The sequence below is a fragment of the Peribacillus sp. NPDC097264 genome (assembly GCF_050277925.1).
Lineage (GTDB): Bacteria > Bacillota > Bacilli > Bacillales > DSM-1321 > Peribacillus.
Map to the genome: position 1 here is coordinate 288,357 of NZ_JBNNSR010000003.1, position 57,671 is coordinate 346,027.

Here is a 57,671-nt window from a genome sequence, read left to right on the forward strand (position 1 = left end):
TTTTCGGCGATCCATCCTGCCGAGCTCATGATCATAGAATTGAAACCCGTCATGATTGACAAGGTGAAGCCTTGGTACCTTCGATTCCTGTTCATGCAGGCAATCCCTGAGCATCGCAATGAAATTTTGGTAATCCTGCTCGAGCTTATATTCATCGATGGCCCGAACTGCATACTTTTCCAACGCATGCTGAAAAGACCTTAACCGAAAGGTAGTGAACGAATCGAATGAAAAAGACACCTTTCCCGCCAATATACTCTGAAGGCCTTCTTCGATCAATTGCTTTTCCCTACTGAATAAACTGCCTCCACATTCGGTGTTTTCCGCTTCAATGATGGAAGAAGCTATCTCGATGATGGCATCAATTTCTTCTTGTTCTCGATAGAAAAATTTTCCGATGATGATTTGTTTAAGAACAGGAAGCGTTTTTTCTTCAAGTAAAAAGGAATGAAATGTTTCACTGAGCAGTGTCAGCCATTTATCGGTTTTTAGTTTGGACATATCGATAACGAGACCTTGTTGTGGGGAAAATTCAATATATGGTTGAACTTCTGTCCCCAAAGGATGGACAGAAACGAAATTCAGCAGTTTTAAAGCTTCCGAATCATTTTGGAACGTAATTTGCACTACGACATCCCCCCTTCCCCCTTGCTTTACTTTTTTCATGTATATGGGAATAGGGGCTTATTTAGAAGTAAGATGGTGTGAAAGGGCAAAAAAAAGCAGCCTCTTTGTAGAGACCACCTTCCTTTACCTTCTGCGATTGATACCATCAAGCTTTACAGGTTCCGCTAAATATTGAATCCTCTCCAATACCCTTGCCGCTTTCACTTCTTCTTTCTCACCACGTTGGGAATAAGTCAAGTGATTCTCCAGACCCTTCATATCAAAATTGGAAGTGAAAAACGTCGGTAAATTTTCAAGCATTCTAAATTGTAGGATGGGCCCTATGACTTCATCCCGTCCCCAGCTTGTCATCGATTCTGCCCCAATATCATCAAGCATCAGGACAGGCGCCGTTTTGACCATCTCTATTTTCTCGTTGACGGTATTATCACCGATTGAACCTTTCAGTTCCCGTAAATAATCAGGAACATAGACGATCATCGAAGAGATTTGCCTTTGCGCAAGTTCATTGGCGATCGCACCCAATAAATACGTCTTACCAACGCCAAACTTTCCGTATATATACAATCCCTTTTGACGTTTGCCAGGCTCATATTCCATGATGAACGATATCGCTTTTCCTAGGACGCCTAACCGTTTATTTTCATCGTCCGTTTGTGAAAAGTCTTCAATCGTTGCCTTCAATATATCCTTGGGAACGTATAGACTGCGAATGAGCCTCTCCCGTTTCCGCTTCTCATCCTCTGCCAATTTCCTCGGACAGATTTCATAATTCAAATTAAGGGCCTTCCCTTGAACAACGAGCTTTGGATAATACCCATGCATCATATTGATGCACCCATCCAGGCTTGGACATCTATCACACTTGTTGCTCTGAGAAATGAATTCGTAAAGCTTACCTAAATTCTTATCGATCATTTCCTCTGTGACCGTTGAGCTATTGGCATTCAGAAAAAGACGCACCTGTTCATTTTCAAAGATTTCCTGCTTCAACTGTTCATACCGTTTCTGGAAATCACCCGTATTGGCCAGTTTATTAAGCGATCTATTAATCTTTTCCATCGTTTATTTCACCTCCAGCTTTCCACTGCTTCCACTTCTCTTGAAGCTCACGTTTTTGTTCACTCAGTTCAGGCTGTTCCGCTTTCTGTTCAGGCTGTTTCTCCTCGTCCTGTTCAAGCCAGTCCGGAACCACTTCTTCTCTGATCGATTTTTTCCGGCCGCCTTTGGCAACGTTCTTGCTTCCTTGTGCCCACTCTTGGTATTTCCGGTGTTCATTTTTAGCCAGTTCCATCGCTTCTATGACTGTGGAAACCTTCAATCGTGCCCAATGACCTGCCAGTTTTTCCACATATCCCTTTGTGAATTTCATGTCTGTCTTAAGCATAACGTATTCGATTAAAACATTCACGACTCCAGGATTCAGCTTCTGATTGATCATTACACCTTCCACCACTTTTAAATCACCACTGGTCGGTTCCGCTCCTCCGGATAATTGCATGAGCCGATCACGCGGGGAAGTAGTCTCCAAATGGCGAATAAGCTCTTGCTCCTGTGTTTTCGGTTCATCCTTTTGCGTCCGTTCCCGTATAGGCTGTACACGATTGATCAAGGAAGGCATGTCGGCCTGGCGTTCAATTTGGTACCAGTCCCTTGCCGCTTTCCGAAGCAGCTCTTCATCGATTTCATCGTCCAGCGTTACGGCATCCATTACTAGTTTTTGCATTTCAAGCGGATTGATGCCATATAAAAAAGCTAGTTTGGCGATGGTATTTCTAATTTTAGGCGTAAAGGCCTTCTTGGGTACAATCGAGCTCTTCATCCCAGCGAACAAAAGATCAAAATCAAACAAGCCATCGAACCCCGAAGGCTCGACACCGTCAGATTGATCGATAAATTGCTGTTTAGGCAATGGGTTCCATTCGTTTTTGGCTTCATCCGTAACATAGAGGGAATCTAGATGATCTGATGAAAAAACCTCTGCAAAGGATTTCGTCACATATTCAAACTGGTCCGTTGCAATCGTGTCCACACAAAAGAATCTCTTCAGCCGGTTGAATTGGACTTTTCCTATTTTTTTATATAAATAGATATTCAGCATGCCATCCGTGAAAAACTGCTGCGGGGATAGGGGCGGATTCAATTCATAGATGAATTCCTTCGTATCCCCTTTCGATTTCTTGTACACATTCAGCAATCCGATTCCTTCAAGTAAAAGACGTGCTTCATATATATCGCCTAATTTCAGGCCCATGGTATTCATCAATTGATAATGGGAGGAAGCCTCCGACCAAAGCCGGTTCTCCTCCAATTCGCTCCATAACGTCATGTATAGGCTAATACAGATCGGTCCAATAAGAGGTTGGTACAGCCGTGTCAGTATTTTCCGATCATAATCATGAAGCAGCCCCGCAGAGGACACCATGTACGAATCCGCGGGGAGCAGTTCCTGCCAATGCATTGACATCTTCATTCAAACCTTTCAAAAGATATAGTGAAAAAAGAGCCAAAGTAAATCTTCAGCTCTACTTTCTTTCTTTATTTATTAAATCTTTCAGTTCATCGATAAATACATTAATATCTTTAAATTGTCGGTATACGGAGGCAAATCTCACATAAGCCACTTCATCAACTTCAGCCAGTTGGTCCATCACCATTTCACCGACACTGTCACTTTTCACTTCCGAAATACCCTGATTGCGCAATTCCTTTTCTACATAACTCGTGATTTGTTCTAGTTCCTTCAATGGAACCGGACGCTTTTCACAAGCCCTGATTAGTCCACGCAGGATTTTATCACGGCTAAACTCTTCCCGAGTCCCGCCCTTTTTCACGACGATCAACGGCGTCTCCTCGACCTTTTCAAAAGTAGTGAATCGAAACCCGCATGCCTCGCATTCCCGGCGTCGTCGAATCGATTTACTTTCATCGACAGGCCTGGAATCGAGCACTCTCGTTCCGTTATATTGACATGATGGACATTTCATCATTACCAGCTCCGTATTTTAAGTGATACTCCTAATCAAACTTCCCTAAGGAATACTATTTTATCTTAATCTTATATAAAAGGGACAACCAGTACAAGTAAAAAGTGAAACTTCAAGTAAAGGATGTGTGTACTTACTATGTAAATGCCTGTTAATGGAGCTTTTCCATGAGTGAAGAATGGCCATTTCATGGCATCAAAAAAGAGATGCATATATAGCATCTCTTGTTAACCCGTTTATTATAAAACACCCATTTTAGTTTTTTTCATTTGCACGGGACCAAGTCCACGTGGAAGTTCAATATTCTCGCGCGTTTGTGCATTCAAAGCCTCCGCGATATAATCGGCTGCAATATTAGGATCTAAGTTGCCGCATGTATAAACATCAATGCTGGCATATCCATGTTCCGGAAAGCTATGAATGGTAAGATGTGATTCAGAGATAATGACGACCCCGCTCACCCCTTGTGGAGCAAATTTATGGAATGCCACCTCGCGAACCTCAGCACCCGATTTCAGTGCAGCATCGACGAAGATTCTCTCAATTAAATCAATATTGTTCAGTTTTTCAAAGTCACAACCCCAAAGTTCAGAAATGACATGTCTTCCCATCGTTTCCATCGTGTAAGCTGTTTCCATATTCTGTTCCCCCTTACATAATTAAAAATTCTGAATCCTTAATAACTACCACGGGGGAAAGTTAGTCCAAAGAGGTCCTAACCCTTTAAGTAGCCATTACGCAAACTCCCTTTTTAGGAAGTTCACGATTCATAGTATATAATGTATGGATTTCTTTTGCAACTGCATTTTGCATTTTTGGAAATTTAATCATTAATTGTTAATCTGACAGGACCAAGGAATTAATACCCAAGGTTCCGTACCTGTCCTAAACGTATCCATAAGAATAGCCCGTTAAACATATAACGGGCCTTTACTCTTATTTAACTGACATTTGAACTTCAGAAGCCTTTGTCAACTCCGAAGCTACCAATTTTACAAGATCGACTACTCGATTGGAGTAACCCCACTCGTTATCGTACCAAGCCAGAATTTTCACTTTTCTATCACCAATCATCATCGTCGACAGACCATCGATGATGGCAGAATGCGGATTGGTCTTGAAATCACTTGAAACAAGCGGTTCTGTTGTATATTCCATAATTCCTTTAAGCTCATTTTCTGAGGCATCTATGAAAGCCTGATTCACTTCATCGATTGTAACATCACGGTTTAAATCCACAACAAGGTCGACTAAAGAGACGTTCGGAGTCGGTACACGTATGGCCATACCATGAAGTTTGCCCTTCAATTGAGGCAACACCAATGAAAGAGCTTTAGCCGCCCCTGTAGTCGTAGGGATGATGCTTTCTGCAGCCGCACGGGCACGCCTTAAATCCTTGTGCGGGTTATCGATGTTATTTTGGTCATTCGTATAAGAATGGATGGTTGTCATCAAACCATTGTCTATGCCGAACTTTTGATCAAGTACTTTGGCAACCGGTCCAAGGCAATTAGTCGTACACGACGCATTCGAAATGACGAAATGCTTGTCAATTTCTAACGCTTCCTGATTTACGCCCATCACAATGGTAACGTCTTCATTTTTACCCGGCGCGGAAAGGATGACCCTTTTTGCCCCTGCTTCTAAGTGCATGGCGGCTTTAGAACGCTCATTGAATTTACCCGTAGCTTCGATTACAATATCTATATCCATCTCTTTCCAAGGCAATAGCTTTGGATCGCGATTATTTATCAGTTGTACACGTCGTCCATTCACTACAAGAGAATCATCTTCGGCAACGATTATGCCGTCAAACTTCCCATGAATTGTATCATACTTCAATAAATGGGCTAACGTTTCAGCGGGATAGCTTGCATTAATGGCAACGATGTCCAGACTCTCATCTACTATTGCCTTACGGAAAACCATTCTTCCAATTCTTCCAAATCCGTTAATCGCTATTCTTGAATTCATTTATCGGACCCTCCTGAATATATTAATGTTATACTTAATACCCTTCATATGTAATTAGTATAACACATTACTCTTGAAATGTGTTAATAAAAAAGCGGATTTCTTCCTTTTTCAAAACAAAAAGGAAGAAACCGTTAAAGTCCCTTCCTTTTCCACTCTATAGGATCTCCCATTTCTTAAGTATTTCAACAACCTGCTTTTTGGTTTCTTCTATATCGCCATTATTATCGACGATGGCATCCGCTAGTTCCTTTTTATCTTTCAAGGGCATTTGCGAATGGATTCTCGCTAAAGCGTCGGTTTCCGTCAACGCATTCCGGTTCATTAATCGCTCTAGTTGAACCGATTCATCCACGTATACCAAAAGTGTCCTTTCCACCATGAACGTCAGCTTGCTTTCGAACAGGAGTGGAATGTCCATGAATACCGTTTCCGCTCCAGCAGCAAGGGCCTTTTCCGTTTCTTGGCGCATCCAATTTCTCACGGCAGGATGTACGATACGATTTAAAAGCAACCTTTTTTCTTGGTCGTGAAATATGATCGAGCCTAACTTTGCCCGGTCGATCCTTCCATCAGACAATAAAAGATCTTCCCCGAAAGCCTTCACCACTTGTAGGTAGGCCTCTTCCCCAGGTTCCACGACTGCACGGGAAGCCACATCCGCATCCACTATCACGAAACCCAATTCTCTTAAATACTGACTGACACTACTTTTCCCACTGGCAATTCCACCAGTGATCCCGATGATTTGTCCCATAAGCTCCCCCTTTTCCCCGTTCTTTATAACTTGAATAATCCGATTAAAATCAGTAATACCCCCGGAAGAAAGGTCAGATGCTGCACGATTTTATTATTGGAAAGCAATTTGCCGGATTGAAGTCCGCTCCCGATAAAGATGAAGCTCATCACGGCAATGCAAAGTGCAAGAATGATTGGGGAAATCCCCATCATGGCAGCTCCCACTCCGGCACCGAACGCATCTAGCGATAACGCGAAGCCCAGTACAAGCGCCTCGATACCGGTAATCGTCCCTGATCTATCAAAATCGGCATTCATTGGTTTTTGTAAGATATTGATAGCCACTCCAAGTGATTTAATTTCAAAATTGAAGATGATTTTTTCGTGATATCGCTCATCATTCGTTTCCTTCTCGGGCCTAAAATATTGGTATACCATCCACGACCCCAAAAGTACGAGGATAATGCCCCCTGTTTTTTCTGCGGCCCCGACAGAGATAAGCTGACTGATGAATTCACCGATGACCATCGCAATACCCAAGCTCATTGCCGAACAGACCGATACGACAGCAATGGATTTCAAGGGTATTTTCACCTTGCGCATACCGAACGTCATGCCCACACCGAAACCGTCAATACTTACTGCAAAAGCAAGAAAAATAATTTGTAGCCACATCGGAATGAATGCTCCTTCCCATCTAGTTGCTACCCCAGTATATGGAAAGAGCCCATCCGATGTGTTTTATCAAATGATTACTTATTTGGCTGGCAAGTCGGGCATATATGTGTGCCCCGTCCTGCGACGACTAGCTTTTCTAACGGGGTACCGCAAATTTTGCAGTTTTCCCCTTTGCGTCCGTATACATTCAGTTCCAACTGAAACATGCCGATTTGACCTTGTGAGTTGACGTATGAACGTATCGTGCTCCCGCCTTTTTCCACCGCTTCGCTCAAAGTGGCGATGATTTCGGCATGCAGTTTTTGAATTTCTTCCAGTGTGAGGGTGGAAGCCACTCGTTCCGGATGAATGCCTGAACGGAATAAGGATTCGTCCACATATATATTACCGATCCCGACCACGACGGTTTGGTCGAGTAGAACAGGTTTGATCTTCCTGCTCGTTTTCGCAAGTTTTGCACGAAGTCCCTCGACGGTAAACTCTCCCGATAGTGGTTCAGGACCTAAATGCAACAGAGGCATTTGCTCCATTTCTTCTCCTTTACGAAATAGATGCATCGTTCCGAATTTGCGGACATCCCGATACCTAAGCTCACTGCCATCCGTGAAGGTGAAGATGACATGGGTATGCTTATCGTAAGGTTCCTCTTTCGAATGGACCCCGTATTTCCCTTCCATCCTTAAATGGGAGACCATCGCATAGTCGTCCATGTTGAAAATGAGGAACTTGCCCCGACGGCCAATGCTGTGGATCGTCTGACCCCTTAATGCATCTTGAAACTGTTCAACTGGCTCAGGTGCCTTTATAATTTTGGGCCAGAAGACGGAAACCTCCAGGATTTCCTTTCCTAAAACAAGCTGTTCCAATGTTCTTCTGACGGTTTCCACTTCAGGAAGTTCTGGCATTATAATCACCTATCTTCATTTATTTAGCATCAAACCATGTTGGTCCATATGCATAATCCACTTTGAGTGGAACGTTCAATTCAATCGCATTTTCCATTTCTTCCGGTACGATTTTCATCAGGATCTCGAGCTCCTCCGGTGGTGTTTCGAAAATCAATTCATCATGAACCTGCAGAAGCATCCTCGTTTTAAGCCCTTCTTTTTTCAGGCGTTCGTTCATATTGATCATCGCTAGTTTAATGACATCTGCGGCACTTCCCTGAATTGGGGTATTCATCGCTGTCCTTTCAGCAAAACTTCTGATATTGAAATTACGGCTCGTGATTTCGGGAATGTAGCGCCTTCTTTGCAGTAATGTTGTACTGTATCCGTTCTTACGTGCTTCATGAATACTTTCTTCCATATAATCCTGCACACCTGGGAAGCTTTTGAAGTACCTCTCGATGAACTCCCCAGCTTCCTTACGTGTTATCCCAAGACTTTGAGAAAGTCCATAGTCACTTATTCCATAAACGATTCCGAAGTTTACGGCTTTAGCGTGTCTACGCATATTTGATGTGACTTCCTCGGAAGGCACATGGAATACATCCATTGCCGTCCTTGTATGAATATCCATCCCGGCCCTGAACGCTTCAACCAATCCACTGTCATTGGCGATATGCGCCAATACGCGGAGCTCGATTTGCGAATAGTCGGCTGCGAAGATAATCCAATCCTTTTCGGAAGGAATGAACGCCTGTCTGATTTTCCGACCTTCCTCTAGACGAATCGGGATATTTTGCAAGTTAGGGTCCGTTGAACTAAGGCGGCCCGTTTGGGTCAACGCCTGATTGAATCGGGTATGCACCTTATCCGTTTCCTGGTTCACCACTTTGAGCAAGCCCTCGATATAAGTCGATTGCAACTTGCCCAATTGCCGGTACAACAGGATTTCCTTTACGATATCATGCTGGCTTTCCAGTTTTTCCAGTACATCCGCTGACGTGGAGTAGCCCGTTTTCGTCTTTTTGTACACGGGGAGCTCCAATTTTTCAAATAAGATTACCCCGAGCTGTTTCGGGGAATTGATATTGAAGGCTTCCCCGGCCAAATCGAAAATTCGTTCCTCAATGCTTCTTAAGCGGACAGCCAATTCCTGTCCCATCTTTTTCAGCCTTCCGATGTCCACCTTTACGCCCTGCCACTCCATATTTGCTAGGATGATGGACAATGGCAGCTCAAGGTCCGTTAACAAATCGTATTGTTCGAACTCACGCAACTTTTCGATCATCGGTTCTTTCAATGCAAAAATGCCCTTCGCTTTTCTGGCAATATGCTCACTAAGTTCTGCATCTCCAGGTATCTTCCGCTTTGCCCCTTTTCCATAAAAGACATCATCGCTCTCTAGCCGCACAAGCCCTTGCGTTTTCGTGATTTCCGCCACTTCATCTACAGACTCTCCGGGATCCAAAATATAGGAAGCTAGAAATACATCAAAATCAATGCCTTTTATATCGATTCCACGGTGGCGCAGAAGTACAACCGTACGCTTCGCATCAAAGACCGTTTTCTTTTTGGTATCATCCTCCGCCCATGTTTTGAATACTTCAGATGTCAGTACGGTTTCACCCGGGAAATAAAAATGTCCATGTTCATTACTGATGGAGATACCCAGGATTTCTGCACGATGGTAGTTATCCTCAAGAATTTCAATGTATAGGGCATTCTCATCGGCAAGCATATCCATTGTCAATTCTGAACCCGTCTGAACATGGATGTCTTCCTGTTCTAGCGGTTCCCCTCCTGATACGTCAAGTTTTTCCAGAAGAGTCGAGAAACCTAACTCTTTATAAAAGTCAATGACCTTTTCCTGATCCATTCCGTTATATTCCGTTTCGTCCACACCCACTTCAATGGGAGCTTCTCGTTTGATTGTCGCAAGCTCCTTACTTAGTAGCGCAAGGTCTTTATGCTCCTCGATCTTTTCTTTTAACTTCTGGCCGCTAACCTCATCAATCGATTGCAGCAGGTTTTCGACCGTTTCGAATTGATGTAGCAATTTAAGTGCCGTTTTCTCGCCCACACCGGGGATGCCTGGGATATTATCGGATGCATCGCCCATCAATCCTTTAAGATCAATGATTTGCACGGGGGAAAGGCCATACTTTTCATGGATATACTTCGGTGTATACTCCTCGATTTCAGTGATGCCCTTCTTCGTAATTGAGACGGTCGTGTTTGGCGAAGCTAATTGTGTTAAATCCTTATCCCCGGAAATGACCTTCACCTCGAACCCATCTTTCTCGGCCTGAAGGGAAAGCGTTCCGATAATATCGTCCGCTTCATAATTTTCCAGTTCGTACCGTTTTATTTGAAAGCAATCAAGCAGCTCCCTTATGAAGGGGAACTGTTCAGATAGTTCCGGTGGCGTTTTCTGACGGCCACCCTTGTATTCCTTAAAGGACGCATGTCTAAACGTCGTTTTGCCGGCATCAAAGGCCACGAGTATATGGGTCGGCTTTTCTTCCTCCAGAATGCGATTGAGCATCATGGTGAAGCCATATACAGAATTCGTATGGACCCCTTTGTCGTTATTCAAAAGCGGAAGCGCAAAAAATGCGCGGTAAGCTATGCTATTTCCATCTATAAGTACTAACTTTTTATTCAAAATTGTCTTCCTCCAGTCACACCCGTTTTATGTAGGTCGGCTTCTATTAATCACACAAAAAAACCGTTCATCGTCTCTTTCCATTCTACCATGAGTGGAAGTGGAAAGAAAAATGAACGGCTATGCTGTTATTTAGTATTTCCCATTAACAAGCTTGCGTACGGCGAGTCGGATGGTAAAATGATAACCGTTTGATTACCGACCGTTTTTTTGTAAGACTCCAGCGTCCGGTATAGTTTATAGAACTCAGGATCCTTGGAGAATGATTTATTATATATCTTGGCTGACTCTCCTTCTCCTTCAGCACGGATGACTTCTGCATCAGCTTCCGCCGATGAAAGCATTTCCTTCACTTTTCGGTCAGTGTTTGCGATGGTCCGGTTTTTCTTCGCATCCCCTTTTGAAAGATATTCCTGCGCTTTACTTTCCCGCTCGGATATCATCCGCTTATAGACCGACTCCTCATTTTCAGCAGGTAAATCCGTCCGTTTGATACGAACATCAGTAAGACTGATTCCATAGTTGTCCTTCACTAACAGTTCATTGACCTTATCTGTGATGCGGTCGTTCAAGCTTCCCCTCGATGATTTCTCGTTGATGATTTCATCATAGTTCAGCTGCCCCAACTCTGAACGGACCGCAGAATAGATGAACTCTTCCATCCTTGTTTCGGCGTTTTCCAGTGTTCTCGCATTGGTGATCAATTTTTTCGGGTCTTCAATCCGCCAGACCGCATAATTATCGATCAACATCCTTTTTTTATCTCTTGTATTGATTTCTGCCTCGGATACATCGGAGCTCATTTGATACTTGGGCAAGGTCACAACGCTTTGAATGAATGGCACCTTGGCTTTCAGTCCTGGTGTTTTATCAATCCTAACCACTTCTCCAAATTGGCGGACGACTTTGTATTCCCCTTCTTTGACAATATACACATTAGTGAAGATGATCAGCATGAGGATGATAAAGATGATGAAGAATATCCCTATTTTCACATAACCTCTCCAATGAAAATCGCCCTTTTTTAGCTCATTGAAATCAATCACTTTTCCACTCATGGCTGGGTGCCCCCTTTCACTGCCGACTCTTCGTTATCCGGTGCTTTCGCTTCTTCTTCCTCAGGGACAGGCACCGTTTTCGTTTCTTCTTTTTCTAATGGGCGCAGCGGTAGATACTTCATTGTATTTCCGTCATCGTTCATGATATAAATATCGGCATTCGGCAATACCTGTTCAAGAGTCTCAATAATCAGACGGTCCCGGGTGATATCCTTATTGCCTTTATATTCACTATATAGCTTTTCAAATACTGCCACATCACCGCGGGCCGCTTCCGTACGGGCCGCTTTATCGCCGTTCGCTTTTGAAATAAGGGCATCTTTCTCCCCTTCCGCTTCATTAATCCTTTTGTTCTCGTATTTATTGGCTTCATTGATTTTCGTATTCGCCGTCTCCCTGGCATCCGTTACGTTCGTGAAAGCTTTACGCACTTCTTCGTTGGGCAGCTCGACATCCTGCAGTTTAACCGCGGAGATGGAAATGCCCACGTCATATTTCTTCATCAATTCCGACAGCAATTCACGAACATCCGCTTCAATTTTCGCCTTACCGGAAGTGAGGGCATCGTCGATTTTCGTACTTCCGATGATGCTCCTTAAAGACGCGGAAGTCGTATCATATAAAATCTTCTGTGGATCATCCGAATTGAAGAGATATTTAGGAGGGTCGGTAATTTTCCATTGTACCACCAAGTCAGCCAGTACAATATTCTCATCACCTGTTATCATCTTGGTCTCTCTCGGATACTCCGTTACTTTTCCTCCTTCTTCCTTATACCCGAATTGGAGGCTGAATGTTTCCTTGGATAGTTTATGGACCGATTGAATCGGCCAAGGTAATTTAAAATGAAGACCTGGCTCTGTTATCGTCTCCTCCACCTTACCAAACGTCATAATGACGGATTGATCTGATTCATCCACCGTATACCAGGTGGAAATGGCGACCACTCCAAGTATTATAATAAGTAAAACAAGTCCCGTTACCGTATAAATCCTTTTTAAGCTTACGATATGTATCACCCCTTCTATTTGGTGTTATATCTTATTTACGCAAAGAAGGGACCAAAGTTTCGTAAAATTGAAAATTTTTAACAAGTCAGCAATGACTCCCCATTTTCAGACAGAAAAAGGCAGGGACTAAAATGTCCCTGCCTTACTTAACTCCTTGGATGAGGGGTTGTACAATCATTGTACCCCTCCATTATGAAGCTTGTTTAAAGGAAGTGTAAAGCCTGTGTAAACTCTACCTATTCCCTTTCAATTTTTTATTCAATGTGACGGTGAATGTCGTGCCGGTACCCGGTTTACTCTCTACGTTAATTTTGCCTTTGTGAACTTCCACAATATGTTTGACGATGGCAAGTCCAATCCCGGTTCCACCTGAATCTCGGCTCCTTGCCTTGTCGATTCGATAAAATCGTTCAAAGATTCTCGGAAGCTCTTTCTCCTCAATCCCGATTCCATTGTCCTGCACGATCACATCCACGGTTTGTTCCTTCTCCGCAACCGTTACAGTCACAATCCCACCATTTGGTGTATAAGCTAAGGCATTGGTAATCAAATTGATGAACACTTGTTTGATCCGATCTGATTCCCCTTCAATAACCACTGAATGCGAAGGCACTTTGACTTCGAGTGAGATTTCTTTTTTTCGTAGTTTACCCATGAGCATTTCCTGAATTTCTTTAAGGATGGTAGTCATATCTACCTTGTCCGTTTTCAGGACAAATTCCTGCTGTTCCATTTTGGATAAATTAAGAAGTTCCTGAATGAGCTCTTGAAGCCGATCGCTTTCGTTTAAAATGATCGATAAAAAGTGCTTTAAGGTTTTCTCATCCTTCCAGGCCCCATCCAGCAATGTTTCCGAAAAGCCTTTAATAGAAGTAATCGGTGTCCTCAATTCATGAGAGACATTGGCAACAAAATCCTTCCGCATTTGTTCCAGTCTTTTCAGTTCAGTGATGTCATGGAAAATAAGCAGGATTCCCTTCCATTCATCATAATCACCGATAATGGGAGCTCCATAGATTTCGAAATGCTTTCGTTTAAGGGCAAGCGGAATTTTCACCTGACGTTTTATCGTTTTTTCCGTCCTGAAAATCTCTTCTATTAGAGCTATGACTTCTTCATCCTTTATCACAGAATAATAGTCTTGATATAGGAATGTATGCGAATCTACATCAAAGGTTTTCTTGAATTCCCGGTTGATTAGCGTTGTATATCCTTTGCTGTCAATTAACAGCACACCACTCCCCATATTTTCGACGAGCGTTTCCAAACGATCCTGGTTCATTTCCCTCGCCATTTCGGTTTCTTGGAGGTTCCTTGCCAGGATATTCAACGAGTTCGTCAACATCCCCGTTTCATCTGAATGTTGCTCGAATTTTCGGGTACGGTAATTTCCTTTTGCCAGGTCAATCGCTGCCATTGTGGCCTCTTCAATCGGCCGGGTGTAATAGGAAGTGATTTTACTTGCCAGCATCAGGATGATGATCAAGGCTGCACCCAAGCAAATGACCAATATGCTCCACATTTGCCGGTTGACTTGTTGAATTGCCTCGATTTCATTACTATGGATGACAAATCCTTCAATCTCGCCATCCTTTTCAACGGCGCTCCAGTAATAATGAAGGTCCGAATCCCCCTCCACCACTTCATAGCCTTCACGCTGCTCCCCCGTTTTTTCAAGGGTGATTTTCTGAAGGACTTCTGCATGGCTATCAAGCAACTCATTTGAAGAGGACGAATCATATAAAACCTCTCCATCTGTCGAAAGAATGGTTAAGTTGGATTCAAGCAACGGCGTTAGTTTCGACGTTTTACCTTTTTCCAAAAAGGAGGTGATACCGCCATGCTCTTTAATATATGTAGAAATGAAAAACGTTTCATTTTGAATTCGTTCGTTGAATGTTTTAATATAATAGCTTTTGAAAAGATGGCCCAACAAAAAACCAACGGCCATCAGTACGACCATCACCAGCGTGATGAGGGTAAATAGCAGTTTCTTACGGTAGGTCGTCATTCTCTTTTAGGCTCCTCGAACTTGTAACCCAAGCCCCTTATCGTTTTGATATACAGAGGTTTTTTTGTGTCTGATTCAATTTTCTCCCTCAGATGGCTGATATGGACATCCACGATACGAGAATCTCCGGCAAAATCATAATTCCACACCGTGCTCAATAATTGATCCCTCGTTAACACTCTTCCTTTATTCTTCACGAGGTATAAAAGTAATTCAAATTCCTTTGGAGTCAATTCTAGTTGATTCTCCTCGAAATAGGCTTCATAGCGTTCAGGAAAGATCTTCAAGTCGCCTATTTTCAGTGAATCATTCTCTGGATCATCATTATTTTCAGTACTATTAGAATGCTGTGATCTTCTTAGTATCGCTTTAATCCGGGCAACTACCTCACGTGGGCTAAAGGGCTTCGTTAAGTAATCATCTGCTCCTAATTCCAGGCCAAGCACCTTATCAAATTCATCATCTTTAGCTGTTAACATCAAAATCGGGATATTTATTTTCTGTTGGCGAAGCTGTTTACACACTTCAAGCCCATCCAATTTGGGTAGCATTAAATCCAATACGACCAAATCAGGACAAAGCTCAACAGCTGCCTGTAAACCTTCTTCCCCGTCCAATGCTGTAATTACAGAGTAACCAGCCTGCTCTAAATTGTATTGAAGTAAGGTAACAATTGATTGTTCATCATCCACTACGAGAATTTTCTTTGACATTAGATCCTCCTGAATTATGTATTACCCTTAAGACATGCTTTTGTCTACTCATCCAATTCTATTATAAAGAATATTATCTGTAATTCACACTTAAAATTCTCTCGTCCTCCCAAAATCACCAATTCCTTTTACTGCCTCAAGTAAGGTAAGGACGAAAAATCCGGGTCGATACATAAAAAGACCACCTGATAGGTGAAAGGAACACAAGCATTCCTGTCACGTTTCGGGCAGTCTTGTTATGAAACGGATGAGTTATTGTAAGATTTTCATGACTGCTTTAACGGAATCGACTGATTTCGAAAGGGCAGCTTTTTCAGATTCCGTCAATTCAAGTTCGATGATTCGTTCAATTCCATTGGCACCTAAGACCGTAGGCACACCAAGGTAGATGCCTTCGAATCCATATTCACCTTCAAGGTAGGCGATTGATGGAAGAACGCGATGTTGGTCTTTCAGGATTGCTTCCGCCATTTCCACAAGGGATGCCGCAGGTGCGTAATAAGCGCTACCATTGCCAAGTAGGTTGACGATTTCCCCGCCGCCAGTACGAGTACGGGCAACGATTGTGTCTAGACGGTCTTTTGGTATTAATGTTTCCAAAGGAATGCCTCCGGCGTATGAGTAACGTACTAAAGGCACCATGTCGTCACCATGCCCACCCAGGACGAAACCGGTTACGTCCTTAACCGACATATTCAATTCTTGAGCGACGAACGTACGGAAACGGGCAGTATCAAGCACGCCCGATTGTCCGATTACTCGTTCTTTTGGAAAACCCGATTCTTTGTAAACCGTATAAGTCATTGCATCTACTGGATTGGTTAAAACGATGATGGTTGTATGTGGAGAGTATTTGACCACTTCTTTCGTTACAGCTTTCATGACTTTTTGGTTCGTCTGAACTAAATCATCACGGCTCATGCCTGGTTTGCGGGCGATCCCGGCAGTGATGATGACGACGTCTGAGTCTGCTGTATCTGAGTAGTCGGAAGTGCCGATGATAGAGGCGTCAAATCCTAGGACAGGACCTGCTTCAGCCATATCAAGTGCCTTACCTTTTGTAGGGTTTTCTGATTGTGGAATATCAACTAAAACGATGTCACCGAGTTCTTTTTGAGCGGCAAGGAATGCTGCGGTAGCTCCAGTGAATCCTGCACCAACTACTGTAATCTTTTTACGTGTAGACATGTTAATTCCTCCTTAAAATATGCAAATATTTCGGAATACTTTTAACATCTGTATACATAATTATACGCCTCCCGGAAAAGGAGCTGAAGTCAGCTCTTTTCCTGAAGGCGTCATTAGTAAAAATTAAAGGTTTTTGATTAGCTCGTCAGCGAACTCAGAACATTTAACTTCTTTTGCACCTTCCATTAGGCGGGCAAAGTCGTATGTAACAACTTTAGAAGCGATTGTTTGTTCTACTGATTTAGTGATGCTGTCCGCAGCTTCATTCCATCCAAGGTGTTCAAGTAAAAGAACGCCTGAAAGAAGAACTGAAGATGGGTTAACTTTGTCAAGACCAGCATATTTAGGAGCAGTACCGTGAGTTGCTTCGAAAATAGCATGTCCAGTTTCGTAGTTGATGTTAGCTCCTGGAGCAATACCAATTCCGCCAACTTGAGCAGCTAGTGCATCAGAGATGTAATCTCCGTTTAAGTTCATTGTTGCAACAACGTCAAACTCTCTTGGACGAGTTAGGATTTGTTGTAAGAAGATATCGGCAATAGAATCTTTAACGATGATTTTGCCTTCAGCTTCTGCAGCAGATTGTGCTTTGTTAGCAGCTTCTGTTCCTTCAGCTTCTTTGATTTGATCATATTGGTTCCAAGTGAACACTTTGTCAGCGAATTCAGTTTCTGCAACTTCATAACCCCAAGTTTTGAATGCGCCTTCCGTGAACTTCATGATATTACCTTTATGAACAAGTGTTAATGATTTACGGCCTTCTTTGATTGCATAGTTAAGTGCAGCGCGAACAAGACGTTTTGTACCTTCTTCAGAAATTGGCTTGATACCAATACCAGAAGTTTCAGGGAAACGGATGTTTTTAACACCGAACTCAGTTTGCAAGAAGTCGATAAGTTTTTTCGCTTGGTCAGAACCTTTAGCATATTCGATACCAGCATAGATGTCTTCAGTGTTTTCACGGAAGATAACCATGTCAGTGTCTTCAGGACGTTTTACTGGAGAAGGTACACCTTCGAAGTAACGTACTGGGCGTAGACATACGAATAAGTCTAATACTTGGCGTAATGCTACGTTCAATGAACGGATGCCGCCACCGATTGGAGTTGTAAGTGGTCCTTTAATAGCGATTAGATATTCGTTGATGACATCAAGAGTTTCTTGTGGAAGCCATTCGCCTGTTTGGTCAAATGCTTTTTGTCCAGCTAAAACTTCTTTCCATTCAATTTTCTTTTCGCCATTGTATGCTTTTTCTACAGCTGCGTCTAAAACGCGTACTGCTGCTGCCCAGATATCAGGACCGATTCCGTCACCTTCAATGAAAGGAACGATTGGATTGTTTGGTACGTTAAGAACACCGTTAGTAACTGTGATTTTTTGGCTTTGTGTCATGTCTCTTTACCTCCGATTCAAATTCAAAGGCTAGTTGGTCTGCCTTATAATTCTTGGCAGAACCACTAACCTCGTTTACTCACATCTTTTAATTTACTACAAATCCGATGAAATTAAATATAAATTTTGAAAAAACTTTTATTTATTCAAAAATTTTATCGATTTTCAATCGGAATGTACTTTTGCATACCTGGTCCAACATACTCTGCACGTGGACGGATAAGGCGGTTGTTTGAATATTGCTCAAGGATATGAGCGATCCAACCTGATGCACGGCTAACAGCAAAGACTGGTGTGAATAGGTCATGCTCGATACCTAGGCTGTGGTATACAGAAGCTGAATAGAAATCTACGTTTGGCGGAAGATTTTTTTGACCAGTCACGATTTCGTGAATTTTAGTCGACATTTCATAATATTGAGGCTGACCAGTAAGCTCAGTCAATTTTTTAGACATTTCTTTAAGGTGTTTAGCACGTGGGTCACCTTTACGGTATACACGGTGGCCAAAGCCCATGATTTTTTCTTTGTTAGCTAGTTTTTCGTTGATATAAGGCTCAACGTTTTCTACTGAACCGATTTCTGTAAGCATTTTCATAACTTGTTCGTTAGCTCCGCCATGAAGTGGGCCTTTTAATGCGCCAATGGCAGATGTAACGCCAGAATAGATATCAGAAAGAGTAGCAACGCAAACGCGTGCAGTGAAAGTAGAAGCGTTTAATTCATGGTCAGCATGTAGAACCAATGCTTTGTTGAATGCTTCTTCTTCGATTGCAGTTGGCTCGTTACCACTTAACATATATAAGAAGTTAGCAGCGAAGCTTAGATCTTTACGTGGTGCAACCGCTTCCTTACCTTGACGGGTACGGGCGAAAGTTGTTACCAACGTTGGGATTTTAGCTTGGATGCGAATGGCTTTACGATAGTTAGCTTCTTCACTCATTACGTCAGCTTCTTCATCATATAGACCAAGAAGTGATACCGCTGTGCGAAGAGCACCCATTGGATGTACTTTATCAATTGGGTATGTTTTGAAATGATTAACAACTTCTGCAGGAAGTTCTGCGTTTTCAGCTAGTTGTTTAGTTAATTCAGCTAATTGGCTTTTGTTTGGAAGAGCTCCATGCCATAAAAGATAGATTACTTCCTCAAAAGTGGCATTTGTAGCTAAATCATCGATATCGTACCCAACGTAAGTTAGTGTATCGTCGATAATCGAGCTTACGGATGAAGTGGTTGCTACCACACCTTCTAGACCTTTTGTTGCTGTCATATAAAATCTCTCCTTTTTCTAAAATTCCCCTATATCCTTGCTCATTACGTATAAATATAGCGCTTCCAAGAGTAAGCTATCCTACCCAACCATCTATTTTTTAGCTGAAGACATGCGTCACCCATCGATAAGTATTCACTGATGTGAATGCCAATCAAAGGAGCATGCACGACCTTTTACAATCGCTTATACGAATTCTAAAAATTAATGCTTGTAGCTTCGCTTCCTAGTGAGCGCTTGCTCAAATAACTACACTCTTTTTTTAGATCATCAGAAACTACTATTTCTAAATCCTAATATAATGACTCGGAGTAGTTACAACATTATTATAAACAATAATCACTTTTTTGGGAATGAAAAGCGCTTAAAATATGAAAAAATTATTATTTCATTAGAAAAATCTCTATTCCTAATCCACCTTTTTTTTCAGCTTTTTCCACCACATTCTTACAAAAAAATGAAATGAAGCAGAATAAATCTAACATAGAAAAGAAAAAAAGATTCCAGAAAAATTAAACAATTACTATTCATTCCCTGTGTCAATTATTTAAAAAAATCAAAAATCTGCATGCATAAATAAGCGATTCCAGCACCAATCAACGGACCTACAGCCACACCTTTGAATAATGCGACGGCTAGAATCGTCCCAAAAACCAATGCGGTTGTAATATGTGGATCGTGAGAAAGCAAGGTAATTCCATTTTTCGCAATCAAGGCAACAGCTATACCAGAAGCCAGCGCAATCCATGCATAGGGCGATTTAATCGCATCCCCTAGTTCCTTGAAGCCAATCGCTCCATTAGCAATAGGGATGAGCACTGCAATCGTAATGATCGTAACGCCTAGGTTGATTCCCTTTGCTTCTAAATAAGGGAACACTTTGGCATCAAGACCAATGATTTTCATGAGTAAAAGAAAACCTGCTGCGGCAATAAGGGATGTGTTTTTCCCAAACCAACCGATTGCCGCAAGTAAAATTAAAAACACGACCGGGCCGTTTATCACTTCTCCTCCTCCTCTTTCCTTTTTGTTATTTTAACATAACAAACCGTCTGTTTACCTTTGTCAAAACCCATGATATTTATTTGGCTACCAATAGAAATAGTTCAGATTGGATCCAAAAGGAACTTTCCTTTCTTTACCATTGTCGTTACAATTATAATACAATGTAGCCGTTAGAAGGAGGGAATGTCTTGAATCCTGTTTACATCTACCGTTTCATTCGTTTCATATCAGTCATCGGAATCATCATTTTGGGCGGGATTGCCTTATTTTATTTATCTAAGTATACGTATCCATTCATTATTGCCATGATCATTGCTTTCTTGATGAACCCCCTTGTGACTTTCTTCGAAAAGAAAGCTCACTTGCCACGAGGACTTGCTGTATTTGTCTCCCTATTACTCATTTTCCTTATTTTCGCCGGACTCATCACCCTATTAGTTACCGAAATCATATCAGGTACTAATTACCTTGCGGGTGTGATACCGGAACATATCGAAACCATCGTAGATTACATAGAAACGCTCATTGCCACCAAGATCATTCCCCTATATAACCAAACCACAGCCATGTTCAATACATTAGATCAAGATCAGCAGGACACCATCCTAAAGAACATCCAAAATATTGGTGAATCCATCACTACCGGGGTCAGCGGTTTCATTCAGGCATTCCTGAAAAACATCCCCGCCATCATCGGCTGGTTTCCAACGACGGTGACAGCACTACTCTTTACCCTACTGGGCACTTTCTTCATCAGCAAAGACTATGACCGTTTCGGACGAATGACGGGAAATGTATTGCCAAATAAACTATTTTCCGGGGCCAAACGTTTATTCCGTGATTTAAAACGAGCATTATTCGGATTCATTCGCGCTCAATTCACTCTAGTTTCATTAACGACCGTTACCATTTTAATCGGATTTCTTATATTAGGGGTCAAGTATTCGATTACCATCGCTTTAATTTGCGGCTTAGTCGATATCATTCCTTATCTGGGTACAGGAACCATCTTCATTCCATGGATCATCTTCGAATTCATCTCTGGGAATACCAGTCTTGCCATCGGGCTGTCTGTGCTTTACATCATCGTTGTTGTCCAGCGCCAACTAATTGAACCAAAAGTTCTTTCTTCTAGTATTGGCTTGGATCCACTTGCTACTCTCATCGCCTTATTCATTGGTTTTAAATTAATCGGGTTTCTTGGATTGATCGCCGGGCCAGTAGCCCTAGTCATATTCAATACCCTTCAACGTGCTCATGTCTTTCAAGCCATTTGGTCGTACATCATGGGACCGGATACGAAAAAACCTACTCCAAACAAATTTCTTTAGAATCAAAGAAAAATCCGCCCGATATTCGGGGCGGATTTTTTCTATCTATCTCTTATTTTGATGTTTCGAATTGTTCAGCTTCAGTAGAACCAGCAAGTGCTGTTGTAGAAGAAGTTCCACCAGATACAACCTGTGCCACTTCATCGAAGTATCCAGTTCCAACCTCGCGTTGGTGACGAGTTGCCGTATAGCCGTCCCCTTCACTAGCGAATTCTGCTTGTTGAAGTTCTGAGTATGCTGCCATTCCACGGTCTTTGTATCCAAGAGCAAGGTTAAACATGCTATGGTTCAATGAATGGAATCCAGCAAGTGTAACGAATTGGAATTTGTAACCCAGTTTCCCTAATTCGACTTGGTAGCTCGCAATTTCCTCATCACTCAATTTCGCTTTCCAGTTAAACGATGGCGAGCAATTGTATGCTAGTAGTTTTCCTGGGAACTCAGCATGAATCGCTTCAGCAAAACGACGGGCATCTGCAAGGTTCGGCTCGGACGTTTCACACCAGATAAGGTCAGCGTACGGTGCATAAGCCAGGCCACGAGCAATCGCTTGGTCAAGTCCCGCTTTCGTGCGGTAGAATCCTTCTGGAGTACGTTCGCCTGTGATGAATGGGGCATCGACTGGATCGATATCATCCGTGATCAAGTCAGCGGCGTCAGCATCCGTGCGAGCAATCAATATAGTCGGTGTTCCCATTACGTCTGCAGCCAAGCGGGCAGAAATCAGGTTACGTACGGCAATTTGTGTTGGAAGAAGCACTTTCCCACCTAAATGGCCACATTTTTTCTCGGAGGAAAGCTGATCTTCAAAGTGAACACCGGCAGCTCCAGCTTCGATCATCCCTTTCATTAGTTCGAAAACATTAAGGGCTCCACCAAAACCTGCTTCCGCATCAGCTACGATAGGGGCAAACCAATCGATATCGTCTTTTCCTTCAGCAAAGCTGATTTGATCGGCCCGTTGCAGTGTTTGATTGATGCGTTTAACGACTTGTGGTACAGAGTTTGCTGGGTATAAGCTTTGATCCGGGTACATCTGGCCAGCGATATTCGCATCTGCAGCCACTTGCCAACCACTTAGATAGATGGCCTTTAAACCCGCTTTTACTTGTTGCATCGCTTGGTTACCAGTCAATGCTCCTAGTGCATTGATGAAATCTTCTTGTTTCAGGAGATTCCATAGTTTTTCAGCTCCCCGACGCGCTAAGGTGTGCTCGATGTCAATGGACCCTCTTAATTTGATAACTTCCTCAGCTGTATACGTGCGTTTAATTCCAGTCCATCTTGAATCATTTTCCCAGCTTTGTTGTAATTGCTCTACTCTTTCGTTCGTCATTATATTTTCCCCCTAATAGTTTATAGTACGTTCATAATTGATAGAATATTAAGATAATTTTTCGTATGCTGGATTCGTTAAGAAATCAGCGAAGTCTTCAGCCACAATCAATTCTTCGAATAGTTTAGTAGATTCTTCAAATTTCCCTGTTTTGAAAGCTTCTTCACCAATCTCGGATTTAATGACTTCCAATTCTTCCTCTTTAATTTGATGGAATAATTCTTCCGTCACTTTCCTGCCATCTTCTAGTATGCCTTTAGGATGACGAATCCACTGCCACACTTGAGCGCGGGAAATTTCTGCTGTAGCGGCATCTTCCATCAAGTTATTGATAGGAGCCGCTCCTCTACCACATAACCAGGAAGCGATATACTGAATGCCGACGTTTATATTTGTCCGTAAGCCAGCCTCCGTAATGGATCCTTCTGGGACTTCCAGCAAATCTTTAGCCGTCACTTCTACATCTTCACGTTTGCGGTAAATTTGATTCGGTTTCGGAACAAGAAGGTCAAACACTTCTTTCGCAGTACTCACCATGCCTGGATGAGCGACCCATGTACCGTCATGCCCATCTCTCGCTTCACGTTCTTTATCCGCTCGGACCTTCGCGAACGCCTCATCATTCTTGGCCGGGTCATTCTTGACCGGAATTTGGGCAGCCATTCCACCGATTGCCGGAGCATTACGGGTGTGGCAAGTCTTGATTGCGAGAAGGGAGTAAGCCCTCATGTTCGGAACCGTCATTGTAACCTGTAATCGATCTGGGAAGATTACGTCCTCTGAGTGACGGAATTTCTTCAGGAAGCTGAAGATGTAATCCCAGCGACCGCAGTTTAGGCCTGCTGAGTGTTCTTTCAACTCATACAAGATTTCGTCCATTTCGAATGCTGCAAGAATCGTTTCGATTAGTACCGTCGCTCTAATTGTCCCCTGCGGAACTCTTAAATCATTCTGGGCATAGACAAAGATGTCATTCCATAATCTGGCTTCGAGATGACTTTCCATCTTTGGAAGATAGAAGTATGGACCGCTTCCATTTTCGATCAATGCTTTCACATTATGATAAAAGTAAAGACCGAAGTCGAATATGCTGGCGGATATAGGCTGTCCATTTAATAGAACGTGTTTTTCTTCCAAGTGCCAGCCACGGGGTCTGATTTTCAAGACTGCCGTTTTTTCATTCAATCTATATACTTTACCGTTTGGATTTTCAAATGAGATGGTACCGCGGATGGCATCCCTCAAGTTCAGTTGCCCATCTATGCAATTTTCCCAAGTAGGCGAGTTGGCATCTTCAAAGTCTGCCATAAACACGCAAGCCCCTGAGTTTAATGCATTGATGATCATCTTACGATCAACCGGCCCTGTAATTTCAACCCTGCGGTCTTGCAAGTCCTTCGGGAGGGGAGCGATTGTCCAATCACCTTCACGGATATGTTTCGTTTCCTCCAGGAAATCAAGCTGCTTTCCTTGGTTTATTTCCTCTTGGACCGTTTTACGTCGCTCTAACAGTTCCCTTCTCCTTGCACCGAACTGCCGTTCAATCCGTTCAATGAATTGAAGCGCTTCCGTAGTAAGTATTTGTTCATATCCAGGCTTGATATCCCCTGTTATTTGTAAACCTTTTGCTTCAGTAATCATGTTGCTTTCCACATCCTTTCAAACTCTTATATGTTATAATACAGTTATTTTATTTCCTGTTTGTATTATATAACACGCTGTATAAATTTGTCACCTACTTTTCCAACTTTTTTAAAAAAAGATATTAATTTACTATAGAAAGCCTGGTATATAGGCATTTCTATTAGAAAAATAATTGAAAATATTCTGTTTTTTTATTTCTTTCTTTCTTCATTGTCCATTTTTGCATGAAACAGTTAAGATTTTGAGTGGCAAGATTTCCTTCATATGTGGAAGCATTTATGGGCTGAACGCAAAAAAAGGCTATCCACATTCTTATCTTTGTGGATAGCCTTTTTCTATTTATGTTGAATGATCGTTACTTTTCCTTTATTCATCCTGTTCATCATAATCCGAATAACAATTGGTTTTAGAAGATTACGGGTGGGTGGAAATACCAGGATCAATCCCAAGACATCCGAAATCAGTCCGGGTGATAGCAACAGAGCGGATCCGATGAAGATACAGATTCCATCGACGATTTCATTTCCAGGCATCATCCCTTGACGAACCTGACCCTGTGCCTTTTTCCATATTTCCATTCCTTGGCGTTTAGCCAAATAAGCTCCGATTAAACCAGTGGCTACAATTAGGAACAGCGTTGGCCAAAACCCAATCAGATTGCCAGATAATAAGAGGACAATAATCTCAATGATCGGCATCGCAATGATAAACAATAAAAAGTACTTCATTTACATTCCTCCTGCACAGCCCACTTCTGGTGCGGTACACCTATCTTACATCAACGATTGGATTTCATCCAAAATTTTGTTTTACAAAACTTTGGCATGACCATCATAAATGATTCCACGGCTGGCATCGACCGTTATTCTCTGTCCATCCTTAAAGGCCTTTGTCGCATTATCAGCCCCGACAATGACAGGAATGCCTAAGGTAACGCCGACAACTGCCGCATGGCTAGTCAAACCGCCTTCTTCAGTAATCAATGCGGCACACTTTTCTATTGCCGGCATCATTTCACGATCCGAACCGATTGTAACCAAAACAGATCCTTCTTGTACTTTTTCCAAGGCTTCCTTGGCATTCTTGGCAACGACCACTTCACCCTTCGCTGTTTTCCTACCGATTCCTTGAGCCTTCAATAGAACCTCTCCTAACACATGAATTTTCATCAAGTTAGTCGTCCCTATTTCACCTACAGGCACACCAGCGGTAATCACCACTAAATCCCCATGGGAAACGATTCCGGATTCCAGGCTTTGGTCAATCGCTGTTTGGAGCATATCATCTGTCGTCTCTGCTTTAGGCCCCATCTGCGGATAAACGCCCCAGACCAATGCAAGCCGTCTGGATACATCTTCATTAGAGGTAACGGCAATAATAGGCGCTTTTGGACGATACTTAGAAATCATCCGTGCTGTATGACCGCTTTCAGTCGGTGTGATGATTGCACCTGCATTAAGGTTAAGCGCAGTATGTGCAACGGATTCCCCAATGGCATCTGTCACATTATGTCGATCCGACTTACTATTCCTTGTAAGGATATCCCGATAATTAAGCGCTGTTTCTGCACGTGAAGCAATATTATGCATAGTCTGAACGGCTTCGACTGGGTAAGTTCCCGCAGCTGTTTCACCAGAAAGCATGATGGCATCCGTTCCATCGAAAATCGCATTCGCCACATCACTTGCCTCAGCTCGTGTCGGACGTGGATTACGCTGCATCGAATCAAGCATTTGTGTAGCGGTAATGACCGGTTTGCCTGCATTGTTACATTTCTTGATCATATCTTTTTGAACAAGTGGCACTTCTTCCGCAGGGATTTCAACACCTAAATCACCACGCGCAACCATCAAACCATCAGCTACTTCTAAAATTTCATTGAGACGGTCCACGCCTTCCTGGTTTTCAATTTTAGGGATGATTTGAATATGCTCTGCTTTATTTTGTTGCAACAATTCCCGGACTTCCAGTACATCCGACGCCCTGCGGACGAAAGAAGCGGCCACGAAATCGATTCCTTGTTCGATACCGAAAAGGATGTCCTTTTCATCTTTTTCCGTAATCCCTGGCAAGTTTACGGAAACGCCAGGAACGTTGACGCCTTTTTTATTTTTCAATGTACCGCTGTTTAGGATTTTCGTATGAATTTCTTTTTTTGTTTCATCAATTGCTAACACTTCAAGACCAATCAAGCCATCGTCCAGCAAAATTCTAGATCCAGCTTGTACATCATATAGAAGCCCTTCATAGGTAATGGAGAATTTCTCTGGTGTCCCCAAAACTTCTTGCATCGAAATCGTTACTTCTTTACCTGCCGTCAACTCGATCGAGTCATTCTCCATGTTATTCGTCCGTATTTCAGGACCTTTTGTATCAAGCAAGATAGCGACCTGTTTCCCCGTTTTCTCTGATGCTTCTCTTATATTGCGAATTCTTGCAGCATGTTCCTCATGATTACCGTGGGAAAAATTAAGACGTGCTACATTCATCCCTGCCTCGATTAATTGAGCCAACTTTTCTACACTTTCACTAGCTGGCCCAATGGTACATACAATTTTAGTTTTGCGCATGGTGTCAACCTCCTAAAGAAACTCGTCCTCTACCGCCATATGACGGAGAGTGACGTAGTATTAAACATATTTTTTTCAATCATTTAAATAGACAATTCTTCTGATAGGTCATACATTTTCTTATCAATCGTGTGCTTCTTCGATAAGGCATCGATGATATCGTAATCAACCAGTTTATTTTCCTCAATGCCAACAGCCCTGCCACCTAAACCTTCAAGAAGCAATTCGACTGCGCGGGCGCCAAGCCTGCTTGCCAACACACGGTCAGACGCAGTAGGAGAGCCACCACGTTGTACATGACCCAGAACCGTAACACGCGTTTCGAACCCTGCTTTCGCTTCTATCTGTTTGGAAATCTCCATAGCACTGCCTACACCTTCTGCCACAACGATGATACTATGCTTTTTCCCGCGTTCATGTCCCCGGTTCAGCTTTCCTATCATCTCTTCCATATCGAAATCGTATTCCGGGCATAAAATGGTCTCAGCCCCTCCTGCAAGACCGGCCCAAAGAGCAATGTCACCGGCGTTTCGGCCCATCACTTCAACCACATACGTCCGTTCGTGGGAAGTCGCTGTATCCCTGATTTTATCAATCGCATCGATGACCGTATTAAGGGCTGTATCAAAACCAATCGTAAAGTCCGTTCCCGGAATATCGTTATCGATCGTTCCCGGAACGCCAATGCAAGGAAAACCTCGTTCCGTCAATGCCTTCGCTCCAAGGTAAGACCCGTCACCGCCAATGATGACGATGCCCTCAATACCCACTTTTTTCAGTTGTTCGATTGCCTTTAACTGTCCCTCTTCCGTTTTGAATTCAGGACAGCGGGCAGTATGTAACATCGTGCCTCCGCGGTGTATGATATCCCCGACAGAACCAAGCTCAAGACGTCTTATGTCGCCATTGATCAACCCTTCATAGCCATGGTAGATGCCATAGACCTCCATTTCATGAAAAATCGCTTTCCGGACTACTGCCCGGACTGCAGCATTCATGCCTGGAGAATCCCCTCCACTTGTTAATACCCCTATTTTTTTCATTATGTTCACCTCTCCTACTGCGCTAATGACATAAAACTTTTCAATAACCTCATTGTACCCTTTTTTCACCTAAGATAAGCAAGGAACTCTTCTTACTGCTTAATCCAATGTATTAAGACTAACGTATTCTGAACAGAAATTGAAGTAAATTGCGTTAAAGATTGTTTTATTTCCCAAAATAGGAATCAATTTAGTCACCTGGGTATTTAAGTATCATATTAAGGTTGAAAAAACGTGTTGCCTGCGGCAGCACGTTTTTTCTTGGCCATGTATTTATGAATGTTGTTTTACTTCCAGTATCGGTCCTTCTGGCTGTCCTTCAAATTCATATTCACCGATATTTTTAAATTTCATATAACGCTGATTGATCAGTTCCTCACTATTAAGGGAAAGAAGCTCATTGATTGATTGCTTCAACATATCCTTAATCGCTTTGGCTTGCTCCTCGGCATCGCGATGGGCCCCGCCTTTCACTTCAGGAATGATTTCATCAATGACTCCCAATCGGTTGAGGTCAGGAGCCGTGATTTTCATCGTTTCGGCTGCACGCTTGGCTTGGGAAGCATCCTTCCACAAGATAGCGGCTGCTCCTTCAGGAGAAATGACAGAATAAGTGGAGTTCTCCAGCATATAAATCCGATCCGCTACTCCTAGAGCCAAAGCACCACCACTTCCACCTTCACCAATGACAATACTGATAACAGGTACATTAAGTCCTGCCATTTCAAAAAGGTTTTTTGCGATGGCTTCACTCTGACCACGCTCTTCCGCTGCTTTACCAGGGAAGGCACCTTTCGTATCTATGAAACAAATGATGGGACGATTGAACTTTTCGGCTTGTTTCATCAGACGTAAAGCCTTTCGATAGCCTTCAGGATGTGGCATACCAAAATTACGACGGATATTTTCCTTTGTATCCTTACCACGCTGATGGCCGATGATGGTCACAGCACGTCCATCAAATTCCCCGATGCCTGCTACGATGGCTTCATCATCACCATAGTAACGGTCACCATGGAATTCCATAAATTCATTAAATATAAGAGGGATATAATCAAGTGTTGTCGGACGGGCTGGGTGACGAGCGATCTGCACGCGATCCCATGGCTTCAAGTTATTATAAATGTCCGTTTCCAACTTCTCGAGACGCTGTTCCAAGCTTTCAATTTCAGCTGTCAAATCAACATCTGCTCCCTTTGTTATTTCCCTTAGTTCTTTAATCTTGCTTCGAAGCTCTGTGACAGGGCGTTCGAATTCCAATTCGTAAATCATAACCATTCACCACCCGGGGCATGAATTTTCAGGATCGTTGTCAAGGTATCTTTCATTTCCGTCCGTTTAACCACAGCATCCAATTGGCCATGCTTCATCAAAAATTCAGCTGTTTGGAAATCTTCAGGAAGATCTTCATGTATCGTTTGTTCAATGATCCGTCTTCCAGCGAACCCTATCAGGGCACCAGGTTCTGCAAGGTTAATATCCCCAAGAGATGCAAAGCTGGCTGAAACGCCGCCAGTTGTAGGATGGGTCATCATCGAAATGATCAATCCACCTTCATTGCTGAACATTTTAAGGGCGGCACTTGTTTTGGCCATCTGCATGAGGCTCAGAACACCTTCTTGCATTCGCGCCCCGCCAGATGCGGTAAAAATGATGAATGGTATCTTCAATTCGCCGGCCCGTTCAATCGCCCGTGTGATTTTTTCTCCAACGACGGACCCCATACTTCCCATCCGGAAATTGGAATCCATGATGGCCGTTGATATTTGGAAACCATTTATGCTTCCTACCCCTGTAACCACTGCCTCATTAATTTTGGCCTTCACTTTATCCTTTTCCAGCTTTTCCAGATAATCCGGGAATTGAAGGGGGTTAACGGAAATCATTTCTTTATCAAATTCAGTGAAACTATTGGCGTCGAAAAGAAATTCTATGCGCTCATGAGAGGACATGGAATGATGGAACCCACAATGCAAACAGACTTTTACGTTTTTCACTAATTCTTTTGTATACATGATTTTTTTGCAACCTGGGCACTTCGTCATAATTCCTTCAGGTACATCCTGTTTTTCACGATCTAAAGGAACCGTTGCATATTTCTTCTTAGATTTTGCAAATAGCTCTTTAAGCAAGTCTAATCCTCCCTTTGCCACCAAACCTCTTTTTAAAGAAACTTTGGTCCAAACTATATCAGAAATATATTCAAAATCGTGTAAAATGCTGTCACTCTTCCTTCGACAAATTTCTGATTTTAGTAAGGTATGCTTCGATGGCTTTTTCTTCATCACGTTCAAGCAAATATGTAAGCAACAAAAGATAATCTTCTTTTTTCGTTTTTGTTTTGATCTGCTCTGATGCTCTAGCATAGCTGTTGACAATACGCCAAATTCTTTCAAGCAAACGATTGCGGTTTAATATGGCGATCCTCAAGAAGAAATCATCATCATGGAATTCTTCTGCCTTGACCCAGTCCATTAACGATTTAACCTCTTGGGCAGTGGCGAAGAAGGCCACGATCTTCAAACAATCGATTTCAATTAACCGTTTGGTCTCGGCTAAATCTTCTTGAACTTTTTTATCTTGCAAAAAAAAGGTTCCCAGAAGCTCGACTAACTTATGCTCCTGGAAATCCCTAATAAACGTTCCTTCACCACGTCTAGTTTCTATCAATCCTAAAAGCTCTAGTGCTCGCAATGCTTCACGGACAGATGAACGTCCAACATTCAGACGGTCGGATAACTCCCGTTCAGAAGGAATCTTATCGCCCGGTAAGAGGTTATCCGCTTCAATCATGCTCCGCAGGCTTTCCACAACATCGAGATAAATTTTGGTTGAAGAAGTACGTTCTGCCAAATTAGTTAATCCTCACTTTGTCCAATGATTGCTAGTTTTCTTGTTTTTTCTTTAATTTGCTCTGGATCGGCTTGAATTCTTGCGACCCCGGTTTCCATCGCTGCCTTTGCCACAGCGGCAGCGACTGCAGGCGCTACCCTAGCATCAAAAGGGGCGGGAATAACATAGTCTTCATGAAGTTCATGCTCTTCTATTAAACCGGCAATCGCCTGTACAGCTGCCACCTTCATTTTTTCATTGATATGCGTTGCACGTACATCTAAAGCGCCTCGAAAGATTCCAGGGAAAGCCAGGACATTATTGACCTGGTTTGGGAAGTCGGAGCGACCGGTCCCCACCACCTTGGCCCCTGCAGCTTTCGCTTCCTCCGGCATGATTTCAGGATTGGGGTTAGCCATGGCGAAAATGATTGGATCGTCGTTCATGGAAGAAATCATGTCCTTATTCAACGCTCCCGCCGCAGACACACCGATGAATACGTCCGCTCCCTTGATAACTGTCGCAAGGTTTCCTTGGACCTTATCCCGGTTGGTCACTTTCGCTACTTGCTCTTTTATATCGTTCATACCTAACGTACGCCCTTCATAGATGGCACCTTTCGTGTCACACATGATGATGTCACGCACTCCATAGCTATAAAGCAACTTTATGATGGCAATGCCTGCCGCTCCGGCACCACTGGCCACGACTTTAATTTCCGTTATCGATTTTCCTACAAGACGCAAAGCATTTACAAGACCGGCCACGGTTACAATTGCTGTACCGTGCTGATCATCATGAAATACAGGGATATTCATTTCTTTTTTTAATCGTTCTTCGATTTCAAAACAATTCGGTGCTGCAATATCTTCTAGGTTCACTCCGCCAAAGGTCGGTTCGAGCAATTTGACGGTCTCTACAATCTTATCCACATCCGTCGTTTTTAAACAGATTGGAAAGGAATCCACTCCCGCAAAACTCTTGAACAAGACCGCTTTGCCTTCCATGACAGGCAAGGCGGCTTCAGGACCGATATTGCCTAGGCCCAACACTGCCGTTCCATCAGAAATAACGGCGACCGTATTCCCCTTCATGGTATAGTCATAGACGGTTTCAGGTTTTTCGTAAATTTCCTTACATGGTTCGGCGACACCAGGAGAATATGCCAAGCTTAAATCTACTGCATTCCTAACTGGTACTTTCGAAACGGTTTCTAATTTCCCTCGATTCAAGCGATGCATATGTAATGCTTCTTCTCTTAATGTCATATTCTCACTCCTAGAACGAATTGGGCAACCCGGAATTATGCTGAAATCTAGTGGTCAGACCACATGGGTCTGCATTCAATATAACATACCTGATAAAGTTGTAAAATAGTTAATCTCTCTTATAAACGACATTTCCTTTTCCTAACAATCCTTTTAAAAGATCGATTAACTTATCGCCCGGGTTGACCCAATCCCAATAGGATAGCTGTACATAGCGGTTTTCCCGCTCATAAAATAGCATGACCTTCGTTTCGCCAGTATGCTGGATTAATATTTTTTTTATTTTTTGAAGAGTGTCTTTTGTTTGCTTTTCCGCTTCAATCCTCAAGAAAAGCGTTCCTGCTTTTTTCTGTGCCATATCTTTCACTTGGTCCAGCGGATAGACATATTGGACGATGAGCTGTGTTTTTCCGCTCCGCTCTTCCAATGTACCTTGAAGCATGGCCAACTGTCCGTGATTCAAGATGGCAGAGTAGTTTTTATACACATTGGGGAATACGACGGCTTCAAGATCGCCTTCTTCATCACTGACAGTCAAGAATGCCATCACATCACCCTTTTTCGTACGGATGGTCTTAACCGCCGTGATGTACACACCAAGCAGGATTTTTGCCTCTTTTTTACTTACTGCTTCATCGATGGTCAAGCAACCGAAGTGCCCGAAAAGTTCTTTATGGCTCGTCACGGGATGATTGGAGAGGTATAGGCCAAGTACACTCTTTTCCAAGGATAGCTTGTCCTCCACCGGAATGGGATCGACATGATTGTATTTAGGCTTTAGCGAGAATTCACCATCCGAAAACATATCGAATAGATCATCATCCGGATTGACCAATTCGGTATGGCTGATTGCGACATCCAGGCTAGCAAGCAAGGTGGCACGGTCTTCGCCAAATTCATCAAAGGCACCTGAATGCACCAACGCTTCCAATACCTTTCGATTGACGATTTTTCCCGACACCCGTAAACAGAAATCGAATAGGTCCCCGAATTTCTTTTGGCGTCTAGCCGCAAAGATTTCCTTCAGGACGGTCCCACCGATTCCTTTTATGGCACCAAGGCTGAATCGGATTCCTTCTTTCCCCGGTAAAAAAGGATAGCCGCTTTCATTAATGGAAGGAGGCAGCACGGAAATGCCTTTCTTCTTGGCTTCACGCACATACTGGGAAATCTTATCGTCATTTCCGACGGCAGAAGTCATGAGGGCAGCCATGAAATACTCAGGATAATGGGTTTTCAAATAGGCAAGCTGATAGGCAATGACACTGTAAGCTACAGCATGGCTCCTGTTGAATCCATAATTGGCGAACCGGACGATCAGGGTATAGATATCGTCCGCTGTTTTCTCGGAATACCCTTGCTTCAAGGCCCCATTCACGAAGTGCTCCCTCTCCTGGTCCAATACTTCCTTTTTCTTCTTCGAGACGGCACGCCTTAGTAAATCGGCCTCTCCCAGGGAGAAACCGGCAAGTCGTGATGCAATCTGCATGATCTGTTCCTGATATACGATGACGCCGTATGTAGGATCTAGAATCTCCTTCAAATCCGGATGGTGGTATTCAATTGGGACCAGCCCGTGTTTGCGCTCGATGAAAAGTGGGATGTTTTCCATTGGACCTGGACGATATAAGGCGTTGACCGCGACGATATCTTCAAAACGGTTTGGCTTTAGGTTCATTAATACCTTCCGGATCCCATCCGATTCGAACTGGAATACGCCCGTCGTTTCACCCCGTCCCAGCATGGACAAGGTCTTCGGATCATCCATGGGTATATGGGAGAGGTTCAGTTTTTTCCCGATCCCCTTTTGGATGTTTTTCAAAATATTATCCAGGAGCGTTAAGTTGCGAAGGCCTAGAAAATCCATTTTCAGAAGGCCGAGTTCCTCGAGGAGGTCCATTGGATATTGCGTCAGATGGATGCCATCATGCCCTTCCTGAATCGGGATATGCTCAGTGAGCGCCTGATCGCTTATGACGACGCCAGCCGCATGTGTGGAGGTATGGCGTGGAAGCCCTTCAAGCAGCAGTGCCGTTTCAAAAAGCTTCTGGTTCCGCTCACTTTCCCTTACGAAATCCTGTAATCGCTTGGATTCTTTTAATGCTTCAGGCAAGGTGATCCCAAGGCGTCCCGGAATCATTTTCGAAACCATTTCCTGCTCTTTTGTATTCAAACCGAAAACGCGGCCGGTATCACGCAACGCCGCTTTTGCCGCTAAAGTACCAAATGTTATGATTTGGGCAACATGCAATTCCCCGTATTTCTTCGCGACATAAGCAATCACTTCCTCGCGGCGGTTATCCGGAAAGTCGATATCGATATCTGGCATAGTCACCCGCTCAGGATTTAGAAATCGCTCGAACAGCAGGGAGTGTTCGATTGGGTCGACATCTGTAATGGACAATACGTAGGCAACCATCGATCCTGCCGCAGATCCCCGTCCTGGCCCCGTCAAGATCTGGTGGTCCCTTGCGAATTTCATGAAATCCCAGACGATTAAAAAGTAATCGCTGAATTTCATTTGCTTGATGACAGCCAATTCAAAGCGCAGACGCTCTTCATATTGGATGGATGGTTCAGGCATTCTTTTCTTCAAGCCCTGGAAGCAGAGGGCTTCGAGCATTTCTTCAGCCGTAACTCCAGCTGCGGTAGGGTATTTGGGTAGCAGGGAACGATGAAAAGGAATAGTGAGATTGCATTGCGCGGCTATATGTAGCGTATTTTGAAGGGCATCCGGCAAGTCACTGAACCGTTCAGCCATTTCAGCACGGCTTTTCATATAATACTCTGTGGATGGAAGCACCACCCTCGTTTCGTCCGCCAGCTTGTCGCCATTACCGATGGCGAGTAGCGCTTCATGTGCCAGTGCATCATTTTGGTTCAAGTAATAGACCGGATTCGTCGCCACAAGCTCGATTTCCAGCTCTTTGGCCAAATGACGGATTGCTTGTATTCGCTGCTCCTCCTTGGCCATCCCCAGCCGTTGAAGGGATAAATAAAAGTTATCCTGTCCGAACACCTTCAAAAATTGCCCGGCCGCTTTCCTTGCCTCCTCGGTCCTTTCTTCTTCCAATAATCTTTCGATTTGGCCATCCGCACCCGGGGAAAGCGCTATTAATCCCGTAGAATAGGCTTTAAGCCAATTAAATGGAATGCCCGACGGAGATTTCGTTTTGATTGCACTGCTTATTTTCAGCAGGTTTTGGTATCCTTGAAGATTTCTTGCTAGTAAAAGAAGAGGATGTGCGGCATCTTGGTCATCTAGAACATCCGCAAGAATCCCGATAATCGGTTTTATCCCCTGTTTCTTGCATTCCTTATAAAAATAAACCGATCCATACATAACATTCCGGTCGGTTAATGCTAGACTCGTATGGCCATCCGCTTTCGCTTTAGCCACAAGTTCACGAATTTTCACCGTACTGCTCAGCAGGCTGTATCCGCTCTGAATATGGAGATGTGTATACACGTTTTTTTCTCCCACCTTTGAAAGGGCATGTTTCTTTTCATTATAGTGTTTATTTCAAAAAAAGAAAATATGTTCTCATTCCCAATCGGGTTTGTCCACTTTGATTTTCAGAGGCTATCATATTCCCTCCGCGCATCCCATATAAATAGAGTAGAAGAATATCAAGCCAAAAAGGATGATGATACATGAATGAAGCCTTTGTTCCGGCATTTATCAACAGTTTTTTCATCGCGCTCGGCGTTTTGCTTGGCGGGTCGATCATTGGCGGACTGGCGGCTTTTTTCACGGGACAAGCCCCGATGACGACCGTTTTCCGTTTATCGGATAGCCTAAGGATCTGGGCGATCGTCGCTGCCATCGGGGGGACCTTCGATATGGTCTATAATTTTGAACGTGGCATTTTCCACGGGCAGACGAAGGATATCGTGAAGCAGGTGCTATTGATCCTCTCCGCCCTCGGGGGTGCACAGACAGGGGCGTTAATCATCAATTGGTTCACGCAGGAGCATATTTCGCCATGAGGATCCCCCCTTATCATCGACTACCTACCTGGCAGCGTTTTTTTGCCGGTGCAGCATTAGGCGGATTGCTCAGCTGGGTGATTTTCTTTTACATGTACGGAGTGCAGCAGGAAACCCAGATCCGGATCATTCATGAGCAAAGAGAAGAAATGAAGGATTTGACTGAAAAAATCGCGATTTGGGAGCAGGATTACAAAAAATTAAATCAAAAAAACGAAGAGATTTTGACAATTCAAGAAGTCGAGGTGAAAATTACCAACGGGCAATTTTACAGCCTCGATAAGCTGAGTATCGCCGATGCCGAGGATGTCATAGAAGATGACCTCTCTTCCCTTCTGGCAAAAGACGTCGTAAGTGTATATAACGGAAAAATGCTACTTAAGAAGTCGATTGAAAACAAACTCATCAAGATTAATAAGAAATGGTACGAGCTGGAAGTCAATGAAATTATGTTTTATACGAAAATGAATATTGAACTCACAATCAAGAGGGCGAAATGATGCGATGGGAGAGGTGAACGATGAACCCAATCTTAAACCAAATCGGTACGGTCTTCATCCCGGTTCGTGATATTGAAGTGGCCCGCGATTGGTATTCCGACCTGTTGAGCATCCCGGTGACCGGGGAAATTTCATTCGGGCACCTGTATGCCCTGCCTATGATCGGAACGGGCATTGTTTTGGACAGTAAGATATTTTCCGAAGACCGCATTTTCAGGGTCCCCCCCTTTCACTTCAATACGACGAATATCATCGAAGCGTACGAATATATGAAAGGGAGAGTAGAATGTACAACAGGGATCATACATGACCGATGGTTCAACTTCAAAGATCCCGATGGCAATCAGTTAAAAATTTCCCAGCATCGTGACTATCTAAAAGGCAAAAGACCAAATTCAAGATGATTTGGTCTTTTTGTTCTTCTTATTCGGCTTTATTTACCTCTTCTAAGTCAGCCAAAATGTCATCTACTGCATCCCAAGAATAAATAGAGGCCCCTGCTGCAAATGGATGTCCGCCACCATTGTATTTCCTGGCGATCATGTTGATGATTGGACCCTTAGAACGGAAACGAACCCGGATTTCCTTTTCTTCTTCAATGAAAAAGACCCATGATTTCACGTTTTTAATCGAACCCAGCGAGGAGACAAGCTGAGAGGCTTCTGAAGGCGTCGCATGAAATTTTTCCAGGATATCCTTCGTGATGATCATCTTCCCTGTTCCGTTTGGTAGGATTTCGAAGTTTTGCAGCACATACCCATTCAGGCGGGTGATGCTTTCCTCGACATCATACATCTCTTGATATAACTGTGGACGGGAGAATGAATAATGAATCAACTCACTCGCATAGGAGAATGTTTTCTCGGTCGTGCTTTGAAAAAGAAAACGTCCCGTATCACCCACGATCCCCGCATACAGGAGACGGGCTACCTCATCGCTCATCTTCAATCCTTGATCTTTACCAAATAGATAAAATTCATAAATCATTTCACTCGTCGAGCTTGCGGACGTATCGACCCACAGCATGTCTCCATAAGGATCTTCGTTCGGATGGTGATCGATCTTGATCAGCTTATCCCCTGTCGGATAGCGGCTGTCACAGATTCGGTCGGTATTGGCGGTATCACAAACGATGACCAAGGCCCCTTGGTACATTTCATCCGAAATCACATCGAGCCTCCTTAAATAATGTAACGTAGGCTCTTCTTTCCCGACCGTGAAAATGCGCTTCTCAGGAAATGACGCTTTCAGGATTTCAGCCAATCCCCCTTGCGAACCGTAAGCATCCGGGTCAGGCCGGACGTGGCGATGAATGATGATCGTATCATAATGCTTTATATCTGCTAATATTTCAGCCTTCATATAAATCTCCTTTTTATAGATGGTATTGTACAAATTAAGACGATATATTTTATTTAATCAAAAAATTGGGGGAATAGGAAGACACATCTTGTTTTAGGTGGCAATCTCTAGAGATTCCCGCTACAATAAAAAGGTACATATGTTAAATTGGGGGAATTATAAACGATGCCTATCCTTGTCACCTTGATCGTTCTGTCACTAGGGATTTATGTATTTTACAAAATCAAAATGGTACGCACGAAAATGCCGATGGAGAAAAAGTGGATTTCAGGAAAATCATCCATTGCCCTCGGTGCCTTTGTAGCCTTATTTGGAATCAATCAGCTATTCCTTTTCCAGACGACCGTTACATACATCATTGCCGCTGTATTCATTTTTGTCGGACTTTTCAGCGTTTGGGGCGGTTATAAAATGTATAAATTCTACCTCCCACATGCCATTGAAGAAGCCACAAATCAAAGAGGATAATCGAATTCGATTATCCTCTTTTTCTAATTAAGAACGATCGAGCAACTGACAGGTCAGCATCGCCTTTCCTACAAGCTTACCTTGGTTAAATACCTCGACATCCACTTTCCCGAACTTACGTCCCACATCCAGGACACGCGGATGAATTTCAAGCGTACTGTCGATCTGAACAGGCTTGATGAAGTAGATCGTCATATTTTCAACGACTAAATCGCCGCGCTTATAGCTTCTGAGCGCACGATTGGCTGAATCCGTAACAAGTGTCGTGAACACCCCACTTGAAATCGTCCCAAGATAATTGGTCATTTGCGGTGTAACACCATAGCTATACACTTCTTGTCCCTTGCCTTGGTTTGACGACATCACCAGCTGACTCGTGATCGTATCGTCAATCGTTTCACCGACCTGTGGCTGTCTTTGGCTCATCTGTAGCGCCTTCAGTACATCCTGCCTGCTCACGATCCCTTTCAGGATGTGACTGTCGCTAACGACCGGAATCAACTCGATCCCTTCCCACACCATCATATGGGCTGAGGAGGCGACACTCATTTTATCGCCTACGGTCATCGGATTCTTCGTCATCACCTTATCAATGAGCGTCGTTTCTTCTTGGCCCATGACATCTTTTGAGGTGACCATGCCCTGAACCTTCATGTTTTCATCAACGACAGGGAAACGGCTATGACCCGAATCCTGATTCAATTCATGCCAATTTTGAACCCGGTCCCCCACGGTCAAGAAGGTCGTTTCCTGAACTGGCGTCAAAATATCCTCTACCAATAAGATTTCCTTTTTGATCAATTGGTCATAAATGGCCCGATTGATCATGGTCGCGACAGTAAAGGTATCGTAACTCGTTGAAATGACCGGCATCTCCAATTCATCGGCCAATATCTTAACGGATTCTTCCGCATCGAACCCACCGGTGATCAGCACCGCTGCACCCGCTTTTAACGCGTGCTCATGCGCCTGGGTACGATTGCCTACAATCAATAGGTTTCCTGCACCCGTATATCGCATCATGGCCTCAAGCTTCATCGCACCGATGACGAATTTATTTAACGTTTTATGAAGACCCGTTTTTCCACCCAAGACTTGTCCATCAACTATATTGACTACCTCGGCAAACGTTAGCTTCTCAATATTCTCTTTTTTCTTTTTCTCAATACGGATCGTGCCGACCCGCTCAATGGAACTTACATAGCCTTGATTCTCCGCTTCTTTAATCGCACGGTATGCCGTACCCTCACTAACATTCAGGACTTTGGCAATCTGGCGGACGGAAATCTTTTCACCAACCGGAAGTCCATCGATATGTTTTAATATTTGTTCATGCTTTGTAGCCAAGCGCTTCACCCTTTTCACGGTATTCCTATATCCCATTATAAGGTCAAAGAGCCTAGATTATCAAACAACTACTGATATTCACGCAACCTTTTCTTTTCGTGCAACCGTTTCCCTTTCCTTTTTGCTGGTGAATACAGGATGCCCGTCAAATTGCCCGCAACGGCCAACAGCGCGAACAGCAGCCAAGTTCCCCCAAACAAACTCTCTAGGCCCCCGCTTTCCAACGTTAGGCGTGGCACTGCATAATACAGCATCACACCGCATAAAAGCAAACAGAGCAATAACCTTTGCTTCATCCAACCCCCTCCTTCATTCCATCCCTTCATTTTATGCAAGAGGATGAATAAAAAGAATGAAGCCTACAGGGGATTTTTATGGTTGTCGTCGAGACATACTACATCGTACTTCCTGATTATTCATTTCCTATATAAAAAGGAGCCCCGAATCAGGCCCCTGTTGCATTATAAGTCGATTACATCTCCGGGTTCCATGACAAGTCCATTTTTTGCTTCTAGCATACCGATGAATTTGTTTGGATCCTGTTTGATGACCGGGAACGTGTTGTAGTGGATCGGCACGACCTGCTTCGCCTGGAGGAATTTTGCGGCAAGCGCTGCATCTTCCGGCCCCATTGTGAAGTTATCGCCAATAGGCAGAAATGCCAGATCAATCGGATGTCTTTCCCCAATCAGTTTCATGTCGGAATAAACGGCCGTGTCACCAGCATGATAGATCGTTTTTCCTTCTACAGTCAACAATACGCCGGCAGGCATCCCTAAATAGATGATCTGACCATCCGCTGTATTGAATCCGGTTCCATGAAAGGCAGGTGTCAACTTCACTGTGCCAAAATCGAATTCATAAGCACCACCAATGCTCATGCCATGAGTCCTGACGCCTTGGTTTCCTAAATACACGGCTATTTCAGCAATTCCGATGACAAGGGCATCGTTCTTTTTCGCTAATTCCACCGTGTCACCAATGTGGTCATTATGACCATGTGTTAAGATGATGACATCCGGCTTTACGTCCGCCACCTTTAAATCCGTTAGTTCATTTCCATTGATGAATGGGTCAAAAAGAATCGTCTTGCCATTGGTCTCCACTTTCACGATGGCATGTCCATGAAAAGATACTTTCATTACTGATGCTCCTTTCCGATACACACTTTTTTGAATTTTTTCAAAAGCTTTACCATTTACTATTCAAATAGTTATTGCTAAGGTAATTATATCCTATCTATGGAGGAATCGTCATGAATAAACATTTGAAAGAACTACAAAACTGGTTGCAAACCAATGAGTTGGACGCAGCCATCCTAACTTCTACCGAAAACGTCTTTTACTGCAGTGGATTCTTTAGTGATCCGAATGAAAGACTGCTTGCACTAGCCATTTTTCCGAACGCGGAGCCATTTTTGGTTTGTCCGCAAATGGAAGTGCCCGATGCCAAGAATGCTGGATGGCAAGGCGAGATCATTGGCTACACCGATATCGAAGATCCATGGTTGAAAATCCAGAAAGCGGTTAGTCAACGTGGATTATCCTTGAAGAAAATCGCGATTGAAAAACAACATATGAATGTGGAACGCTATGAAAACATACAGCATCATTTTGATGCGCCGGTACTCGTTTCAGCCGAGGAGAAGCTACAAAAGATGCGAATGATCAAATCCGAAGATGAAATGATCAAGATTCGTGAAGCCTGCCGACTTGCCGATGTGGCTATCGAGGTCGGGGTCAGCGAAATCCGTGAAGGGAAAACCGAAATGGAAATCCTGGCTGCGATTGAATTTGAAATGAAGAAGGTCGGCGTTAGCCACATGTCATTCTCTACAATGGTACTGACTGGAAAGAATGGAGCTTCGCCTCATGGAACACCAGGAGCATCGAAAGTTCAGCGCGGTGACCTCGTTCTTTTTGATCTAGGTGTCGTATACGAAGGATATTGCTCAGACATCACCAGGACCGTCGCATTCGGGGACATCAATGACAAGCAAGCGGAGATCTATGAAACGGTTCGAAAAGCGCAGGAAGCGGCCATTGCAGCAAGCAAACCCGGCATTGCTTGTTCCGAGATCGACCGGACTGCCAGAAGCATCATCCAGAACAAAGGCTACGGCGACTATTTCCCACACCGTCTTGGGCACGGACTTGGCATTAGCGTCCATGAATATCCATCGTTAAAGGAAACGAATTCACTTAAGTTGCAAAAGGGAATGGTTTATACAATCGAACCAGGTATCTATGTTCCCGATGTGGCTGGTGTGAGGATAGAGGATGATCTGTACATAACCGAAACAGGTTGTGAAGTCTTGACGAAATATCCGAAAAGCCTCCAAATATTAAGATAGACTTCACCAAAAATTCGTAAATTTGTTACAATTGAATAAGGAAAATTATAGTATAATGGGAGTGAAGTAGAAGGAGGAGATTCATGATGGGTACGATAGATTATAAAAATATCCTTGTAGCGGTGGACGGTTCTGAAGAAGCAGAATGGGCCTTAAAAAAAGCGATATACCTTGCAAAACTAAGTAACGCGACTCTAGTTCTGGCTCATATCGTCGACACCAGGAATTTCCCGACTATCGAAGCTTACGATATGACTATCCGCGATCGTTCTGAAACCTTTGCCAATGACTTATTGGAAAAGTATAAAACAGAAGCGGTGGCCTCTGGCATCACTAACGTAATTACGGAAGTGGAGTATGGTTCTCCTAAAGTCAAAATACCAAGAGACTTAGCGAAAAAACATACGATTGATTTAATCGTTTGTGGTGCGACTGGACTTAATGCCGTTGAACGTTTCTTGATTGGAAGCGTATCAGAAGGTATCGTCCGTCACTCAAATTGTGATGTCATCATTGTTCGTACTGATAAAAACTAAAATTTTTTAAAAAAAAGATCGTACACCAAATCGGTGTACGATCTTTTCATTTGTTATTCACTTATGAGTTTCTCCGCTTTTTCAATCGCAAGCTGCACTTGGGCAAACCCAGTACCGCCTGCACTATTGCGGCGTTTAACTGCTTCGTATGGATTTAATGCGTCGTAAATATCCTCTTCGAACAACTCGGATGCTTCCTTGAATTGTTCCATGCTTAGGTCCACTAAATAGCAGCCGTTTTGCACACAGAATAAAACAAGTTTGCCGACGACTTCGTGGGCTTTACGGAAAGGCATGCCTTTCGAAGCCAGATAATCGGCCAATTCGGTTGCATTGGAAAAGTCATTTTTCGTTGCTTTTTCCATCACGTCTTTTTTCACTTTCATCGTTGAAATCATGCCTGCGAAGATTTTAAGTGAACCAGCGATCGTTTTAACCGTATCAAAAACGCCTTCTTTATCTTCTTGCATATCTTTGTTATAAGCAAGTGGCAGTCCTTTTAATACAGTCAGTAACCCTGTTAGATTCCCGTAAACCCGTCCTGTTTTACCGCGGATCAGCTCCGCCATATCAGGGTTTTTCTTTTGTGGCATGATGCTGCTTCCCGTTGAGAAAGCATCATCCAGTTCAACGAATTGGAATTCCTGGCTTGACCAAAGAATGATTTCTTCGCTGAAACGGGATAAATGCATCATCATCGTTGCACTGTTACTCATGAATTCCAGGGCAAAATCACGGTCACTTACTGCATCAAGACTATTTTCATATATGCCATCAAAGCCTAGTAGCTCTGCACTTAACGCACGGTCAATCGGAAAAGTCGTCCCTGCAAGCGCTCCTGCACCCAATGGAGAAATGTTGATTCTCTTGAAGCTTTCCGTGAAACGTTGTTTATCGCGCTCCAGCATCCAGAAATAAGCCATTAAATGGTGAGCGAATGAAATTGGCTGGGCACGCTGTAAATGCGTATACCCCGGAATGAGTGTTTCCACATTCTTTTTAGCCTGTTCCAAAATTGCTCCTTGGAGGCCATTAATGAGTTCCAGAATCACTTTCGTCTGGTTGCGCATGTAAAGATGAAGGTCTGTTGCCACTTGGTCGTTACGGCTTCTGCCAGTATGCAATTTACCTCCGACCGGGCCAATCGCTTCAATAAGCATGCTTTCAAGGTTAAGATGGATATCTTCCATCTCCACCTTGAAAGTCAATTCGCCTTTTTCCGCTTTTTCCTGTAAACCTTTTAGTCCTACAATGATTTGATCAGCATCCTCTTCAGGCAGGATCTGGCATGTCTTCAGCATGGTGACATGTGCCAAGCTGCCTTGAATATCTTCAAGGACAAGTTCCTGATCAAAGGATATGGAAGCCCCGAACTCATCTACCCATTCTTCGGCAGATTTCGTGAATCTTCCTCCCCAAAGCTTGCTGCTCACACTGTCACCTTCTTGTTGTTGACCATGCTGTTCACTTTCGTTGGAAGTCCCCATAATTTAATGAAACCAACTGCTGCCTCATGATCGAATTCGTCCGCTTTTGTATAGGTTGCTAGTTTTTCATTGTATAGGGAGTACTCTGATTTTCTTCCTTCAACAATGGCATGGCCTTTGAAAAGTTTTACACGGACAGTACCCGTAACGTTCACTTGTGTCTCTTTCAAGAATGCAGCCAACGCTTTTTGAAGTGGAGAGAACCAAAGTCCTTCATAGATCAATTCCGTCATTTTCTTCTCGATCACTGGTTTGAAGTGGGCAAGTTCTTTTACCAATGTAATATCTTCAAGCTCTTTATGTGCAGCGATCAATGTCATGGCACCTGGAGCTTCGTATACTTCACGAGACTTGATTCCTACTAATCTATTTTCTACGTGGTCGATACGTCCGACACCGTGTTTTCCGGCAATTTGATTCAATTCGACAATTAAATCAGCCAATTTGTAGTTTTTGTCATTCAGTGTAACCGGTACACCTTGTTCAAATCCGATTTCAATGATATCGGCAGTATCCGGTGTGTTTTCAAGGCTTGTTGTCAGGTCATATGCCTCTTCCGGAGGAGCAGCCCATGGATCTTCAAGGATTCCACATTCGTTACTTCTTCCCCATAGGTTTTGGTCGATTGAGTAAGGGCTAGCCAAACCGATTGGAACAGGAATTCCATTCTTCGCGGCATATTCGATTTCCTCTTCACGAGACCATCTCCAGTCACGAACTGGGGCAAGAACTTTCAAGTTAGGGTTTAATGCTGAAATGGATACTTCGAAACGCACTTGGTCATTTCCTTTTCCCGTACAACCGTGCGCAACGGCTACTGCATTTTCTTCTTCAGCCACTTCCACTAGCTTCTTCGCGATAAGTGGACGCGATAGAGCTGATACTAAAGGATATTTTCCTTCATATAATGTATGGGCTTGAAGAGCCGTCAATGCGAATTCATCGGCGAATTCGTCTTTGGCATCAATCACATATGAACTAACCGCTCCGACAGTGATTGCTTTTTCTTTAATGAAGTCTAAATCTTTTCCTTCACCGACATCCAAACAGCATGCCACAACGTCGTATCCTTGATCTTGTAACCATTTAATTGCAACAGAGGTATCTAATCCTCCAGAATAAGCTAAAACTACTTTTTGATTTCCCATGTTTTATCGTCCCTTTCGTGTGAATAAAAATTCATTCGTTGTTATTTTTATTCAATCTATGTTTAGTACTTTATCATTTTTATACAAGGAATACAAGGGGTATTTTACTGATTTCAGTAAAATTTTTTCGATATTCCAAATAATTTACACAATGGATACATCGGTTAAAATATAGTAATCTAAGAGTATGAAAACTGTGATTACAGGAGGCATTATGAAAGAACTTTTTACGTATGATGAACGGCTTGGAATCTCTATCCCCGACCTCCCCATGGAATGGGATGAATACTCTAAAGGAAAGCAGCACCGCATACTCGCACACTGGGAAAGCATCCGGGGCCACATCCCGGACCGTATACAGGAACTGGAAGCCATTATCAATCGGAAACAAGCTCAGCTCTCCGACGAAAGTAATTTTTCCCTGTCGTGCCAACTCAACACGGAAATCTCCGAATTGGCTTCCGTGATAAACGATCTTTGGCTTTGGTATCGGACCGATCATGGGATAAGTGAAAAGATGCATAATTAAGCCCATTTCCATGCAAAAAAAGCCCCAGTTTTTAAAACCGGGGCTTTTTTTGTCCGTTTCCTTATGTATCCTTCCGAATTTCCCCGACAACATGGCCCAATTCCGGAAGTATTAGTTTATTCATCGCAAGGCGAACCGCCCCAGATGAACCAGGAGTCGAAAAGATCGCTTTATTAAATGCCACTCCAGCAATCGCCCTTGATAGGATGGCTGCCGATCCGATATCTTCTTGATAGCTCAACATACGGAAAAGCTCACCAAAACCGGGTATCTCTTTAGTCATCAATTCTTTTACCGCTTCAATCGTGACATCCCTGTTTGCGATGCCTGTACCGCCATTGGTTAGGATGGCATCGACTTGATTGCTTTTTCCGCCGGCCGTAATCGCCTCTTGGATTGCACCCCGTTCGTCCTTCACGATTTCATATTCTGTCACTACATGGCCCTGTGATTTTAGGAGGTCCATCATCAAGGATCCGCTTTTATCCGTTTCTTCGTTTCGCGTATCACTGACCGTGATCACCTTGCATCGAATCGGCTCCGTAGTGGCCTTTTTATGTTCCTTGACACTCATTCTTCATCGGCCTTCTTTCCCTGTAAATAACGATACTGATAGAATTTCTGGGCGAATTCACTGACATCTTTCGTCATTTGGTAATTAGCCCCGGCGCCAATGGCCATACTGATAAGCGGAACGCCGCCCAATAGTTTTTTCCTGAAAACCGTGATGGATACAGCTTTTAATAATTGCTTTAATGGCTGTTCCATCCACTTTGGATTCGTCAGCTCCTCTATTCCCATATACCAATATTCATCTTCCGCAGTCTGAATTTCCCGGACCAATTCTTCCCAAGCCACTCCTTGGAGCCGCTTAGGCATCGCCCCTGCATTGAATACCTTTAAGGCCATCATCATTTCAAAGGGTGTATTCCCTTCAAAACCATAAGACATCGCTATCAGCTGTACGGTTCGAACATTAATGACTGTCATGGCCGGGATATCACTTCCCAGTAGGAGCAACCCTCCACGACCGCTTATTCCTCCCTGCACAAAAGAATATAAACGATGCTTCGCAATATGCTGGTTCGCTATGTAGTTCAACTGGTCGATTGTTAAAAGGTGTACATCCTTGATCTCCTCAATCTCATCATTGAATACGCGTGCCGAGGCCAAAATGCGGTCTCTTGCGTCTATTTGAATGGATGAGCTCTGTACCATCGCATGCAAGTGAAATAACCAAGTATCAAGCTTTTCAAAAAATTGTTGTTGAACATCTTCAGGCAACCGTGAAAAACTTTGCTCTAGCCATTTATCATATAATGATGCCAGGTCTGTCGGATTATATTGGTTCAGTTTATCTTGCCATTCACTAATTTCATTCCAAGTTTTCATGTCCCGATTTGTGAATTCCATGCAACAAGCCTCCTTTATAAAGAATTGGTGGATTCTCCCTTTAAGTATACCATACGGCACAGCTTTTCAAGAATATGAAGCAGCTTACAACCTAACCGAAAATCAACATCTAAACAGAACTCCGGGCAAATCCGCACGTAAAAAAACCTCCATTCCCTTGATGGGCATGGAGGCTTTTTTCTTCTAGGAAAGCATATCTTCTAAACTTTCATTCATTGTGATATTCATCGTATCTCTGACAATCATGACTTCTTCATTCGTAGGAATGACCATGATTTTCACCGGGGAAAATGGGGAATTGATGAAGGCTTCCTCACCAGAGGTACGATTCAGGTCTTCATCCCAATAAACTCCCATGAATTCAAGTCCATCCAAGATCCTCCCCCGGATGTCCTGGCTATTTTCACCAATGCCGGCCGTAAAGATGATTCCATCCACGCCGCCCATTTTTGCTGTATAAGAACCTATGTATTTATGAATGCGGCCAGCAAATACCTCTAGCGCAAGCTCAGCCCGCTCATTTCCTTTATCGGCTTCCAATTGGATATCGCGTAAGTCGCTGGAGAAGCCAGACAGTGCAAGGATCCCACTTTTCTTATTCAAGACATCCAGTACTTCATCTGCCGTTGTCCCCGTTTTCTCCATGATGTAAGGAATCAAAGCTGGATCGATATTCCCTGAACGTGTACCCATCGTCACGCCGGCCAATGGAGTGAATCCCATCGACGTGTCAATCGACTTTCCTCCCTCGATGGCCGTGATGCTAGCGCCATTTCCCAAATGACAGGATATCAACCGTAACTGTTCTATCGGTCTTCCTATCATTTCCGCTGCACGTTGGGAAACATATTTATGTGATGTACCATGGAATCCATATTTCCTGATACCGTATTTCTCATAGTACTCAAATGGCAAGCTATACATATACGAACTGGGTTCCATGGTTTGATGGAAGGCCGTATCAAAGACAGCAACCGCCGGCACTTCACCCAATATTTGCTTAAACGCCTTGATGCCCGTTATATTGGCAGGATTATGAAGGGGAGCTAAATCCGAAAGCTTCTCGATTTCTTCTATAACTTCCTCTGTGATTAAGACGGAGTCGCTAAACACTTCACCACCATGCACAACTCGATGGCCCATGCCATCTATTTCTTCGAAAGAGTGTATGATTTGGTGGTGAATCAGTTTTTCTAGTAAAAGCCCGACAGCCACTTCATGATTTGGGATGTGTAACGTTTCAGAAATCTTCTCGCCTTCAACACTCAAGGTGAATGTGGAGTTTTTCAAACCGATCCTTTCCACAAGACCTTTCGTAATAACATGTTCACTAGGCATCTCAAAAAGCTGAAACTTCAAAGAAGAGCTGCCTGCGTTTATAGCCATAATTTTAGACATCCATCCTGCTCCTTTACTCTAAGCTAGTCTACAAACGTGCAGTATATAATGTATATATCTTATCATGGCAAATGGATTCCACCAATAAAAAATTTAATAATTTAAAAAACTCTTTATCTTCTAAAAACAAAAGCCGATGCCTTTTGGCATCAGCTTTTGTTTTTATTTTTCTTCCTTAAACCAATCGTCCATCTGGTTCATGACCGACCTAGTCGCATCGAAGTCAGATAGCTTCGGAAGTTGTACCAACAAGGCTTTCTTAGGAGCCTCGACGCCATCCTTTTTCTTTTGAAGGATTAAAATGCTCTTGGCAGCCGCTTCGTTTTTAAACATGGTAAGCGGAAGCTGCACCATTCCTTGTATGTGAGTATTTTTTTTCAAATAGTCATTGAGTTTAGGTGCTTCTTCCGAGACAAATAAATTATTCGGGACAATGAAGAATAGATATCCTCCATCTTTCACATGTTTGACACTTTGCTCTATGAATAGATGATGTGCATAGGAATGCCCGTTTTCTGCCTTCAGTTCGTATTCCGCTGCACGGACATCATTCGGGTAATACCCAATCGGCAAGTCACTGACTACCACATCCGCTGGGTCAATGAAAAGCGGCTCTAGGCTGTCCTGATTGAAAAATGATAAGGGATGCTCTTGAAGATTAGCCCCGGCATATGCAAGCCTGATCAAGGTTTCGTCGATTTCCACACCAAATGACGCCATGTTTTTATCGGTCAACTGGTTCATGATCGCAAAGAGTAGGTTTCCTGTCCCAACAGCTGGATCGAGCATGACGATCTCTTTTTGATCCTTCGTGAATTTGCCGACTAAGTAACTGACAAAAATCCCGACGGCATCCGGTGTCATGTGATGGTTAGGTTGTACGCTTTGTTGCATGCCTTTAAGGATGGCCAGCTGGTATGCTTTACGGATGGCTTCCTTTTCATACTTTTCCAATGAAAATTCAGCATAATGCTTCATCAAACTTTTCTTTGATTCTTCACTGATTTCTTCCTGCATCACTTTCCCTTGGAAAAAATTCTCTCCGGTCTCGCCCAAAGCATCGAGATACGTGCACGACAGTTCATCTTGCAATATTTTGGTTGTTTCATCAAATTCATAAAATAGTTCTTCAACTGGGGTAGACTTCACTTATTTATTCCTCCTGTTTGCTTCTGTCCTTATTTTAAAGGTAAGGAGTAAGACTTACAAGTCGTAAGCCCCGTTTATCATTCATCAGTTATTTGACAGAATGTTTCCTTATTGGAGCCATTCGGTACATGCTATCCTATCATTGGGTTGAAGCAATGTCCGTCAGTGAACTCACAGGAAGGCGTTTCTTTGGGGAATGAGGAAAAGGTCTGGTTTTGAGGGTTTCTATCTTTATTCATCATAAGGCAATCTTCCTGTTTTTAGGATGTTCGACCCAATAGAAAAACCAGGCACATCAGCGCCTGGTTCAGTGAGCTCAGTCCTTATTTTGCTGCTTTAGCTGCCTCAATGGCACCTTCATAGTTTGGATGAGTCGTACCTTCACTTACATATTCAACATAAGTGATTTCATCGTTACTGTTCACGACGAATACGGAACGTGCCAGTAAACGAAGTTCCTTCATCACAACGCCGTAAGCTTCCCCAAAAGAAAGGTCGCGGTGATCGGAAAGGACTTGGACATTGTCTAGTCCGCTTGCAGCACACCAGCGTTTTTGTGCGAATGGAAGGTCATTGCTGATCGTCAATACTTTCACATTATCCAATTTGGCAGCCTCTTCATTGAATTTGCGTGTCTGTGCGTCACAAACGCCTGTATCAACCGACGGAACGACACTGATAATGCGGACTGTGCCTTTAGAATCGTTTAATGTAACCGGTGTTAAATCATTAGCCAATACTGTAAAATCAGGTGCTTTATCCCCAACTTTAAGTTCTGGTCCCACCAAAGTGACCGGGTTGTTTTTAAAAGTAACTGAAGCCATTAATAATTCCTCCTTTATATGCGTATGTACAAGCTTTATGATATTTGTTTTATCGTAATTTTGCAATTAATTGGATTTTGGAATTTATACATCAAATAGAAAAACTCGGCGGACGCCGAGTCGCATTAGAAATCCAGATCCTGTTTAGGTTGTTGATTGTTCATGTTCATTGAATTCCTTTGAGCGCTATCTTGCCTTGATTGATTATTATCTTTTTTAGCTAGCATCGATTGGATTTTATCAACGACCTGCGGTGCTAAATCCATCATTTTTTCAAGAAGATGCGTACCTTCATCTAAATGAATCATCTTCACGCCATGTGTACCAACAATAAGAAAAGCTATAGGCGTAATGGATACTCCACCACCACTACCCCCACCAAATGGTTGCTTTGAATCGCCTTGTTGACCTTGATGGTTACCATCGATCACAAATTCACTGCCTCCAGCGGCAAATCCGAAGCCCACTTTGGAAACCGTTAAAATGACACTTCCATCGGGGGTTTCCACCGGGTCCCCGATGATCGTGTTAACATCGACCATCTCTTTCAAGTTCTCCATGGCTTCTTTCATTAAACCTTGTATTGGGTGATCAGACATCTAAATTCCTCCACTCTACATCGATTGATTATTGGAATCTCCAGTTAGCTTCGCTAATTTCTTAGACTTGAATTTCACTTTACCGCCTTTCCAGTAGCGAAGCAGTTTTATCCCAGTCAGTATAGCTTGCCCGACTCTGAATTCTACTATGCAAGCAATTGACGTATTGGCCTGTTTTTGATAAAAATCCGGTGTAATCGTATAGGTAGGCATGACCCGAAAATTCAGGTAGGTGGTCAATAAACCAATGATCGATCCTTTAAGGGCCCAACAGTTACCTGTTAATATCCCTGTTTGGGCAGCATGTTTCGTCCCTATCACACTATGCCATGCAAACTCTTTCACTTGGACTTTCCCGAGGAAGTTCCGGAGGATCCGATGCAAATCAACTATATGGTGGATCAAGGCCCGCATATCGCTTAAACCATTCATGAACGCTTCCGGTGTAAGCTTGGCCGTCGACTTCTTTTCCGTATCATTCGTCATGTCCGTTTCTTTCTCCACGATGAGAGCCGACGATTCATCGTCCTTTTTTATGACCGGCACCTTCAATGTGTAATGCAAAAGGCCATGCCAGGCCGTCATTTTCATATGGATAAGATCATCTTTTTGAATACGCTTATAGGTAAAATGCACCCTGACTTTAGTGAAAATGAGAAGAAGCAACACTGCTATGAGGATAGCCAATATCATTACAATCCATTTCACACATCCACACCCTTTCAGCCATTCATTATCGGCCTCGTCAAAAAAAAATAAACCTATTGGACCTAAAATGGCAGTCCGACAGGTTTATTTATTAAAAAGGGCATCATCTTCTAATTAAAACGACGCTCGTGTCCGCAAAGATATCATGCAAAGCCTGTTTCTTGGGTAATAGGCCTGCCAAAAGGTAGCCGACCCAGGTAACTTTGGAAATATAACGTCCAAACAATTCCCTGAATAATACCGTACCCCAGGTAATCGTCTCTTCCTTCAAGGCCACTACCTTCAAACCAAAAATCATCTTGCCTAATGTCTGATTGAAGAATTTGGTCATCAGGATGAAATAAAGGAAAAAGACAATGGCCGTCAATAAGGCCTCAGCAGAAAACCAAAGGTTATCTGACTCATTATAAAATTTAAAGATGGGGTGAATCAAGATGCGATTCAAACTGCCAATCACAAACAAGTCCGCTAAATAGGCCCAAAATCTCATCCAAAAACCAGCAAAATACACGACTTTCACATCGCCATCATCCTCTAGAGGTTGGACTGGCAAAAGCTCTGGCTGTATGGGTCCCTGCTCCGATGCTAGATTGGATGGTACGATTCTTTCATTGCTATCATTTTGTTCCGTCATTCTTCAGCCCCCCTATTCCGCATACAAATACATCAAGCGTGGGGAATTTGAAGAGGAAAGGATTTTTGTCAACACGGCCGTTTCCACATCATTTCCCAATATTTTTTGCGCTCCCATACTGAACAATGAACCGAATCCGGCTTCACCTGTATAACGAATGACTTGCGCATTTTTTTTATCGATATCGTTTTTCATGGCAGCAATCACATCATCCAAATGGCCGAAGTCATCAATTAAATGAACTTCTTTCGCCTGACGTCCATCATAGATCCGCCCATCCGCAATCTTCCTTACTTCTTTTTCGGACATGCCACGTCCATTGGCAATGATCTTGACGAATTGATCATAAGAATTATCGATCATATTTTGGAGGATTTTCCGTTCATCATCGGTCATTTCCCTCGTCGGACTCATAATGTCTTTGTATGTACCGCTTTTGATCGTTTCAAATTCGACACCATATTTCTCGGCTAATTTCTCGTAATTGTACCCCTGCATGATGACACCAAGTGAACCTGTCATGGTTTCGGGGCTGGCAAAGATTTTATCGGCTGGTGCAGAAATATAATACCCACCGGATGCCGCCATGGAACCCATGGACACATATACGGGCTTTTTCACCTTTTTAATATCAAGGATTTTGTCGTAGATTTCAGCGCTTTCCACAACCCCGCCGCCTGGTGAATTCACTCGAAGGATAATTCCTTTGATATTGTCATTCTCTTCCGCCATTTGCAGCTTGTCCATGAAATCCCGGTGATTGTAGGTTTCCGAACTTAACAGGGAAGCTTCCCCTGTATCCTGAATCGTTCCTTCTACATCCAATACCGCGATGACATTGGTTGGATCTTCGCCTTCTATGACTTCTTCGTAAAATCCGCTATCGGACGCAAAAAAATCTTCGAAAACACTTTCTGTATCGGTTGCAAATAAAGTGGTGGCTAGACCTACGCCAATAGAAACAAAAAATAAAACGGCTGCAATACCCAGAGCAGCCCAACGCTTCCCATTCATATGTGTTCCCCCTTAAATTTCTATCACTCTTATCTTACGAACTGTAAACAAAAAAGTTTCAATCCATGATAAAATGAGACCATCTTAAAATTGTAGCAAATAATCCTCAAATTGGAAATGGCAAGGCATCTTGTTCTATCAACTTTTTCCTTGATTTTATTGAGTAGGCCCTAACGTGACTATACATATTTAATGGGGGAATCATGATGACCAATCGCCGGAATATTTATTTTTTCCATGTACAGAACGAGCAGATGATAAAGAACGTCAAGAGATTGACGGAGTTGGCGCAACAATATTCATTTGAAGTCGTCAAGGATTATAGAAAGGCCAACATCATCGTTAGCATCGGTGATGACGGCACCTTTCTACAAGCCGTCCGGAAAACCGGGTTTCGGGATGACTGTTTATATGCAGGCGTTTCTACCACAGGCAACTTGAACATGTATTGTGATTTTTACATGGAAGACGTAAACAGAATGATCGTTGCCATGACGAACGAACAAATCGAGGTCCGTAAATATCCTGTTATCGATATCCAGCTCGATGACCAACCCTTTTTCTATGCCTTGAACGAGCTCAGCATCCGCACCTCCGTCATCAAAACCTTTATCATGGACATTTTCATTGATCACATCCATTTTGAAACACTGCGCGGAGATGGAATCATCATCGCGACCCCGACGGGCAGCACCGCCTATAATAAGTCCGTGAATGGAGCAGTAGTCGATCCGCTTCTACCATGCTTCCAGGTCAGTGAACTCGCTTCGATCAACAATAATACCTACCGGACCTTAGGCTCGTCCTTCATCCTGAGCGGCGACCGAACGCTGACCGTCCACCTTGGGCAAAACGGGCCAAGCTACCCGATCATTGGCTTGGACAACGAGGCCCTGAGTATTCGCAATATAGAGAAAATCAAGATCCGCTTAAGCAGGAAAGTCATGAAAACGGTCAAATTAAAGGATAATTCCTATTGGGAAAAAGTAAAACGCACCTTTTTATAAAACGCCTAGATTTACAGGCTTGGAGGATGTTTCTTCCAAGCCTTTTTTATGATTGCGCTCCTGTTAAGGATAAAGTCCGGAAAAGAGTCTAGTCGTCTAACACTTTCATGCAAGTACTCATATAATTATCATGTATATGCAAACACCCCTTACATTAACTTCACCAAAAGGCGGATATCATCATGATAAAAATCAATCACAAACCGATCGACGCTAGCCAGCTGCTAGCCGGTATAACAAACAAGAACCTATCAACCATTATTCAGCTGATGGCCATATATCCTACCGTTTTTGAGTTTGACACATTGGAAGATTTTCGTTTCGACTTAAAAATACGTCTTAAGGCCATTCAGGCTTCCGTATTGTTAGAGGAAAGTGGGGCCGAATTTACGATCCTCGAAGATTCCCTATGCAATCCACAAGTTTGGCAACTCACGAAAGACCGGGCTTTTGAACTCTGGCCGAATATCCCTCCACACATGGCATTGAATGACATATTCATAAACGGCAGACTATACTCTTTCGAATGCGGAACAGCCATATTGGTCGTATTTTATAAAGCGATACTGGATTCAATCGGACCTAAGAATTTCGATCGTATTTTTCCTGATCTGTTTCTTTACAACTGGCACTATCATCAACATCTTTCCATCCTTGTCCATGAGGGGATGGATTATTTACCTGGTGACTGCTTATACTTCAAAAATCCGGACTTTGCTCCGAACACCCCGGAATGGCAAGGGGAAAATGCAATCATGTTAGGCCAGAACCTCTTCTTTGCGCATGGTATCGGAGTCACCGATCAACAAGAAATCATTACCGAATTGAATAGTAACAGAATTTGGGGATCCATGATCTCCGCCTACCTGACAACACATATTATCCAAATCGACAGTTCCGCTTATCGGCCCTACTCCATAAAAAGTGAACGTGACGATACGGATTCACTCGATAATATGATCGTTGGCGAGATAGGTTCCAACACCTATTTAACCTAAAAAGCGCCTGGAGGGAATCATCCCTCCAAGCGCTTTTTTAGGCACCTATATTTCTTTTTCCTTTAAATCTATCAGCACCCATTTTTCCCCATTTCGTAATGGAAAGTGTATAAACGACCAATGCGGACCAGATGAAGATAAAGGCCAAGAAGTGTGCTTTTGTAAAGCTTTCATGATATACGAACACCCCCAGGAGCAAAGTCAAGGTTGGGGCAATGTACTGCAGGATGCCAAGCATGGACAAAGGCACCTTTTCTGCACCTTTCGCAAAGTACAGTAAGGGTAGTGCCGTTACGATTCCCCCACCCATCAACATCAGGCTCGTTCCGCTGGATGCGAAAAATTGCGAATCCGAATGGAGCATCAAATATATCCAGTAACCCAACGCAAGTGGCGTCACCATCATCGTTTCAAGCGTCAGTCCCACGGCTGATTCGGCCTTGATCATCTTTTTCGCCAAGCCATAGAGTCCAAACGTGATGGCCAGGATGAGCGATACCCATGGAATCGTTCCAAAGTGGATACCAAGGATCAAGACACCAATTCCAGCGAGGATGAATGAAACGACCTGCGATCGGCTTAGTTTTTCTTTCAAGACGATGACTCCCAACAAAACGCTGACAAGCGGATTGATATAATAACCAAGGCTCGTGTCGAGGATTCGTTCTGAGTTAACAGCCCATATGAACACTCCCCAGTTAGCTGAGACCAATAGTGAGGCCGTCAATAATGCGGCAAATAATTTGGGGTTGCCTAGGATTTCTTTAACATAATCGACAAAAGCCCGCCATTTTTTCATGAATGCCAATAAAACCACCATGAAGACGAAGGACCATAATACCCGCTGAGCTAAAATTTCCGCTGCCCCAACGCCCTGAAGAAATTTCCAATATATCGGGACAATGCCCCACATCATATAAGAAACGGCTGCATAAATCGCCCCTTCTTTTTGTTCGTTTACTTTCATAACCTTTCCTTCTTTCCCTTTGCATCATTCCATAGTCACGCTCAAATTTGCTCTAATGGAACGATTTTTTCTGTACCTTCATTTCTTTGATGACTTACCCCTTACCCTTTTCCCCTTCCGATTCGATTGTCTTCCTTAAACGACAAGGACCACCTACTTAGAAAGCAAACATTGTCCTTTCAGGTCGATTTCCCCGGAAATATTGCAGACATCATTTTTCCATAAGAAGCCTGCCTCTCCCTAACTTGCCGATCTTCTTTAGCACGTAAGTTTCCCATAATATGCAGTAAGTGTATCACCTCATTTGATTTAATCCCACATTTTTGCTTCACTAAAAAAACGCCAGCACAATGGCTGACGTTCGAGTTTCCTCCTACTTTTCCAGGAGTCTTTCTTCCATTTTACGTAAGTCGACCCGCTTGATCTTACCGGACGTCGTTTTAGGAAGTTCCTTTAAAAATTCTATTTTTCTAGGGTATTTATAAGGAGCCGTCATGTCTTTCACATGTTGCTGAAGCGTCTTTATTAAATCTGGACGATGAGGGTCTACACTATCAATCAAGACAATGTATGCTTTAACAACACTCCCCCGCACTTCATCCGGACTTGCTACGACTGCACATTCTTTCACGAAGGGATGCTTAATGAGCGCATCTTCGACTTCAAAGGGCCCGATTGTATACCCGGAACTGATGATGATATCATCGGAACGGCCTTCAAACCAGAAATAACCTTCTTCATCTTTCTTAGCCTGGTCCCCTGTTACATAATAGTCACCGCGAAATTGTCTCGCCGTGCGTTCAGGATCCTTAAAATACTCTTTGAAGAGGGCAGGCGTATCCACATGCACCGCGATATCCCCTACCACGCCAGGAAGACATGGCTTTCCGGCATCATCGATGATCTCCACATGATTTCCTGGAGTCGGTTTGCCCATAGAGCCCAGTTTAATTTCCATGCCTTTTATCACACCGACCAAAAGCGTATTTTCCGTTTGGCCATATCCGTCACG

At 43.3% G+C, this 57,671-nt stretch carries 56 protein-coding genes (2 of these 56 cut by a window edge); 10 read left to right on the forward strand and 46 right to left on the reverse strand.

Translation table 11 applies throughout. The features are described 5' to 3' along the window. From ytxC to ACQKL0_RS06790, 18 genes are all read right to left on the reverse strand, one after another. On the reverse strand, nt 1-627 hold the 5' portion of the coding sequence (gene ytxC / locus ACQKL0_RS06705; protein ID WP_402874430.1) for a sporulation protein YtxC. It extends 210 nt beyond the left edge of the window; 627 of the gene's 837 nt are visible here — the first part of the coding sequence; its start codon is at nt 625-627; the stop codon falls past the left edge of the window. 123 nt (nt 628-750) lie between these two features. Then, the gene (gene dnaI, locus ACQKL0_RS06710; protein ID WP_402874427.1) at nt 751-1,689 is read right to left on the reverse strand and encodes a primosomal protein DnaI; all 939 of its coding nucleotides are present in this window, start codon (nt 1,687-1,689) and stop codon (nt 751-753) included. Further along, nucleotides 1,676-3,094: a replication initiation and membrane attachment family protein gene (locus ACQKL0_RS06715; RefSeq protein ID WP_402874424.1), complete on the reverse strand. Its 1,419-nt coding sequence runs from the start codon at nt 3,092-3,094 to the stop codon at nt 1,676-1,678. The genes dnaI and ACQKL0_RS06715 overlap by 14 nt, the downstream gene beginning before the upstream one ends. A 58-nt stretch (nt 3,095-3,152) precedes the next feature. After that, a complete protein-coding gene (nrdR, locus tag ACQKL0_RS06720) occupies nt 3,153-3,614 on the reverse strand; it encodes a transcriptional regulator NrdR (protein WP_402874421.1) in 462 nt (153 codons plus the stop codon). 239 nt (nt 3,615-3,853) lie between these two features. Next, the gene (gene speD / locus ACQKL0_RS06725; RefSeq protein WP_427686807.1) at nt 3,854-4,234 is read right to left on the reverse strand and encodes an adenosylmethionine decarboxylase; all 381 of its coding nucleotides are present in this window, start codon (nt 4,232-4,234) and stop codon (nt 3,854-3,856) included. Between the two features lie 316 nt (nt 4,235-4,550). Next, on the reverse strand, nt 4,551-5,588 hold the full coding sequence (locus tag ACQKL0_RS06730; RefSeq protein ID WP_407408206.1) for a glyceraldehyde-3-phosphate dehydrogenase: 1,038 nt from the start codon (nt 5,586-5,588) through the stop codon (nt 4,551-4,553). Between the two features lie 157 nt (nt 5,589-5,745). After that, nucleotides 5,746-6,345 carry a dephospho-CoA kinase gene (gene coaE, locus ACQKL0_RS06735; protein WP_402986579.1) on the reverse strand — a complete coding sequence of 200 codons (600 nt, stop codon included), beginning with the start codon at nt 6,343-6,345 and terminating at the stop codon, nt 5,746-5,748. Nucleotides 6,346-6,368: 23 nt separating this feature from the next. Then, complete coding sequence (gene ytaF / locus ACQKL0_RS06740; protein WP_402874414.1) at nt 6,369-7,001, reverse strand: sporulation membrane protein YtaF; 633 nt, start codon at nt 6,999-7,001, stop codon at nt 6,369-6,371. Between the two features lie 77 nt (nt 7,002-7,078). Continuing rightward, complete coding sequence (mutM, locus tag ACQKL0_RS06745) at nt 7,079-7,909, reverse strand: DNA-formamidopyrimidine glycosylase (protein ID WP_427686748.1); 831 nt, start codon at nt 7,907-7,909, stop codon at nt 7,079-7,081. 19 nt (nt 7,910-7,928) lie between these two features. Further along, nucleotides 7,929-10,556 carry a DNA polymerase I gene (polA, locus tag ACQKL0_RS06750; RefSeq protein WP_427686750.1) on the reverse strand — a complete coding sequence of 876 codons (2,628 nt, stop codon included), beginning with the start codon at nt 10,554-10,556 and terminating at the stop codon, nt 7,929-7,931. A 128-nt stretch (nt 10,557-10,684) separates the two neighbouring features. Then, nucleotides 10,685-11,614, reverse strand: a complete 930-nt coding sequence (gene hflC / locus ACQKL0_RS06755) for a protease modulator HflC (protein WP_402874405.1) — start codon at nt 11,612-11,614, stop codon at nt 10,685-10,687. Continuing rightward, on the reverse strand, nt 11,611-12,624 hold the full coding sequence (hflK, locus tag ACQKL0_RS06760) for an FtsH protease activity modulator HflK (RefSeq protein WP_427686809.1): 1,014 nt from the start codon (nt 12,622-12,624) through the stop codon (nt 11,611-11,613). Before hflK ends, hflC begins: the two co-directional genes overlap by 4 nt. A gap of 232 nt (nt 12,625-12,856) precedes the next feature. Continuing rightward, complete coding sequence (gene pnpS, locus ACQKL0_RS06765) at nt 12,857-14,635, reverse strand: two-component system histidine kinase PnpS (protein ID WP_402986586.1); 1,779 nt, start codon at nt 14,633-14,635, stop codon at nt 12,857-12,859. Continuing rightward, nucleotides 14,632-15,348 carry a response regulator transcription factor gene (locus ACQKL0_RS06770; RefSeq protein ID WP_402874401.1) on the reverse strand — a complete coding sequence of 239 codons (717 nt, stop codon included), beginning with the start codon at nt 15,346-15,348 and terminating at the stop codon, nt 14,632-14,634. Before ACQKL0_RS06770 ends, pnpS begins: the two co-directional genes overlap by 4 nt. A gap of 252 nt (nt 15,349-15,600) precedes the next feature. Further along, nucleotides 15,601-16,536 carry a malate dehydrogenase gene (mdh, locus tag ACQKL0_RS06775; protein ID WP_402986588.1) on the reverse strand — a complete coding sequence of 312 codons (936 nt, stop codon included), beginning with the start codon at nt 16,534-16,536 and terminating at the stop codon, nt 15,601-15,603. A gap of 123 nt (nt 16,537-16,659) precedes the next feature. After that, complete coding sequence (gene icd, locus ACQKL0_RS06780) at nt 16,660-17,928, reverse strand: NADP-dependent isocitrate dehydrogenase (RefSeq protein ID WP_402874397.1); 1,269 nt, start codon at nt 17,926-17,928, stop codon at nt 16,660-16,662. 155 nt (nt 17,929-18,083) lie between these two features. Beyond that, nucleotides 18,084-19,199 (reverse strand): citrate synthase, encoded by a 1,116-nt coding sequence (gene citZ, locus ACQKL0_RS06785; protein WP_402874394.1) that lies wholly within the window; start codon nt 19,197-19,199, stop codon nt 18,084-18,086. 543 nt (nt 19,200-19,742) lie between these two features. Further along, nucleotides 19,743-20,204 carry a DUF441 domain-containing protein gene (locus tag ACQKL0_RS06790; RefSeq protein ID WP_402874391.1) on the reverse strand — a complete coding sequence of 154 codons (462 nt, stop codon included), beginning with the start codon at nt 20,202-20,204 and terminating at the stop codon, nt 19,743-19,745. Between the two features lie 188 nt (nt 20,205-20,392). Between ACQKL0_RS06790 and ytvI the strand changes: the two genes are divergently transcribed. After that, nucleotides 20,393-21,535, forward strand: coding sequence for a sporulation integral membrane protein YtvI (gene ytvI / locus ACQKL0_RS06795; protein WP_402957716.1), 1,143 nt, complete (start codon nt 20,393-20,395; stop codon nt 21,533-21,535). A gap of 52 nt (nt 21,536-21,587) precedes the next feature. Here ytvI and aceA read toward each other — a convergent pair whose 3' ends face one another. The 11 genes from aceA to ACQKL0_RS06850 all read right to left on the reverse strand — a co-directional run bounded on the left by aceA (nt 21,588) and on the right by ACQKL0_RS06850 (nt 36,055). Beyond that, the gene (aceA, locus tag ACQKL0_RS06800) at nt 21,588-22,871 is read right to left on the reverse strand and encodes an isocitrate lyase (RefSeq protein ID WP_427686754.1); all 1,284 of its coding nucleotides are present in this window, start codon (nt 22,869-22,871) and stop codon (nt 21,588-21,590) included. Nucleotides 22,872-22,919: 48 nt separating this feature from the next. Further along, complete coding sequence (aceB, locus tag ACQKL0_RS06805) at nt 22,920-24,512, reverse strand: malate synthase A (RefSeq protein WP_427686756.1); 1,593 nt, start codon at nt 24,510-24,512, stop codon at nt 22,920-22,922. A 338-nt stretch (nt 24,513-24,850) separates the two neighbouring features. Continuing rightward, on the reverse strand, nt 24,851-25,243 hold the full coding sequence (locus ACQKL0_RS06810; RefSeq protein ID WP_402874380.1) for an FxsA family protein: 393 nt from the start codon (nt 25,241-25,243) through the stop codon (nt 24,851-24,853). 81 nt (nt 25,244-25,324) lie between these two features. Next, on the reverse strand, nt 25,325-27,085 hold the full coding sequence (gene pyk / locus ACQKL0_RS06815) for a pyruvate kinase (protein WP_402986594.1): 1,761 nt from the start codon (nt 27,083-27,085) through the stop codon (nt 25,325-25,327). Between the two features lie 83 nt (nt 27,086-27,168). After that, complete coding sequence (gene pfkA / locus ACQKL0_RS06820) at nt 27,169-28,128, reverse strand: 6-phosphofructokinase (RefSeq protein ID WP_402874373.1); 960 nt, start codon at nt 28,126-28,128, stop codon at nt 27,169-27,171. A 273-nt stretch (nt 28,129-28,401) separates the two neighbouring features. Beyond that, on the reverse strand, nt 28,402-29,400 hold the full coding sequence (gene accA / locus ACQKL0_RS06825; RefSeq protein ID WP_402874370.1) for an acetyl-CoA carboxylase carboxyl transferase subunit alpha: 999 nt from the start codon (nt 29,398-29,400) through the stop codon (nt 28,402-28,404). After that, on the reverse strand, nt 29,397-30,260 hold the full coding sequence (accD, locus tag ACQKL0_RS06830; RefSeq protein WP_402874367.1) for an acetyl-CoA carboxylase, carboxyltransferase subunit beta: 864 nt from the start codon (nt 30,258-30,260) through the stop codon (nt 29,397-29,399). Before accD ends, accA begins: the two co-directional genes overlap by 4 nt. A 91-nt stretch (nt 30,261-30,351) precedes the next feature. After that, a complete protein-coding gene (locus tag ACQKL0_RS06835; RefSeq protein ID WP_427686758.1) occupies nt 30,352-30,981 on the reverse strand; it encodes a FadR/GntR family transcriptional regulator in 630 nt (209 codons plus the stop codon). 5 nt (nt 30,982-30,986) lie between these two features. Next, a complete protein-coding gene (locus ACQKL0_RS06840; RefSeq protein WP_427686760.1) occupies nt 30,987-32,228 on the reverse strand; it encodes an NAD(P)-dependent malic enzyme in 1,242 nt (413 codons plus the stop codon). A 109-nt stretch (nt 32,229-32,337) separates the two neighbouring features. Next, entirely contained in the window at nt 32,338-35,697 is a 3,360-nt protein-coding gene (dnaE, locus tag ACQKL0_RS06845; RefSeq protein WP_427686762.1) for a DNA polymerase III subunit alpha, read from the reverse strand. A gap of 49 nt (nt 35,698-35,746) precedes the next feature. Then, nucleotides 35,747-36,055: a hypothetical protein gene (locus tag ACQKL0_RS06850; protein WP_427686813.1), complete on the reverse strand. Its 309-nt coding sequence runs from the start codon at nt 36,053-36,055 to the stop codon at nt 35,747-35,749. Between ACQKL0_RS06850 and ACQKL0_RS06855 the strand changes: the two genes are divergently transcribed. Genes ACQKL0_RS06855 through ACQKL0_RS06865 form a run of 3 tightly spaced genes read left to right on the forward strand, consistent with a single transcriptional unit; the run spans nt 35,940 to nt 37,122 of the window. Next, nucleotides 35,940-36,218, forward strand: a complete 279-nt coding sequence (locus tag ACQKL0_RS06855; protein ID WP_402874635.1) for a YtrH family sporulation protein — start codon at nt 35,940-35,942, stop codon at nt 36,216-36,218. The genes ACQKL0_RS06850 and ACQKL0_RS06855 overlap by 116 nt on opposite strands. Beyond that, on the forward strand, nt 36,215-36,718 hold the full coding sequence (ytrI, locus tag ACQKL0_RS06860) for a sporulation membrane protein YtrI (protein ID WP_427686764.1): 504 nt from the start codon (nt 36,215-36,217) through the stop codon (nt 36,716-36,718). Before ACQKL0_RS06855 ends, ytrI begins: the two co-directional genes overlap by 4 nt. Before the next feature lie 20 nt (nt 36,719-36,738). After that, entirely contained in the window at nt 36,739-37,122 is a 384-nt protein-coding gene (locus ACQKL0_RS06865; RefSeq protein WP_427686768.1) for a VOC family protein, read from the forward strand. A 19-nt stretch (nt 37,123-37,141) separates the two neighbouring features. Here the strand turns inward: ACQKL0_RS06865 and ACQKL0_RS06870 are convergent, their stop codons facing one another. Further along, the gene (locus ACQKL0_RS06870) at nt 37,142-38,080 is read right to left on the reverse strand and encodes a DHH family phosphoesterase (RefSeq protein WP_427686769.1); all 939 of its coding nucleotides are present in this window, start codon (nt 38,078-38,080) and stop codon (nt 37,142-37,144) included. Nucleotides 38,081-38,245: 165 nt separating this feature from the next. On the opposite strand from ACQKL0_RS06870, the gene ACQKL0_RS06875 reads away from it, so the two are divergent. Beyond that, complete coding sequence (locus ACQKL0_RS06875) at nt 38,246-38,548, forward strand: YtpI family protein (protein ID WP_427686771.1); 303 nt, start codon at nt 38,246-38,248, stop codon at nt 38,546-38,548. 27 nt (nt 38,549-38,575) lie between these two features. On the opposite strand, the gene ACQKL0_RS06880 is transcribed toward ACQKL0_RS06875, so the two are convergent. The 3 genes from ACQKL0_RS06880 to ACQKL0_RS06890 all read right to left on the reverse strand — a co-directional run bounded on the left by ACQKL0_RS06880 (nt 38,576) and on the right by ACQKL0_RS06890 (nt 41,037). After that, entirely contained in the window at nt 38,576-39,895 is a 1,320-nt protein-coding gene (locus tag ACQKL0_RS06880; protein ID WP_427686773.1) for a DRTGG domain-containing protein, read from the reverse strand. A 68-nt stretch (nt 39,896-39,963) separates the two neighbouring features. Continuing rightward, on the reverse strand, nt 39,964-40,191 hold the full coding sequence (locus tag ACQKL0_RS06885; protein ID WP_427686774.1) for a hypothetical protein: 228 nt from the start codon (nt 40,189-40,191) through the stop codon (nt 39,964-39,966). Between the two features lie 165 nt (nt 40,192-40,356). Then, complete coding sequence (locus ACQKL0_RS06890) at nt 40,357-41,037, reverse strand: metal-dependent hydrolase (protein WP_427686776.1); 681 nt, start codon at nt 41,035-41,037, stop codon at nt 40,357-40,359. A 113-nt stretch (nt 41,038-41,150) separates the two neighbouring features. Here ACQKL0_RS06890 and ACQKL0_RS06895 point away from each other — a divergent pair, with 113 nt between their 5' ends. Together ACQKL0_RS06895 and ACQKL0_RS06900 are read left to right on the forward strand one after the other, a co-directional pair. Then, nucleotides 41,151-42,248, forward strand: coding sequence for a M24 family metallopeptidase (locus ACQKL0_RS06895; protein WP_427686778.1), 1,098 nt, complete (start codon nt 41,151-41,153; stop codon nt 42,246-42,248). A gap of 83 nt (nt 42,249-42,331) precedes the next feature. Then, nucleotides 42,332-42,784, forward strand: coding sequence for a universal stress protein (locus tag ACQKL0_RS06900; RefSeq protein WP_402986602.1), 453 nt, complete (start codon nt 42,332-42,334; stop codon nt 42,782-42,784). Nucleotides 42,785-42,837: 53 nt separating this feature from the next. Here the strand turns inward: ACQKL0_RS06900 and argH are convergent, their stop codons facing one another. Both argH and ACQKL0_RS06910 read right to left on the reverse strand, forming a co-directional pair. Next, complete coding sequence (argH, locus tag ACQKL0_RS06905) at nt 42,838-44,217, reverse strand: argininosuccinate lyase (protein WP_427686780.1); 1,380 nt, start codon at nt 44,215-44,217, stop codon at nt 42,838-42,840. After that, complete coding sequence (locus ACQKL0_RS06910) at nt 44,214-45,419, reverse strand: argininosuccinate synthase (RefSeq protein WP_427686782.1); 1,206 nt, start codon at nt 45,417-45,419, stop codon at nt 44,214-44,216. The genes argH and ACQKL0_RS06910 overlap by 4 nt, the downstream gene beginning before the upstream one ends. 214 nt (nt 45,420-45,633) lie before the next feature. On the opposite strand from ACQKL0_RS06910, the gene ACQKL0_RS06915 reads away from it, so the two are divergent. After that, nucleotides 45,634-45,948, forward strand: a complete 315-nt coding sequence (locus tag ACQKL0_RS06915) for a hypothetical protein (protein WP_427686811.1) — start codon at nt 45,634-45,636, stop codon at nt 45,946-45,948. A 61-nt stretch (nt 45,949-46,009) separates the two neighbouring features. Here the strand turns inward: ACQKL0_RS06915 and ACQKL0_RS06920 are convergent, their stop codons facing one another. The 9 genes from ACQKL0_RS06920 to sppA all read right to left on the reverse strand — a co-directional run bounded on the left by ACQKL0_RS06920 (nt 46,010) and on the right by sppA (nt 53,687). Further along, entirely contained in the window at nt 46,010-46,522 is a 513-nt protein-coding gene (locus tag ACQKL0_RS06920) for a MogA/MoaB family molybdenum cofactor biosynthesis protein (protein ID WP_402874324.1), read from the reverse strand. Further along, on the reverse strand, nt 46,519-47,361 hold the full coding sequence (locus ACQKL0_RS06925) for an EcsC family protein (RefSeq protein WP_402874322.1): 843 nt from the start codon (nt 47,359-47,361) through the stop codon (nt 46,519-46,521). Before ACQKL0_RS06925 ends, ACQKL0_RS06920 begins: the two co-directional genes overlap by 4 nt. A gap of 183 nt (nt 47,362-47,544) precedes the next feature. Beyond that, nucleotides 47,545-48,759, reverse strand: coding sequence for an acetate kinase (locus tag ACQKL0_RS06930; protein ID WP_402874320.1), 1,215 nt, complete (start codon nt 48,757-48,759; stop codon nt 47,545-47,547). Nucleotides 48,760-48,921: 162 nt separating this feature from the next. Next, nucleotides 48,922-49,908: a class I SAM-dependent methyltransferase gene (locus ACQKL0_RS06935; protein WP_402874318.1), complete on the reverse strand. Its 987-nt coding sequence runs from the start codon at nt 49,906-49,908 to the stop codon at nt 48,922-48,924. A 323-nt stretch (nt 49,909-50,231) separates the two neighbouring features. Next, the gene (gene tpx, locus ACQKL0_RS06940; protein WP_402957736.1) at nt 50,232-50,732 is read right to left on the reverse strand and encodes a thiol peroxidase; all 501 of its coding nucleotides are present in this window, start codon (nt 50,730-50,732) and stop codon (nt 50,232-50,234) included. 125 nt (nt 50,733-50,857) lie between these two features. After that, on the reverse strand, nt 50,858-51,331 hold the full coding sequence (ytfJ, locus tag ACQKL0_RS06945) for a GerW family sporulation protein (protein ID WP_427686784.1): 474 nt from the start codon (nt 51,329-51,331) through the stop codon (nt 50,858-50,860). A gap of 15 nt (nt 51,332-51,346) precedes the next feature. After that, nucleotides 51,347-52,039: a DUF2953 domain-containing protein gene (locus tag ACQKL0_RS06950; RefSeq protein WP_427686786.1), complete on the reverse strand. Its 693-nt coding sequence runs from the start codon at nt 52,037-52,039 to the stop codon at nt 51,347-51,349. 103 nt (nt 52,040-52,142) lie between these two features. Continuing rightward, entirely contained in the window at nt 52,143-52,673 is a 531-nt protein-coding gene (locus ACQKL0_RS06955; RefSeq protein WP_403122164.1) for an RDD family protein, read from the reverse strand. 12 nt (nt 52,674-52,685) lie between these two features. Next, nucleotides 52,686-53,687, reverse strand: coding sequence for a signal peptide peptidase SppA (sppA, locus tag ACQKL0_RS06960; protein ID WP_427686788.1), 1,002 nt, complete (start codon nt 53,685-53,687; stop codon nt 52,686-52,688). A 203-nt stretch (nt 53,688-53,890) separates the two neighbouring features. Here sppA and ACQKL0_RS06965 point away from each other — a divergent pair, with 203 nt between their 5' ends. Beyond that, a complete protein-coding gene (locus tag ACQKL0_RS06965; protein ID WP_427686789.1) occupies nt 53,891-54,694 on the forward strand; it encodes an NAD kinase in 804 nt (267 codons plus the stop codon). Between the two features lie 182 nt (nt 54,695-54,876). Further along, nucleotides 54,877-55,692: a protein-glutamine gamma-glutamyltransferase gene (locus tag ACQKL0_RS06970; protein ID WP_407408162.1), complete on the forward strand. Its 816-nt coding sequence runs from the start codon at nt 54,877-54,879 to the stop codon at nt 55,690-55,692. A 37-nt stretch (nt 55,693-55,729) separates the two neighbouring features. Here the strand turns inward: ACQKL0_RS06970 and rarD are convergent, their stop codons facing one another. Together rarD and mbcS are read right to left on the reverse strand one after the other, a co-directional pair. Continuing rightward, a complete protein-coding gene (gene rarD, locus ACQKL0_RS06975) occupies nt 55,730-56,659 on the reverse strand; it encodes an EamA family transporter RarD (RefSeq protein WP_427686791.1) in 930 nt (309 codons plus the stop codon). Between the two features lie 373 nt (nt 56,660-57,032). Next, nucleotides 57,033-57,671, reverse strand: partial view of an acyl-CoA synthetase MbcS gene (gene mbcS, locus ACQKL0_RS06980; RefSeq protein ID WP_407408158.1) — the end only. 945 nt of this gene lie beyond the right edge of the window; the window shows 639 of its 1,584 coding nt (coding positions 946-1,584); its start codon lies off the right edge, out of view; the stop codon is at nt 57,033-57,035.

Excerpts from the sequence above, each read along its gene's own strand:
- pfkA (WP_402874373.1), bottom strand. The coding sequence starts at position 28,128 with ATGAAAAAAATAGGGGTATTAACAAGTGGAGGGGATTCTCCAGGCATG.
- ACQKL0_RS06885 (WP_427686774.1), bottom strand. The coding sequence starts at position 40,191 with ATGAAGCAAAGGTTATTGCTCTGTTTGCTTTTATGCGGTGTGATGCTG.
- ACQKL0_RS06930 (WP_402874320.1), bottom strand. The coding sequence starts at position 48,759 with ATGTCTAAAATTATGGCTATAAACGCAGGCAGCTCTTCTTTGAAGTTT.
- ACQKL0_RS06770 (WP_402874401.1), bottom strand. The coding sequence starts at position 15,348 with ATGTCAAAGAAAATTCTCGTAGTGGATGATGAACAATCAATTGTTACC.
- rarD (WP_427686791.1), bottom strand. The coding sequence starts at position 56,659 with ATGAAAGTAAACGAACAAAAAGAAGGGGCGATTTATGCAGCCGTTTCT.
- ACQKL0_RS06920 (WP_402874324.1), bottom strand. The coding sequence starts at position 46,522 with ATGAGTGTCAAGGAACATAAAAAGGCCACTACGGAGCCGATTCGATGC.
- ytrI (WP_427686764.1), top strand. The coding sequence starts at position 36,215 with ATGAGGATCCCCCCTTATCATCGACTACCTACCTGGCAGCGTTTTTTT.
- ACQKL0_RS06890 (WP_427686776.1), bottom strand. The coding sequence starts at position 41,037 with ATGAAAGTATCTTTTCATGGACATGCCATCGTGAAAGTGGAGACCAAT.
- accA (WP_402874370.1), bottom strand. The coding sequence starts at position 29,400 with ATGATTTACGAATTGGAATTCGAACGCCCTGTCACAGAGCTTCGAAGC.
- dnaI (WP_402874427.1), bottom strand. The coding sequence starts at position 1,689 with ATGGAAAAGATTAATAGATCGCTTAATAAACTGGCCAATACGGGTGAT.
- pyk (WP_402986594.1), bottom strand. The coding sequence starts at position 27,085 with ATGCGCAAAACTAAAATTGTATGTACCATTGGGCCAGCTAGTGAAAGT.
- ACQKL0_RS06865 (WP_427686768.1), top strand. The coding sequence starts at position 36,739 with ATGAACCCAATCTTAAACCAAATCGGTACGGTCTTCATCCCGGTTCGT.
- ACQKL0_RS06850 (WP_427686813.1), bottom strand. The coding sequence starts at position 36,055 with ATGGCAGCGACGATCGCCCAGATCCTTAGGCTATCCGATAAACGGAAA.
- ACQKL0_RS06925 (WP_402874322.1), bottom strand. The coding sequence starts at position 47,361 with ATGGAATTCACAAATCGGGACATGAAAACTTGGAATGAAATTAGTGAA.
- pnpS (WP_402986586.1), bottom strand. The coding sequence starts at position 14,635 with ATGACGACCTACCGTAAGAAACTGCTATTTACCCTCATCACGCTGGTG.
- aceA (WP_427686754.1), bottom strand. The coding sequence starts at position 22,871 with ATGACGAACGAAAGAGTAGAGCAATTACAACAAAGCTGGGAAAATGAT.
- ACQKL0_RS06955 (WP_403122164.1), bottom strand. The coding sequence starts at position 52,673 with ATGACGGAACAAAATGATAGCAATGAAAGAATCGTACCATCCAATCTA.
- aceB (WP_427686756.1), bottom strand. The coding sequence starts at position 24,512 with ATGATTACTGAAGCAAAAGGTTTACAAATAACAGGGGATATCAAGCCT.
- sppA (WP_427686788.1), bottom strand. The coding sequence starts at position 53,687 with ATGAATGGGAAGCGTTGGGCTGCTCTGGGTATTGCAGCCGTTTTATTT.
- tpx (WP_402957736.1), bottom strand. The coding sequence starts at position 50,732 with ATGGCTTCAGTTACTTTTAAAAACAACCCGGTCACTTTGGTGGGACCA.
- speD (WP_427686807.1), bottom strand. The coding sequence starts at position 4,234 with ATGGAAACGATGGGAAGACATGTCATTTCTGAACTTTGGGGTTGTGAC.
- ACQKL0_RS06895 (WP_427686778.1), top strand. The coding sequence starts at position 41,151 with ATGAATAAACATTTGAAAGAACTACAAAACTGGTTGCAAACCAATGAG.
- coaE (WP_402986579.1), bottom strand. The coding sequence starts at position 6,345 with ATGGGACAAATCATCGGGATCACTGGTGGAATTGCCAGTGGGAAAAGT.
- ACQKL0_RS06900 (WP_402986602.1), top strand. The coding sequence starts at position 42,332 with ATGATGGGTACGATAGATTATAAAAATATCCTTGTAGCGGTGGACGGT.
- ytaF (WP_402874414.1), bottom strand. The coding sequence starts at position 7,001 with ATGTGGCTACAAATTATTTTTCTTGCTTTTGCAGTAAGTATTGACGGT.
- icd (WP_402874397.1), bottom strand. The coding sequence starts at position 17,928 with ATGACACAAAGCCAAAAAATCACAGTTACTAACGGTGTTCTTAACGTA.
- ACQKL0_RS06810 (WP_402874380.1), bottom strand. The coding sequence starts at position 25,243 with ATGAAGTACTTTTTATTGTTTATCATTGCGATGCCGATCATTGAGATT.
- hflC (WP_402874405.1), bottom strand. The coding sequence starts at position 11,614 with ATGAGTGGAAAAGTGATTGATTTCAATGAGCTAAAAAAGGGCGATTTT.
- mdh (WP_402986588.1), bottom strand. The coding sequence starts at position 16,536 with ATGTCTACACGTAAAAAGATTACAGTAGTTGGTGCAGGATTCACTGGA.
- ACQKL0_RS06910 (WP_427686782.1), bottom strand. The coding sequence starts at position 45,419 with ATGGGAAATCAAAAAGTAGTTTTAGCTTATTCTGGAGGATTAGATACC.
- ACQKL0_RS06715 (WP_402874424.1), bottom strand. The coding sequence starts at position 3,094 with ATGTCAATGCATTGGCAGGAACTGCTCCCCGCGGATTCGTACATGGTG.
- ACQKL0_RS06915 (WP_427686811.1), top strand. The coding sequence starts at position 45,634 with ATGAAAGAACTTTTTACGTATGATGAACGGCTTGGAATCTCTATCCCC.
- ytfJ (WP_427686784.1), bottom strand. The coding sequence starts at position 51,331 with ATGTCTGATCACCCAATACAAGGTTTAATGAAAGAAGCCATGGAGAAC.
- ACQKL0_RS06875 (WP_427686771.1), top strand. The coding sequence starts at position 38,246 with ATGCCTATCCTTGTCACCTTGATCGTTCTGTCACTAGGGATTTATGTA.
- citZ (WP_402874394.1), bottom strand. The coding sequence starts at position 19,199 with ATGACAGCAACAAAAGGTCTAGAAGGTGTGGTAGCAACCACTTCATCC.
- nrdR (WP_402874421.1), bottom strand. The coding sequence starts at position 3,614 with ATGAAATGTCCATCATGTCAATATAACGGAACGAGAGTGCTCGATTCC.
- ACQKL0_RS06870 (WP_427686769.1), bottom strand. The coding sequence starts at position 38,080 with ATGAAGGCTGAAATATTAGCAGATATAAAGCATTATGATACGATCATC.
- ACQKL0_RS06730 (WP_407408206.1), bottom strand. The coding sequence starts at position 5,588 with ATGAATTCAAGAATAGCGATTAACGGATTTGGAAGAATTGGAAGAATG.
- ACQKL0_RS06840 (WP_427686760.1), bottom strand. The coding sequence starts at position 32,228 with ATGACATTAAGAGAAGAAGCATTACATATGCATCGCTTGAATCGAGGG.
- ACQKL0_RS06970 (WP_407408162.1), top strand. The coding sequence starts at position 54,877 with ATGATAAAAATCAATCACAAACCGATCGACGCTAGCCAGCTGCTAGCC.
- mutM (WP_427686748.1), bottom strand. The coding sequence starts at position 7,909 with ATGCCAGAACTTCCTGAAGTGGAAACCGTCAGAAGAACATTGGAACAG.
- ACQKL0_RS06965 (WP_427686789.1), top strand. The coding sequence starts at position 53,891 with ATGATGACCAATCGCCGGAATATTTATTTTTTCCATGTACAGAACGAG.